Annotated in this window: 54 protein-coding genes, 1 tRNA gene and 1 pseudogene (2 of these 56 running past the window's edge); 32 read left to right on the top strand and 24 right to left on the bottom strand. The window is 68.4% G+C overall.

Going from position 1 to position 56,755, the window contains the following annotated elements:
- Positions 1 to 600: the 3' portion of an oxygenase MpaB family protein gene (locus tag B0F77_RS27535; protein ID WP_245848705.1), read on the top strand. 258 nt of this gene lie to the left of the window's left edge; the window shows 600 of its 858 coding nt (coding positions 259-858); the start codon falls outside the window, past its left edge; the stop codon is at positions 598 to 600.
- Here B0F77_RS27535 and B0F77_RS27530 read toward each other — a convergent pair.
- A complete protein-coding gene (locus B0F77_RS27530; protein ID WP_086665886.1) occupies positions 555 to 1,016 on the bottom strand; it encodes a GNAT family N-acetyltransferase in 462 nt (153 codons plus the stop codon). The two genes, B0F77_RS27535 and B0F77_RS27530, sit on opposite strands and share 46 nt — an antisense overlap.
- A gap of 86 nt (positions 1,017 to 1,102) precedes the next feature.
- Here B0F77_RS27530 and B0F77_RS27525 point away from each other — a divergent pair.
- Positions 1,103 to 1,177 (top strand) — tRNA-Ile (locus B0F77_RS27525).
- A 9-nt stretch (positions 1,178 to 1,186) separates the two neighbouring features.
- Here B0F77_RS27525 and B0F77_RS27520 read toward each other — a convergent pair.
- Positions 1,187 to 2,356 (bottom strand): recombinase family protein, encoded by a 1,170-nt coding sequence (locus tag B0F77_RS27520; RefSeq protein WP_245848703.1) that lies wholly within the window; start codon positions 2,354 to 2,356, stop codon positions 1,187 to 1,189.
- Positions 2,357 to 2,705: 349 nt separating this feature from the next.
- Positions 2,706 to 3,785 (bottom strand): replication-relaxation family protein, encoded by a 1,080-nt coding sequence (locus B0F77_RS27515; RefSeq protein WP_245848701.1) that lies wholly within the window; start codon positions 3,783 to 3,785, stop codon positions 2,706 to 2,708.
- 831 nt (positions 3,786 to 4,616) lie between these two features.
- Between B0F77_RS27515 and B0F77_RS27510 the strand changes: the two genes are divergently transcribed.
- The 7 genes from B0F77_RS27510 (at position 4,617) to B0F77_RS27485 (ending at position 10,014) form a co-directional block, all read left to right on the top strand.
- Complete coding sequence (locus tag B0F77_RS27510) at positions 4,617 to 5,396, top strand: ESX secretion-associated protein EspG (RefSeq protein WP_158102839.1); 780 nt, start codon at positions 4,617 to 4,619, stop codon at positions 5,394 to 5,396.
- A gap of 122 nt (positions 5,397 to 5,518) precedes the next feature.
- Positions 5,519 to 5,923 carry a hypothetical protein gene (locus B0F77_RS48090; protein WP_158102838.1) on the top strand — a complete coding sequence of 135 codons (405 nt, stop codon included), beginning with the start codon at positions 5,519 to 5,521 and terminating at the stop codon, positions 5,921 to 5,923.
- A 19-nt stretch (positions 5,924 to 5,942) separates the two neighbouring features.
- The gene (locus B0F77_RS27505; RefSeq protein WP_158102837.1) at positions 5,943 to 6,491 is read left to right on the top strand and encodes a DUF3558 domain-containing protein; all 549 of its coding nucleotides are present in this window, start codon (positions 5,943 to 5,945) and stop codon (positions 6,489 to 6,491) included.
- 29 nt (positions 6,492 to 6,520) lie between these two features.
- A complete protein-coding gene (locus B0F77_RS27500; RefSeq protein ID WP_143466931.1) occupies positions 6,521 to 7,978 on the top strand; it encodes a hypothetical protein in 1,458 nt (485 codons plus the stop codon).
- Positions 7,979 to 8,060: 82 nt separating this feature from the next.
- A complete protein-coding gene (locus B0F77_RS27495; protein ID WP_086665881.1) occupies positions 8,061 to 9,137 on the top strand; it encodes a hypothetical protein in 1,077 nt (358 codons plus the stop codon).
- Between the two features lie 5 nt (positions 9,138 to 9,142).
- On the top strand, positions 9,143 to 9,508 hold the full coding sequence (locus B0F77_RS27490) for a hypothetical protein (RefSeq protein WP_143466930.1): 366 nt from the start codon (positions 9,143 to 9,145) through the stop codon (positions 9,506 to 9,508).
- Positions 9,505 to 10,014 carry a hypothetical protein gene (locus tag B0F77_RS27485; RefSeq protein WP_143466929.1) on the top strand — a complete coding sequence of 170 codons (510 nt, stop codon included), beginning with the start codon at positions 9,505 to 9,507 and terminating at the stop codon, positions 10,012 to 10,014. Before B0F77_RS27490 ends, B0F77_RS27485 begins: the two co-directional genes overlap by 4 nt.
- Positions 10,015 to 10,022: 8 nt before the next feature.
- Here B0F77_RS27485 and B0F77_RS50730 read toward each other — a convergent pair whose 3' ends face one another.
- Together B0F77_RS50730 and B0F77_RS27475 are read right to left on the bottom strand one after the other, a co-directional pair.
- On the bottom strand, positions 10,023 to 10,622 hold the full coding sequence (locus tag B0F77_RS50730) for a DUF2637 domain-containing protein (RefSeq protein ID WP_245848699.1): 600 nt from the start codon (positions 10,620 to 10,622) through the stop codon (positions 10,023 to 10,025).
- Between the two features lie 36 nt (positions 10,623 to 10,658).
- Positions 10,659 to 10,847: a hypothetical protein gene (locus tag B0F77_RS27475; RefSeq protein WP_245848698.1), complete on the bottom strand. Its 189-nt coding sequence runs from the start codon at positions 10,845 to 10,847 to the stop codon at positions 10,659 to 10,661.
- Positions 10,848 to 11,145: 298 nt separating this feature from the next.
- On the opposite strand from B0F77_RS27475, the gene B0F77_RS27470 reads away from it, so the two are divergent.
- Both B0F77_RS27470 and B0F77_RS27465 read left to right on the top strand, forming a co-directional pair.
- Complete coding sequence (locus B0F77_RS27470) at positions 11,146 to 17,307, top strand: PA14 domain-containing protein (protein WP_245848697.1); 6,162 nt, start codon at positions 11,146 to 11,148, stop codon at positions 17,305 to 17,307.
- Complete coding sequence (locus B0F77_RS27465; protein ID WP_086665877.1) at positions 17,307 to 17,765, top strand: hypothetical protein; 459 nt, start codon at positions 17,307 to 17,309, stop codon at positions 17,763 to 17,765. The genes B0F77_RS27470 and B0F77_RS27465 overlap by 1 nt, the downstream gene beginning before the upstream one ends.
- Positions 17,766 to 17,826: 61 nt before the next feature.
- Here the strand turns inward: B0F77_RS27465 and B0F77_RS27460 are convergent, their stop codons facing one another.
- Entirely contained in the window at positions 17,827 to 18,384 is a 558-nt protein-coding gene (locus tag B0F77_RS27460; RefSeq protein ID WP_086665876.1) for a TetR/AcrR family transcriptional regulator, read from the bottom strand.
- A 109-nt stretch (positions 18,385 to 18,493) separates the two neighbouring features.
- Between B0F77_RS27460 and B0F77_RS27455 the strand changes: the two genes are divergently transcribed.
- Positions 18,494 to 19,195, top strand: coding sequence for an SDR family NAD(P)-dependent oxidoreductase (locus B0F77_RS27455; RefSeq protein WP_086665875.1), 702 nt, complete (start codon positions 18,494 to 18,496; stop codon positions 19,193 to 19,195).
- On the opposite strand, the gene B0F77_RS27450 is transcribed toward B0F77_RS27455, so the two are convergent.
- A complete protein-coding gene (locus tag B0F77_RS27450; RefSeq protein WP_086665874.1) occupies positions 19,192 to 19,923 on the bottom strand; it encodes an AraC family transcriptional regulator in 732 nt (243 codons plus the stop codon). The two genes, B0F77_RS27455 and B0F77_RS27450, sit on opposite strands and share 4 nt — an antisense overlap.
- A 53-nt stretch (positions 19,924 to 19,976) precedes the next feature.
- Here B0F77_RS27450 and B0F77_RS27445 point away from each other — a divergent pair, with 53 nt between their 5' ends.
- Genes B0F77_RS27445 through B0F77_RS27435 form a run of 3 tightly spaced genes read left to right on the top strand, consistent with a single transcriptional unit; the run spans position 19,977 to position 22,640 of the window.
- Positions 19,977 to 21,119, top strand: a complete 1,143-nt coding sequence (locus tag B0F77_RS27445; RefSeq protein WP_342746834.1) for an MFS transporter — start codon at positions 19,977 to 19,979, stop codon at positions 21,117 to 21,119.
- 14 nt (positions 21,120 to 21,133) lie between these two features.
- The gene (locus B0F77_RS27440) at positions 21,134 to 21,994 is read left to right on the top strand and encodes an exodeoxyribonuclease III (RefSeq protein WP_245848695.1); all 861 of its coding nucleotides are present in this window, start codon (positions 21,134 to 21,136) and stop codon (positions 21,992 to 21,994) included.
- Between the two features lie 16 nt (positions 21,995 to 22,010).
- Positions 22,011 to 22,640 (top strand): hypothetical protein, encoded by a 630-nt coding sequence (locus tag B0F77_RS27435; protein WP_086665871.1) that lies wholly within the window; start codon positions 22,011 to 22,013, stop codon positions 22,638 to 22,640.
- Here B0F77_RS27435 and B0F77_RS27430 read toward each other — a convergent pair.
- From B0F77_RS27430 to B0F77_RS27415, 5 genes are all read right to left on the bottom strand, one after another.
- A complete protein-coding gene (locus tag B0F77_RS27430) occupies positions 22,593 to 23,933 on the bottom strand; it encodes a HAMP domain-containing sensor histidine kinase (protein ID WP_086665870.1) in 1,341 nt (446 codons plus the stop codon). The two genes, B0F77_RS27435 and B0F77_RS27430, sit on opposite strands and share 48 nt — an antisense overlap.
- Positions 23,930 to 24,601, bottom strand: a complete 672-nt coding sequence (locus B0F77_RS27425; protein WP_245848693.1) for a response regulator transcription factor — start codon at positions 24,599 to 24,601, stop codon at positions 23,930 to 23,932. The genes B0F77_RS27430 and B0F77_RS27425 overlap by 4 nt, the downstream gene beginning before the upstream one ends.
- 4 nt (positions 24,602 to 24,605) lie before the next feature.
- Positions 24,606 to 24,737 carry a hypothetical protein gene (locus B0F77_RS50590; protein ID WP_281252550.1) on the bottom strand — a complete coding sequence of 44 codons (132 nt, stop codon included), beginning with the start codon at positions 24,735 to 24,737 and terminating at the stop codon, positions 24,606 to 24,608.
- The gene (locus B0F77_RS27420; protein ID WP_143466928.1) at positions 24,734 to 25,096 is read right to left on the bottom strand and encodes a hypothetical protein; all 363 of its coding nucleotides are present in this window, start codon (positions 25,094 to 25,096) and stop codon (positions 24,734 to 24,736) included. Before B0F77_RS27420 ends, B0F77_RS50590 begins: the two co-directional genes overlap by 4 nt.
- A 76-nt stretch (positions 25,097 to 25,172) precedes the next feature.
- Positions 25,173 to 26,045, bottom strand: coding sequence for an NsdA family TPR-like regulatory protein (locus tag B0F77_RS27415; RefSeq protein ID WP_143466927.1), 873 nt, complete (start codon positions 26,043 to 26,045; stop codon positions 25,173 to 25,175).
- 159 nt (positions 26,046 to 26,204) lie between these two features.
- Here B0F77_RS27415 and B0F77_RS27410 point away from each other — a divergent pair, with 159 nt between their 5' ends.
- On the top strand, positions 26,205 to 26,576 hold the full coding sequence (locus tag B0F77_RS27410) for a hypothetical protein (RefSeq protein ID WP_086665910.1): 372 nt from the start codon (positions 26,205 to 26,207) through the stop codon (positions 26,574 to 26,576).
- A 14-nt stretch (positions 26,577 to 26,590) separates the two neighbouring features.
- On the opposite strand, the gene B0F77_RS27405 is transcribed toward B0F77_RS27410, so the two are convergent.
- Positions 26,591 to 27,367, bottom strand: coding sequence for an STAS domain-containing protein (locus B0F77_RS27405; protein WP_086665867.1), 777 nt, complete (start codon positions 27,365 to 27,367; stop codon positions 26,591 to 26,593).
- A 235-nt stretch (positions 27,368 to 27,602) separates the two neighbouring features.
- Here B0F77_RS27405 and B0F77_RS27400 point away from each other — a divergent pair, with 235 nt between their 5' ends.
- Both B0F77_RS27400 and B0F77_RS27395 read left to right on the top strand, forming a co-directional pair.
- Positions 27,603 to 29,786: an ATP-binding protein gene (locus B0F77_RS27400; protein WP_158102836.1), complete on the top strand. Its 2,184-nt coding sequence runs from the start codon at positions 27,603 to 27,605 to the stop codon at positions 29,784 to 29,786.
- A gap of 107 nt (positions 29,787 to 29,893) precedes the next feature.
- Positions 29,894 to 30,801: pseudogene (locus B0F77_RS27395) on the top strand (IS5 family transposase).
- 8 nt (positions 30,802 to 30,809) lie between these two features.
- Here the strand turns inward: B0F77_RS27395 and B0F77_RS27390 are convergent.
- Positions 30,810 to 31,877: an LCP family protein gene (locus tag B0F77_RS27390; RefSeq protein ID WP_086665865.1), complete on the bottom strand. Its 1,068-nt coding sequence runs from the start codon at positions 31,875 to 31,877 to the stop codon at positions 30,810 to 30,812.
- A gap of 34 nt (positions 31,878 to 31,911) precedes the next feature.
- On the opposite strand from B0F77_RS27390, the gene B0F77_RS27385 reads away from it, so the two are divergent.
- The 8 genes from B0F77_RS27385 to B0F77_RS27355 all read left to right on the top strand — a co-directional run bounded on the left by B0F77_RS27385 (position 31,912) and on the right by B0F77_RS27355 (position 40,868).
- Positions 31,912 to 32,331: a DUF6542 domain-containing protein gene (locus B0F77_RS27385; protein ID WP_086665864.1), complete on the top strand. Its 420-nt coding sequence runs from the start codon at positions 31,912 to 31,914 to the stop codon at positions 32,329 to 32,331.
- Complete coding sequence (locus B0F77_RS50585; RefSeq protein ID WP_281252549.1) at positions 32,292 to 32,417, top strand: hypothetical protein; 126 nt, start codon at positions 32,292 to 32,294, stop codon at positions 32,415 to 32,417. The genes B0F77_RS27385 and B0F77_RS50585 overlap by 40 nt, the downstream gene beginning before the upstream one ends.
- Complete coding sequence (locus tag B0F77_RS27380; protein ID WP_211294053.1) at positions 32,414 to 34,318, top strand: bifunctional polysaccharide deacetylase/glycosyltransferase family 2 protein; 1,905 nt, start codon at positions 32,414 to 32,416, stop codon at positions 34,316 to 34,318. Before B0F77_RS50585 ends, B0F77_RS27380 begins: the two co-directional genes overlap by 4 nt.
- A 36-nt stretch (positions 34,319 to 34,354) precedes the next feature.
- Positions 34,355 to 34,918: a TetR/AcrR family transcriptional regulator gene (locus B0F77_RS27375; protein ID WP_211294052.1), complete on the top strand. Its 564-nt coding sequence runs from the start codon at positions 34,355 to 34,357 to the stop codon at positions 34,916 to 34,918.
- A 79-nt stretch (positions 34,919 to 34,997) separates the two neighbouring features.
- Complete coding sequence (locus B0F77_RS27370) at positions 34,998 to 36,191, top strand: cytochrome P450 (RefSeq protein WP_086665862.1); 1,194 nt, start codon at positions 34,998 to 35,000, stop codon at positions 36,189 to 36,191.
- Between the two features lie 14 nt (positions 36,192 to 36,205).
- Positions 36,206 to 36,400 (top strand): ferredoxin, encoded by a 195-nt coding sequence (locus tag B0F77_RS27365; protein ID WP_086665861.1) that lies wholly within the window; start codon positions 36,206 to 36,208, stop codon positions 36,398 to 36,400.
- Between the two features lie 17 nt (positions 36,401 to 36,417).
- On the top strand, positions 36,418 to 37,638 hold the full coding sequence (locus B0F77_RS27360; RefSeq protein WP_483868450.1) for an NsdA family TPR-like regulatory protein: 1,221 nt from the start codon (positions 36,418 to 36,420) through the stop codon (positions 37,636 to 37,638).
- 305 nt (positions 37,639 to 37,943) lie between these two features.
- A complete protein-coding gene (locus tag B0F77_RS27355; RefSeq protein WP_086665859.1) occupies positions 37,944 to 40,868 on the top strand; it encodes an AfsR/SARP family transcriptional regulator in 2,925 nt (974 codons plus the stop codon).
- Between the two features lie 32 nt (positions 40,869 to 40,900).
- On the opposite strand, the gene B0F77_RS27350 is transcribed toward B0F77_RS27355, so the two are convergent.
- From B0F77_RS27350 to B0F77_RS27330, 5 genes are all read right to left on the bottom strand, one after another.
- Entirely contained in the window at positions 40,901 to 41,701 is an 801-nt protein-coding gene (locus tag B0F77_RS27350; RefSeq protein WP_086665858.1) for an LURP-one-related family protein, read from the bottom strand.
- A gap of 111 nt (positions 41,702 to 41,812) precedes the next feature.
- Positions 41,813 to 42,004: a ferredoxin gene (locus B0F77_RS27345; RefSeq protein WP_086665908.1), complete on the bottom strand. Its 192-nt coding sequence runs from the start codon at positions 42,002 to 42,004 to the stop codon at positions 41,813 to 41,815.
- Positions 42,001 to 43,212 carry a cytochrome P450 gene (locus tag B0F77_RS27340; RefSeq protein WP_086665857.1) on the bottom strand — a complete coding sequence of 404 codons (1,212 nt, stop codon included), beginning with the start codon at positions 43,210 to 43,212 and terminating at the stop codon, positions 42,001 to 42,003. Before B0F77_RS27340 ends, B0F77_RS27345 begins: the two co-directional genes overlap by 4 nt.
- Complete coding sequence (locus tag B0F77_RS27335) at positions 43,209 to 44,804, bottom strand: ABC-F family ATP-binding cassette domain-containing protein (RefSeq protein ID WP_086665856.1); 1,596 nt, start codon at positions 44,802 to 44,804, stop codon at positions 43,209 to 43,211. The genes B0F77_RS27340 and B0F77_RS27335 overlap by 4 nt, the downstream gene beginning before the upstream one ends.
- Before the next feature lie 107 nt (positions 44,805 to 44,911).
- Positions 44,912 to 45,460 (bottom strand): TetR/AcrR family transcriptional regulator, encoded by a 549-nt coding sequence (locus B0F77_RS27330; RefSeq protein ID WP_086665855.1) that lies wholly within the window; start codon positions 45,458 to 45,460, stop codon positions 44,912 to 44,914.
- Positions 45,461 to 45,519: 59 nt separating this feature from the next.
- Here B0F77_RS27330 and B0F77_RS27325 point away from each other — a divergent pair, with 59 nt between their 5' ends.
- The 3 genes from B0F77_RS27325 (at position 45,520) to B0F77_RS27315 (ending at position 49,026) form a co-directional block, all read left to right on the top strand.
- Complete coding sequence (locus B0F77_RS27325) at positions 45,520 to 46,593, top strand: FAD-dependent monooxygenase (protein ID WP_086665854.1); 1,074 nt, start codon at positions 45,520 to 45,522, stop codon at positions 46,591 to 46,593.
- Between the two features lie 182 nt (positions 46,594 to 46,775).
- Positions 46,776 to 47,951 (top strand): nitric oxide synthase oxygenase, encoded by a 1,176-nt coding sequence (locus B0F77_RS27320; protein ID WP_425435727.1) that lies wholly within the window; start codon positions 46,776 to 46,778, stop codon positions 47,949 to 47,951.
- Positions 47,952 to 47,961: 10 nt separating this feature from the next.
- Positions 47,962 to 49,026 (top strand): APC family permease, encoded by a 1,065-nt coding sequence (locus B0F77_RS27315; RefSeq protein WP_211294056.1) that lies wholly within the window; start codon positions 47,962 to 47,964, stop codon positions 49,024 to 49,026.
- Positions 49,027 to 49,066: 40 nt separating this feature from the next.
- On the opposite strand, the gene B0F77_RS27310 is transcribed toward B0F77_RS27315, so the two are convergent.
- Positions 49,067 to 49,672 carry an RNA-guided endonuclease InsQ/TnpB family protein gene (locus B0F77_RS27310; RefSeq protein ID WP_211294051.1) on the bottom strand — a complete coding sequence of 202 codons (606 nt, stop codon included), beginning with the start codon at positions 49,670 to 49,672 and terminating at the stop codon, positions 49,067 to 49,069.
- Positions 49,620 to 50,027: a hypothetical protein gene (locus B0F77_RS49125; protein WP_211294049.1), complete on the bottom strand. Its 408-nt coding sequence runs from the start codon at positions 50,025 to 50,027 to the stop codon at positions 49,620 to 49,622. Before B0F77_RS49125 ends, B0F77_RS27310 begins: the two co-directional genes overlap by 53 nt.
- A 421-nt stretch (positions 50,028 to 50,448) precedes the next feature.
- Here B0F77_RS49125 and B0F77_RS27305 point away from each other — a divergent pair, with 421 nt between their 5' ends.
- Genes B0F77_RS27305 through B0F77_RS27295 form a run of 3 tightly spaced genes read left to right on the top strand, consistent with a single transcriptional unit; the run spans position 50,449 to position 53,164 of the window.
- Positions 50,449 to 51,546, top strand: a complete 1,098-nt coding sequence (locus B0F77_RS27305) for an NAD(P) transhydrogenase subunit alpha (RefSeq protein ID WP_086665853.1) — start codon at positions 50,449 to 50,451, stop codon at positions 51,544 to 51,546.
- Positions 51,543 to 51,809, top strand: a complete 267-nt coding sequence (locus B0F77_RS27300; RefSeq protein ID WP_045309221.1) for an NAD(P) transhydrogenase subunit alpha part 2 — start codon at positions 51,543 to 51,545, stop codon at positions 51,807 to 51,809. Before B0F77_RS27305 ends, B0F77_RS27300 begins: the two co-directional genes overlap by 4 nt.
- Positions 51,806 to 53,164, top strand: coding sequence for an NAD(P)(+) transhydrogenase (Re/Si-specific) subunit beta (locus B0F77_RS27295; protein WP_086665851.1), 1,359 nt, complete (start codon positions 51,806 to 51,808; stop codon positions 53,162 to 53,164). The genes B0F77_RS27300 and B0F77_RS27295 overlap by 4 nt, the downstream gene beginning before the upstream one ends.
- Here the strand turns inward: B0F77_RS27295 and B0F77_RS27290 are convergent.
- The 3 genes from B0F77_RS27290 to B0F77_RS27280 all read right to left on the bottom strand — a co-directional run.
- Positions 53,130 to 55,103, bottom strand: a complete 1,974-nt coding sequence (locus B0F77_RS27290; RefSeq protein ID WP_086665850.1) for a diguanylate cyclase domain-containing protein — start codon at positions 55,101 to 55,103, stop codon at positions 53,130 to 53,132. The two genes, B0F77_RS27295 and B0F77_RS27290, sit on opposite strands and share 35 nt — an antisense overlap.
- A 54-nt stretch (positions 55,104 to 55,157) precedes the next feature.
- Positions 55,158 to 55,961: an SAM-dependent methyltransferase gene (locus tag B0F77_RS27285; protein ID WP_086665849.1), complete on the bottom strand. Its 804-nt coding sequence runs from the start codon at positions 55,959 to 55,961 to the stop codon at positions 55,158 to 55,160.
- 75 nt (positions 55,962 to 56,036) lie between these two features.
- Positions 56,037 to 56,755, bottom strand: the 3' portion of a protein-coding gene (locus B0F77_RS27280; RefSeq protein ID WP_086665848.1) for an MFS transporter. 316 nt of this gene lie beyond the right edge of the window; only the last 719 of its 1,035 coding nucleotides appear in the window; its start codon lies off the right edge, out of view; it ends in the stop codon at positions 56,037 to 56,039.

Raw genomic sequence — 56,755 nt, 5'->3', positions numbered from 1 at the left:
TCCCCGCGCGGACGTGAGGCATTGCGAGTCGTCAACCGGCAGCACGGCCGTTACGACATCTCGAACGACGACATGCTGTACGTGCTGTCGACGTTCATCTACGACCCGATCGAGTGGTTGTCGCGCTACGGCTGGCGACCGTTGACCCGCAACGAACAGCTGGCCGCGTTCCACTTCTACCGCGCGGTCGGTACCCGGATGGGGATTCGTGCCATCCCGGTGGACTTCGCCGAGTTCCGGGCCTTCAAGGAGGCCTACGAGCGGTCGCACTTCGTGTTCGCCGAGTCGAACCGGCGCATCGGCCAGTACACGCTCGACCTGTTCTGCTCCTGGTACCCGTCCTTCGCCCGGCCGGTGGTCTCACGCGCCGTGGTCGCGATGCTGGACCCGCTGATGGTGCGCGCGTTCGGGTTCACCGCGCCGCCGGCCTGGGTCGGCGCGGTGGGACGGCTGGCGCTGCGCGTGCGGGCCCTGGTGGTGCGGCGCATGCCGGTGCGCCGTTCGTTGAAGCTCACTCGAGCGCGCAACCGCACGTATCCCGGCTACCCGGACGGCTACCGGCCGTCGGACCTCGGAGCGATCTCCAGCACCGCGCTCTGACCGTTCAGCGTGAAGCCCATGGCCTTGAGGAACTCGTTGCCGGGCTTGAAGTCGTCGAGCCTCGCGTGCACGTGCGTGAGGCTCGGGAAGCGTTCGGTGAGCGCCCTGACCATCTCCCGGCCGATGCCCCACCTGCGCAGATCCCGCGGCACGAGGAAGAACCCGACGCTGGCGTGGTTCGGCGCCGGATGGTCCAGCACCAGGTCGACGAACCCGATCATGCCTTCGGCCTGGGCGATCAGCAGGTGCTTCTGCTCGAACGCCACCCCCTCCGGCAACGCGTAGAAGAGGCTCTGCACGTCACCGGGCCCGGACGGGTGTCCCGTGGCAATCTGGAACCAGTCGTCGCAGTCAGCGAACAGCCTCAGCACCTCGGGCTCGTCCGCCGGGGTGAAGTCGCGGAGGGTCAAACGCACGCGTGCAGCCTATGTGTCGCTCGCCACGGGGGCGCGCAAGGCCCGTTCGGCGTGATCGGTATCCTCCACCACGCAGCGTGAGCCGGGGGGAAGTAGCTCAGTTGGTCAGAGCAGCGGACTCATAATCCGTCAGGTCGTGGGTTCGAGCCCCACCTTCCCCACCGAGTTAGTCATTGTGCGAACCACTCCGTTCGGGGCCGTATCCGCTGCTTGAGCGGGTGCGGCCTCGTCGCTGTTGCGGGGTTGGGGGATGCGGAAGACCGGGATGAGTCGGTCTGGGCCGGCGATGGTGACACTGGCGACCAGGGCTTCGACGAGGGCTTTGGTCTGGTTGTGGCTGCCCTGGTGATGATCTCGGCGATGTGGTTGGCCACCGCCGTGAGCGTAGCGGGTACGGGTGTGGTGGGTTCGTCGTCGAGGGCCAGGGTGAGCTGGTTGCGGCGGGTGCGTAGTTGCTTGGTCTTTGCGCGTAGCTCGGTGAGCCGGTCGGCGACGAGTTCTTCGTCCATGGTGCCGCGTTCGAACGCGGTGAGGTGGTGGTCGATGGCTTGCCCGGTTTTGGTGATCTGGTTGTCGATGGTGGTGAGTTCGGCGTGCCGGTCGGCGTTGGCTGCCTGGTGTTGTTTCTGTTCGTGGGCGATGGCGTCGGCGATGAGCGCATGCTGGGTGCGGTAGAAGGTGGCCAGGGCGTCCAGGACGGCGGCGTCGACGGCGTCGGCGTTGAGGCGTTTGAAGTCGCATTTGCTGGCGTCGTAGCGGGCCAGGTTCCAGCAGGTGTAGTAGCGGTAAGTGCGGTTGCGGCCGGTGGCGCGGGTGCCGATCGTGGCTTTGCCGCACTTCGGGCAGCGCAGACGGCCGGTGAGCACGTAGTCGGAGCCAGAGGCGGCGCGGTGGGCATGGGACTCGCCGCGGGCGTCGAGAATGGCTTGGGCCTGCTCCCACACGGTGAGGTCGATGATGGGGACGTGGGTGTCGGTCACGGTGGTCTCCCGGAACGTCAGTTCGCCAAGGTAGACACGGTTGTTCAGGGCGCGGAGAACTTGGTACCCGGACCATTTGCCGCCACAGCTGGTGCGGTGGCCCCGGTCGTTGAGGATCTTGGCGATGGCGCGGGAACCGAGCCGATCCTTGGTGTAAAGGCCGAAGATCAGCCGCACGATCACCGCTTCGTGCTCGTCGACGACGAGTGTGTGGTTGGTTTTGTCTACCTGGTAGCCGAAGGGACGCCTGCCGCCCTTCCATTTTCCTTTGGCGTGCTTGCGTTCCATGCCAGCGATGACGCGGTCGATGATGGTGTCGCGTTCGAACTGGGCGAACATGCCGAGCATCTGCACGAGCATGCGGCCCATCGGGGTGGAGGTGTCGAACGGTCCACCCGAGACATCTAGTGAGACCGCCGCCGAGACCACGAGACCCGTTGCGAGACTTGATGTCTCGCTGGTCTCGCCGTGGTCTCGATGTCTCGTCTCGGCTTGTCTCCATGTCCCGGCGTGGTCTCGCCAGGTGCGAGACCACAGTAGACGGCTCGACGTAACAACGGGTCCAGATTCTCCGTGCTGCGCAAGAAACGACGGGCCGAAGCCAGCACACTGGCACGACCGTCGCTGTCGTTTCTCATGGGTCACGTCATCGTCGGTCACCTCCTAACGGCAGGCGGAAGCGTGCGGGAACCCTTGGCTGGACTGGAATTCAGGCTGCCCAGCGTGGCCGCTGCGCATCTGGTCGAGCCGGGGATCCCGGCGCGCGGTACACGTCGTCGTCCGTGTCGTCGTAGAGCGTGACGTCGTCGAGGTCGTCATCGTCATCCGCATAGCCCGCCGGGGTGGCCGGTTCGGGCCGGGTTGTGTTGATGCGGCGCGACATCTCCCGGTCGTCGGGGTCGAACGCAGCTTCGTTGAGTGGCTGGTCGGTGTTCGAGGCGTTGTGCTCGACGGAGGGGCCACGTTGCGGTAGCTCGGCCAGCCTGTGCCGGAGCGGCACGCTGTCGCCGCCCTGCGGCGTCCACAGGCCCCAGACCGGCCCCGCCGGGCCGTCGGTGTTGCCGAAGCCGTTGTCGTCGCGAGCTGCGGTGGCGATCACGAAACCAGGACCGCCACCGATGAGGGCGCGGCGCAGGGCCGCCCGCAGGGCGATCTCCCGCCTGCTGGAGTGCACCGAGAACAGCAGCACACCGAAGGCATCGGTCGGGAAGGTGGCGTAGTCGTCGAGTTTGCCCATGACCTTCGGCAGGGACTCGGTGCCGGTGTCGTGTTCGAGGAAGAACCGCACCGTCCGGCCGTGTTCTTCCCAGCAGCCGTAGCCGTCTGGGCGTAGCCGGATGTCCCGGCCACCGCCCAGGTACTTCCAGAAGAACTCGGTGCAGCGGCGTTCGGACCACCACTGCGTCAACCCGCTCACCTCACCATCGCGGCCCGCCTCGCGCAGCCGGGCGGGGTTGCGACGAGCGGCGAGCGTGCAGAAGAAGTCGTTCACACCGAGCTGGTGATCCAGCTTCGGCCACAACGCGAGCCGTTCCAGGCTCTCGGTATACCCCTTAGGCGCGGGCGGCTTCTCCGCGCGCTGCGCCGCGATCAACCGTGCGCCGAGGTAGCCCAGCGCGTAACGCGTCTGGCTCGTCCCGCCACGCGAATAGGACTCGCGAAAAGCGATCACCACCCCCAGCTTCCGCAACTGCCGTAGCCGATCCTGCGCACGCCGCACCGACAAGAACTCGATCGCCGCGATTTGGTTCGTGGTGAGCACCTTGTGCTCGGCTAGCAGTGCCAGCAAACGTCGGTCCCGGTTGACCAGCCGGAACCACAGGCCCGAGTCTGGTTCCCCGGCCCGCCGGCCGCTGCGCCCCGCGCGGCCCCGATGTGCGGATGGGTGAGGATCACTCCTCAGTCGGCCTTCCGCACGCTCCCGCCGATACTATCGCTGACCAGCTCTTTTAGCGGCAACAGCCCCGGCGGATGGTCGGCGGATTCAGAACGCCGAGGCTCCGCTGACCCATCCGCTGGACCCGACGCCGCCCCACCCGCACCGGCGACATCACGACCGCAGGCACGCTCGCCATCGTTCATCATGATCATCGCCGCCTTCCGTTCGAAGCGGCCGGGAACTCCCCAGCACCCCTCAACTCCGGATTTCGGCCATGTTTTTGACAGCGGTGACCGAGATGTGATTCAACCGTTGCGGTGCGTGATATGTCTGGCGCGGCAAGTGGTGACCACGATCGGCTGTCCTTCCATCATGGGACAAGCTCGTACATCACTCAACTGCCGATTTCCCGCACGATTTCGGACACGAGTCAGGTCAGCCGGGATCAATTCGTCACCTCCGCTGCTCGCCGATGCCGTACTCAACAGGCAGATCTGAGGTGGTCAATCTGAGTCGGGGTTCCTGCGATGTTGTTGTGAGCTTGCCGCCGTACCCGTCGGCGAGACCGTTCAGGTGCGTGGCGGCATCGGTCACGCTGTCGGTGTGCTCGTCGTGTCGCCCGTCAGCGAGATCTTCGTCGAGTTGTGGCCGGTAACGCTCTGCTGATGTGCGTTCGACTGGCAGTATGGCGGCCGGTCACGCATCGTTTGGGTCGGTGCGAGAAGCAAGGGGTGGTCAGGGGTGCCGGGGGAGATCGTCTGTTCGTTCGCGGCGCTGGACGTGCTCGGTGAGGCGTTGCGGATCAATGTGCGGCGGTTCCCGTTCGTCGTCCCGCACCACGGCGCGACGCGGGAGGACCGTCTCCGGCTGGTCGAGGCGGTGCACCGGGACCTGATTGACCGGGGACTGGTTCGCGACGGCGAGTTCGCGCCGGAACTGGTGGAGGCGCTGCACGTGTTCGCTCGCGGACATCTGATGATCGCGCTGGTTGGCACCATCGGCGACACGCAGCCCGCGGCCCTCGCGGTAACCGACGACCGCACGGGTGTGGTCGCGGAACAACAGGGCGAAACGATCGCCTTCTGGCTCTGCCAGCCCGACGCGGCCGTGCCCGCTCTGGTGCGGCTGCTGCCTCCGATGCGCCCTGGTCCGGGAGTCTCGGTCACGGTGACCGACACCTCAGCACCCAAGGGCAGGCGGCGGGCGGACGACGACTTCTCCGAACACACCTTCAGGACCCCAGTGAAGGCCACCGCGCCGTCGCCAGCCGGGCAGCGAGCGGCGGCCGAGGAGATCCTGCGCCGTCCCCGGCTCGGTGCCGGGTACCTCCAGGTCTCGACGCGTGGCCGCAACGGGCAGGAGACCGAGTTGGGGACGATCAACTACCTGGACACCGATGTCGGGCGGTACGCGGTGATCCCCACCGCCGGCCAGGACGGACGGCTGGCGGCGACATACACCCCTGCTGACCAGGCCGCTCTCGACCGTCAGCTGAACCGGATCATCGACTCGCACCGGTAACCGGGGAACCTGTGGCGTGAGCGGTGCAGCGGATCCGGCGGACACGGCAGCGACTACTTGTTACCGTGAGACGACGCAGCGTCAGGACTGCTGCGGAGCGTTTCAGGGGAGGATGATCGACTGTGCCGGAGGCGTTCTTCACCGGTATGCGGGGCATCAGCGACTCGGTGGCCAGCTTCTCGGCCTCGGTCGCCGCCGGTGTCGGTGTCAACGAACATGGCGGCCAAGCTCTGATCAAGGCCATCGACAAGATGTACGACGGGGTGACGAAAGCCCTCCGAAAGGCGGACCGTCTTAGCCAGGAGCCGCCGCTGGGGACGACACCGGCCGCGCAGGTGTACAAGCCATTCCTGGCCAGCATCGCCACTGACCCAGCGCAGGGCTTCATCACCGCCGCGACGAAGTTCAAGCAGGAACTGGAGCAGATGCGCTCCGACGTCGAGAAGGCGATGGCTGCCTACCAGACCGCAGACCAGGACGCCAAGCAAGGCATCACCAAAGCCGGTGGCCCAACTCTCTCCGCCTGACCAATCAGGGAAGCAACACGTGAACTCTCGGACCGTCTTGACCAGCCTGGCCGCCGCCGCACTGGTCGCCCTCACTGCATGCACTGGATCGACCACCGGTGATCCCAAACCCACACCGAACACCGGTGGCTCCACCTCTAGCGAGGACACCCGCAGTTCGACCAGTTCGCCGACCTCGACCAAGGCAAGCGGCTCTCTGGCGGATACGGACCCGTGCAGCCTGCTTTCTAAGAGCGAGGCCGAACAGGTGATGGGAACGCTGAAAGAGGAACCCAAGCCGGAGAAGATCGGCTCTGCAAGGGGATGCGACTACTCCGCGAACCTAGCTGGCTTCTCGGTTGATATTCGGACGAATGTGGGACTGGCCGGTGTGCAGGCGCCTGGAGAGGTGACTGATGTGACGATTGGTCGGCACCAAGCCAAGAAGTTCGTGGCGGCTGGTGGCAGCTGCATCGTCGCCGTGGGCGTGACGTCATCGTCGCGGGTCGACGTCACCCTGAACGGTCAAGGTGATCCCTGTCCGCGTGCGTTGCAGATCGCTGAGCTGGTCGAGCCGAAGTTGCCGTAGCGGCTGTTGCTGGGAGAGGGGTGCGGGGGATGAACGAGGGAGCGCCAGGAAGACCGTCCGATGTGTACTCGCGCTACGGCGTGCAGCGGCACGCGGAGGTGCAGACCGGTCAGGAGGTTCAGGACCGGGTCATGGCCGAGGTCCAGGGCCAGTACGGCCCATTCCTGGGCATGGTGATGCAGCTGGTCGAGGCGCCGGGTCGCGTGGACGACATGCTGGACGCACAGGCGGCGCAGCTCAAGGGGCAGGTGCTGACCCGGTCGGCTCCCGCCGGGCCGGACACGCACTACATCGGCATCCCACACCAGCAACTGCACGACTCGGTCAACAACGGAGTCGATCCCGGTGCGATCGGCGAGATCGGCGACATCTGGACCCAGATCGGCAACGAACTGGCGACCTTCAACGACGACGTCGCCTCGGCCATCGGCAGCAGCGAGAGCGACTGGACCGGCCAGGCCGGTGACGGCGCCCGAAAGGCCTTGGCCGGCATGGGCAACCGGGCTGGTGAGACCGGCACCGCCGCACAGCTGGCGGGCACGCTGTTCACCCAGCAGTCGCGGGCGTTGAGCGACGCGAAGAACAACGTGCCGCCACCGCCAGCGCAGCCCTACGACGCGGCGGCGTCGCGGGAACGGCTGATGTCGATCACCGACCCGATTCAGTTCGTGCAGCAGGCGGCGGCGGACAAGGCCGCGTTCCAGCAACAGCAGGCTGATCACGAGCAGGCCGCGCGGGCGGTGGAGACCTACGACCGCACGGTGGCGCAGACCGCCGCGGCTCAGCCGGCGTTCGCGCCTGAGCCACCTGCCCCGCCGAAGGATCCGGTTGATCCCGGCAGGCCGCCGATCGCGCCGAACCCCGGCTTCACCGGTCAGGGCAACACACCTCCCCTGCAGGTCGGCAACGACACCACCAACACGGCCTGGACGGCCCCGCCGACGCAGAGCACCAGCACGACGAACACCAGCGGCCTCAACAACAATCTCGGTGGCAATGGGCCGAACCTGGGCAACCAGGGCGGCAACAACCAGGCCGGCGGCAACAACAACTTCAACCTCGGCGGACCCGTGCCTGGCCCGAATTCTGGCGGCAAGAGCACCCAGACCGGCCCCGGTGGCCGAACTGGTGGCGGACCGGGCGGCCGTGGTGCCAGTGGTGGCAGTGGCATGGGCAGCGGCCGGATGCCGGGCGCTACTGGCCTCGGCAATCCCAACGCTGTCAAGGGATTCGGCCCTGGCGGGTCAGCCGGAGTCATGGCTGGAAACGAAGGAACTGCGGCTCGTGGCGGTGCGGCGTCCGCTGGTGCGGCTGGACGTGGTGGTGCCGGTGGCGGTGCGATGGGCGGTATGGGAGCCGGTGCGGCCAAGGGGCAGGGCGGCGAGGACGTCGAGCGGAACACCCCCTCGTACCTGATCAACGAGGACAACGGCAACGAGATCGTCGGTGATCTGGGATTGGTGACGCCTCCGGTGATTGGCGAGTGAACCGCCGGCGGCACCACCCCACGAGCTGTGAGCTGTCCGGGGTGCGCCGAGGTCCAGTCGTTGCCCTGCACGAGGAGGATGTGTGACGTTCGCGGTACAGCCCGGGGCACTGCGTGGCTATGCACAGCTGCTCAGCGGCCAGGTCCACGAGGTCGAGGCGATGCGCACCTACGAGCGCAACGAGATCGACGCGAAGATCGGCTGGGGCGGCTTGCTCACGCTGCTCGGGGACGTCTACCCGACGATGGTGTCCGAGCTCAACGAGTCGTTGAACAAGATCAGTCGTCTGCTGGACGACTCGGGCAGTGCGTTGTCGAGCACCGCGGCCATGTACGAGTCGGCCGATCGCGACTCCGCGCTGCAGCTCGACGCGACGATGCCGGGCAAGGAGCGCGGTGATGTCCTCTCACCGGATCAGCGCGAGGCTGCGGCACCGTTCGCGCCGCGCCGGGCGCCCAGCGGCAGGCTGTCGCCACCGGGTGAGTACTCCGGGCAGTTCCGCTGGCAGATGGACATCCTGGACGCGGTGGGGCTGAGCATCACGGCGTTCGTGCGGCAGGCGATCGTGTCACTGTCCGGATGGGATCCGTTCGAGCCGGTCATGCGGGACTGGACCGGTGACTGGTCGAAGATCCGCTCGGTCGCGGACGCCTGGCACAGCATGCGCCACGGTTTCGAGGACCTCTCGGTGAACGTCGTGCAGGGCGCGCAGGACCTCTCACACGAGTGGCACGGCAACGCCGCGGGCGCGTGCCTCACCTACCAGCAGCGCTTCTCCGAGTCGCTGCATGGACAGGCGGAGTTCTGCCGGTTCGTGCGGGACAAACTGGTCGAGGCCGCGGACGGCGCCGCCGACATGTACAAGGCTGCCTCGGGGCTGATGAGTTCGGCGATCGACTGGGCGATCACCGCCGCGATCGCCGCCGGTGCCGGCACCGCGACCGTCGAGTTCTACGGTGTCGGTATCGCCGGTTGGGTGCTGGCTGGTGTCGCGATCGAGCGCCTGATCGCCAGGCTCGCCGAAGTCGCGAACATCATCAGCAACTTCAAGAATGTGCTCGAGGGTCTGGTCGGGTTGTTGAAGAACATCCACGGCACGTCGTTCGACGGCTACCAGATCAGCCGCTTGCCCCTTGAGCCCTACACCGCGCCGAGGTGACCATCGTGGACGACTTTGAAGCCGACCTTCGCCGGGCGGTCCTGACGACGCTGGCCGGTGATCAGAGTTCGCCTGCCCTCGCCCGGCTGGCGCGCGATGTACTCGGTGGCACGACTGACTTGCGTCGGGCGTTGGGTGAGGCGAGTGGGCAGGACTTCGAAGGCGCCCTCTACGGGCGGATGGAGCAGGCCGGTGAGGCGATGCGCAACGCCGATCCAGCTGAGCTGGCTGCCCTCAAACAGGCGGTGACAGACGCCTACGAGAACAAGTCCTCAGCCCCGGAGGCCACGCCGCAGCCGCCAAGCAGGCCGCCATCCCGCTTGCTCGACGACGACGGTGACTTCAGCGACGAAACCTTCCGGCGCCGATGAATCAGCCGAGTTGGTTGCCGCGCAAGCAGAAGTGGCCGGTCTACTTCGTCGTGGCGCTCGCCATCGTGGTGCTGGTGGGCGTGGTGCTGCGGTTGGTGCTCGGCGGCGGTGAGCAGGAGCGACTGCAGTCACTGGACGAGCGGCTTCGGTCGGTCTGCGAGCGCGATCCAGCGCCAGCGGAGGTCCGCGCGCTCGTCGACGTCGTCGGCCGGTATCAGGACGGCAAGGGATGCATCTGGCGTGAGGGAGCGACGACCACCCAGCTTGTTGCACGTCGCGTGTCGATGTCGCTGGACCAGTGGACCCGCTCGCTGGGACGCATCGACCTGACCACCAGCACGCCCAAGAGCGTCGACATCAAGGTCGTACGCAGCTCCGCGCACTGCACCGCGGCGTTCGACAACACCGCGGGCGGGATCATCGAGGTCGAGACCCCGACCGAGCTGGACCCTGATTGTCAGAAGACGGCCGCCGCAGCGGTTCCGATCGCCGACGCGATTCGTTGATCCGTGAGCTATCCGATCTTCATTCCGTCGTCCGAGCCGGAGCCCCGGTGGGTGTGGGTCTCCCGCAAGGGCAACAACGTGCTCTCTGCGGCGATCAGCCCGGCCGTCGATTCGACCGGCGGGCGACCATCGTCCGGGACCACCGCGAGACGCACCACCGATCTGGTCTCGTCGCTGGTCTCCCTCGTCTCTGCAGACTCGATGCTGGTCTCGTTCGTGGTCTCGGCGCGGTGCCGCTTGAGCGCGCGGTTGAGCAGCTCGACCGCCAGCAGCAACGCCAGCAGCAACGCCAGCGGAGGGCAAGCCGCGACCGCCACAGCGAACACGCTCAACTCGGGAGCCGCCGCCACGTTGGCGCAAAGCGAGAGGCAGATTCCGAATATGAAGGCGACCCAGGCAGCCCACCGGCCACTGGCGCGGCGGTCCTGGCCCGTCGTCTTCCACAGCTCGACCGTGGCCGTGGTTAACAACCCGTCCACGATCAACGGCCAGATCGCGGCGGTCGTCTCGTCGGCGCCGAACCGTGACGCGAACTCACACCCGTGGCGATAGGACACGTAGGCCGCACCGAGCGCGACCAACGCGGTGCAGGCGCATTGCACCCACAACGCGCGGTCCCGCCGAGCAGGGGTAGTCGTGGCGCCTCACCGCAGTACACCTCCCGCTGCGAGCTGTGCGCCGTCAGGGCAGCAGCCGACGCAGGCGAACACCTGCGAGCCGGTCACCGACCGGCCCACCGGCACGTGCGGGGTCCGCAACGTGAGGTAGTCCGCCCCACAGATGACGCACGCCAGACCGTCGGCCTGCAGGTCGGTCAATCCGGTAATGATCATGTGGCGGCTCATCGGGAACCACCCGCCACCGGACGACGGGTGCCCACCGGGCGGATCGTGATTTCAGGCCCTTCGACCAGCACCGAGCGGTTCGTATGCTGATGCGTTAGGCCCACCAACTTTTCCCGCCGTCGGCTCATCCGAACGGCCGCTTGTTCGGTTTGCCCCCGTTGATCCATGCTTTCGGCTGCCCGGCACCTGCTGCCGGATGTCACGATCGGGCTGGGGGGTCCTCTTGTCAACGCCTTCTACAGGCGTGCGCTTTGGCGTGCGCCCAAGACGTTTCGTTCGATCTCTCGTGGTTGTCGCCAGCATGGCGTTGCTCGCCACTGGCATGACCCCGGCTGTCCTGCCGGGAGCCGCGGAAGCGGCCGCTTCGAAGGCGGTGAACCCGCGTGACCTGCCGTTGTTGCCATCGCTCCCGGTGAGGCCGGATCCGGTCGCGCCTGCTGATCCGAAGGCGGATTTCACGCCTTTGGCCAAGAAGGGCGGTGGTTCGCACTTCGACCCGCAGCGGTCGCGGCTGGTGTCGCGGTCGATGTTCGGCGAGGTGTACGAGAACCCGGACGGCACGCAGACGCATCGTCAGGCGACGGTGCCGATGAACGTCAAGGAAGCCGACGGGCAGTGGCTTCCGGTGGACTTGTCGCTGGTGGCGGACGCCCCGACCAAGCGGGTCAAGGCCAAGCGGCATCCGCTTCGGCCCACGCTGGCGGGCAGCGCGGAGGACCCGAACCTGCTCAGCGTGCGGACCGAGGACGGCGCGCGGGTGTCGCTGGGGCTGGAGCAGCCGAAGGCGGCGAAGGTCGTCGTGAGCGGCGCGCAGGCCGGCTATCAGGAGGTCGAGCCGGCCGCTGACCTGGAGTACGAGGTCGTGCCGAATGCCGTGAAGGAGGTCATCAAGCTCAAGCGAGCGCCGGCGGCCGGCAAGTCGTCGTGGCGGTTCGTGCTGGACACCGGTGGTCTGACGCCGAAGCTGGTGGAGGGCGGCGTGCAACTGCTCGACGCCGGTGGGAAGCCTCGCCTGGTGATTCCGCCGGTGCTGGCGTGGGACTCCGCGGGCACGGCGGACGCCCCGCCCGGCCGTACCGGTGGCAGCTACCGGTTGGAGCCGCTGGCGAGGTCGCGCTGGACGCTCACCGTGGCGGTGGACGAGGCCTGGCTGCGGGCCAGGGAGCGGGTCTATCCCGTCAGCGTGGATCCGACGTTCACGTTGCCGGTGACGGAGTGGCACTCGTACAAGTCCGACGGCACCGAGACCTACAACCAGTACGGGTTGCAGATCGGTAGTCCGTTGCACAACCAGACGGTGTGGCGGACGTTGTTCAAGTTCGACTATCCGCAGATGTTCGGACGCACGGTCGTGGGCGCGCGGTTCGACGTGCGCAACAACCGGACGTTGGCGCCGGTGGACAAGACTTACAGCGCGAACCTGTACCACGGCACGGCGTTCCAGTTCAACGGTGTGGGCCAGCACCTGGCCTCCGCGCTGGTGGGGCAGGTCGGCAGCTTCAGCGACCCGCGGTTGACGCAGTACCTGCGGGAGAAGATCGACGCGCGGGATCCCTACGCCTGGATGATGATCACCGGGCACGAGGACCCGAACGTGTGGACCTACAAGGTCCTCGACGCCACCATGACCATCGACACCGGCACCGCGCCGCCCGCGCCGACGCTGGTGGGTCCGGCGCACGAGTCCGTGAGCACGAGCCTGACCCCGACGCTGGCGGTCAACCCGGTGACCGACGGGGACGGCGATCCGGTGAAGTACTGCTTCCGCATCGCCACCGGCGCGGACGCCAATTCGGGTGTGGTGGTGGACTCCGGTTGTCTCGACTCTCCAAGTTGGACAGTTCCGTCCGGTGTCCTGCAGGACGGTGTCTCCTACACCTGGCGGGTGCAGGCTTACAGCGGCATCACGTCGACGCCGAGTCCGGTGTGGAAGCTGAAGATGGACCAGCGCATCGGTGACCGCGGCCCGGCGCCGGTGGACACGGTCGGTCCGATCGCGGTGAACCTGGCCAACGGCAACGCCACGGTGACGGCCTCCTCGCCGACGTTCACCACCGTCGGCGGCAGCGCCGGCGTGACGATGACGTACAACTCGCAGCAGCAGGAGACCAAGGGCCTGCGGGCGTCCTACTTCCAGGACCTGTCGCAGAACGGCAACATCAACCCCGGCCAGGAGCCGGTGCTGGTGCGGACCGAGCCGCAGGTCAACGTCGACTGGGCCGACCAGTCGCCGTGGGCGCCCGCGTTGCCGGCGGACTACTTCGTGGTGCGCTGGGAAGGATTCTTCCAGGCCCCCGTCACGGGCACATACCAGTTCGCCGGCGTGCACGACGACGGGCTGAAGATCTGGATCAACAACAACTCGGTCTACGACCAGCCTTGTTGTGGTGACGTGAACTGGGGTGTGGCCGGCAACGTCGCCCTCACCGCGGGGCAGCGCGTGCCGATCAAGGTCGAGCTGGCCGAGCAGCGCGGGCTGGCTCAGCTGCGGTTGTTCGTGCGTACCAACGACAACACGACGGTGCCGCCGCAGATCGTCCCGGCTGACTGGCTGTACTCGCAGGACCTGCCCGCCCTGCCCAAGGGCTGGACGCTGTCCGCCGACCTCGACGGCAGCGGTGCGACCTTCACCGAGGCGAAGGTCACCGACCAGAACATCGTGCTGACCGACGGTTCGGGCGCCAAGCACACCTGGACCAAGAAGTCCGCCGGTGGTTACACGCCCCCGGAAGGCGAGGAGGGCATCCTCGCGCTCGACACCGGTGGCCGGATCACGCTGACCCACGGGTCCGAGGTGTTCGTGTTCAACACCGACGGCAAGCTGGAGTCCCAGGCCGGTGCGGCCGACACCCGCAAACCCGCTGCACTGCAGAACATCTACGACGGCTCGCCGTCGCGGCTGAGGGAGGTCAAGGACCCGGTCTCGCAGCGTTCGCACCGGCTGCACTACAACCGCCCCGGTGACGACTGCTACGCCGGCGCCACCCCGCCGCCGGGCGCGGACACGGCTCCGCCGCCGCAGATGCTGTGCCGGCTCGTCTACTGGGACGGCACGCAGACGCGGCTGTGGTACCACCAGGGCCGGCTGTTCCGGATCGAGGATCCCGGCTCGGAGATCACCGACTTCAGCTTCACCGCCAACGGCCTGATCGACGGGATGCGCGACAGTCGTGCGTCGGACTGGGTGGCGGCCGATCCCGCCAACCGCAACACCGACGCGGCCAACCACATCGTCCACTACGTCGACCACACCGCGGCCAAGCCGATCGTCCGCCAGGTCTTCTCGCCGAAGGCGTCGGCCGACGTGCCGCGCGGCCGGCACGGGTACCGCTACGACCCGGCCCAGCGCACCACCTATGTCGACGCCGACGGGCTGACGCCCGCGACCGGGTTCTTCACCAAGGTCACCTACGACGCGGCCTTCCGGCTGTTGTCGAGCACCGACGCCACCGGCCGCTCCACCTCGCAGACGTGGAGCGTCAAGGACCAGTCCCTGACCTCCACCGACGCCGCGGGCCGCATGTCGACCACGGTGTACGACGCGCAGGACCGGGTGACGGACAAGTACGGGCCCGCTCCGGCGTCGTGCTTCACCGGTCAGCTGCCCACCGCCGCGTGCGCGGCGACCGTGCCGCACACGAAGACCAACTACGACGAGGGCATCAACGGCCTGGTCGCCGCGTTCTACGACAACAAGTCGCTGACCGGCAGTCCGAAGGTCTACCAGACCGGTCTGGCCACCGACGGCACCACCGCTCGCAACTGGGGCGACGCCGCGCCGGCCACCGGCATTCCGGCCGACAACTTCTCCCTCCGTCTCACCGGAGAGGTCGTCTTCCCCGAAGCCGGCACCTACACGATGCGCCTGCTAGCCGACGACGGTGTGCGGCTGTGGGTCGACGAGCAGCTCGTGATCGACAGCTGGATCGACACCGGAGCCATCTGGCGTCAGGCCACCGTCACCAGCCCCGCGGCCGGTGCGGCCAAGAAGATCCGCCTGGAGTACTACGACATCGTCAGCCTCGCGCAGCTCGAACTGCACTGGACCACTCCCGGCGGCGTTCAGCAGGTCGTCCCGGCGGCCAGCCTGCGGCCTCGGCACGACCTGACCACCTCCACCGCGACCGACGAGTCGGCCGGGGTGCCGGACAAGGTCTCGTCGACCAAGTACGGCGAGAACGGGCTCGACCCGGCGTTCAGCCTGCCCACCAGCACGACCAGGGCGGGGCTGACGACGCGCACCACCTACGAGGCTCCCGGCAACGGGTACCTGCGCAAGACGGGCACAACGATGCCCACGGGGGCGGAGTCGACGTACGTCTACTACGGGGACACGGAGACGCGCGACAACCCGTGCACGCCGGAGGTGGAGGCGATCAACCAGGGCGGCCTGGCGAAGACGACCAAGCTCCCCGCACCGGCCACCGGTCCGGCACGGGAGGACGAGCAGATCTTCGACGCGTCCGGCCGGGTGGTGGCCAAGGGGTCCGCGGGCACGTGGACCTGCACCACCTACGACGATCGTGACCGCCCCGTGTCGGTCAAGTACCCGGCGACCTCGTCGGCCGGTGAACGCACCGTCACCACGAACCACGCGGTCAACGGCGATCCGTTCACCACGTCGGTGACCGACAACAGCGGCACCGTGACCACACGGGTGGACATCCTCGGCCGGGTCGTGGAGTACACCGACGCCAACGGTGTGCGCACCGAGTCGAAGTACGACACGGCCGGTCGCGTGACCACGGAGAAGGTGAACCTGCCCAACGCGGCCGACGCGGCACAGGAAACGTCGTACACCTACGACGACGCGGGCCGGCTCCGCACCGTGTCGCTCGGGGCGACCGTGCTGGCCACGGTCACCTACGACAGCGCGGGCGAGCTGGCGTCGGCGACCTACGTCAACGGCAGTTCGCTGGCGGCGGTGGGCAAGGACCCGGCAGGCCGTGTCACCTCCAAGACGTGGCGTACCAGCGACAACGCGAACATCGCCTCGACGGTCACGCGTTCACGGGCCGGCACGATCGTGGACGAGTCCCTCAACGGGGTCGATGCGCGGCCGACCGGCCCGAACTACGTCTACGACACGGCCGGCAGGCTCACCGAGGCCTGGGTCCCCGGGCACCACTACACCTACGACTTCTCGTCCACCGTGCTGGTCTGCCCGACTGGCGCGCGGCTCGGCGCGCCGCTGAACTCGAACCGCGCGGCGCTGCTCGACGAGACGTCCGCCGGCGTCGCGAAGACGTTGTACTGCTACGACACGGCCGACCGCTTGATGGCCACGTCCGGCGCGACCACGATCACGGGTGTGCAGTACGACGCCCATGGCAACACCACCCAGTACACGGATGGCAACGCCACTACGCAGCTGTCGTGGGACGGGGCGAACCGCAACATCGCGGTGCGCACCACCGGCGCCGACCCGGCGGACGTCACCTACACCAGGGACGGCACCGACCGGATCATCCGCAGGCAGGCCGCGCAAGGCGACACCGTGGCCGACGTCCGCTACGGCTACACCGGCAGCGGTGACACGACCGATCTCGCGCTGGACGGGGACAAGAGGGTGGTGTCGCGCAGCTTCAGCCTGCCCGGCGGCGCGCTCTACACCTGGAAACCCGGCGCGACCGGCAGCACCGTCGACCATCCCACGGTGCGCGGCGACCTCAGCCTGACCACCGGTGCGGACGGCAAGCAGGCCGGCGCGCTGCGGACCTACTCGCCGTACGGCGAGCCGCAGCAGGCCGACGACGTGCCCGACAATCTGCCGGGACAGATGGACCACGGTTGGCTCGGACAGCACCAGCGTCCGTACGAGCACGCGGGTTCGTTGTCGGTCGTGCAGATGGGTGCCCGCCCGTACAGCCCGCTGCTCGGGCGGTTCCTGTCCGTGGACCCGGTCGAGGGCGGCAGCGCCAACGACTACGACTACGTCAACTGCGACCCGATCAACTCCACGGACATCGACGGGCATCTGCCGGACTGGCTGAAGAAGGGCGCCAGGTGGGCGTGGAGGAACCGGGCTCAGATCCGCTCCTCGTTCAACGGCGCGGTCCGCAAGTCCGTCACCAGGGGCTTCCACGTGGCGCGGTTCGTCAAGAACCTGCCGTTCACCGCCGCGGGGATGAAGTGGGCCCAGATCAACGGAGGCAAGTGCAAGTTGGGACAGGGACTGATGGTCGCCTGCAACGGGATGAGATGGGGCTGGGGTTCCCAGCGCGGCATCACGATCGGCAACGCGTGGCTTACCGGAGAGAAGACCACTGACGCGCGGATGATGCGACATGAGGCAAAGCACGCCACTCAGTGGGCGGTGGGAGGCATCCTGTTCCCGATAGCCTACGGCCTGACCTCGATCAGGTTCCGGGGCGCGAACAACCCGTTCGAACGACACGCGGGTCTTGAGGACGGTTGCTACACAAGGCCACCGCGGGCTGGATGTTGATGAGGAACCTCGTTGCCGCTGCCGCGGCGCTGACCCTGTTCGTCGGCGGGTGTGTCCCGCAGGCGGAGTACGACCCCGTCGCGGTTCGCCTCACCGAAACCGGGCAGGTGGAGATCCTCTACACGAGCTGCCAGCCGGCGAAGGTCGTGACCGCGGAGATCGTGGCGCCGAGGGAGCAGGTCTTCGACGAGAACGACCCGCGTCTGTGGCAGGTGGACTTCTCGACACCGGCCGAGGTCCAGCGGTTCGTCGCGGGCGAGACCCCGTCCGGTGCGGTGGAGCGGGTTCGGTTGCAGAAGCCGCAGCCGGGCCAGACCCTGGTCGCGCGGGTCGTTCTGCAGGGGGACGTGGTCCTCTACCACGACTTCACGCTGGACGACCTGTCCGGCGGGAAGGTGAGGTACCACCTGAAGAACATGTCACCGGAGGACTTCCGCCGCGCGACCTCCTGCGGCTGAGCTGACCGGTGGGGAGGGCAGGCGTGGTTCGCCTGCCCTCCCTTTTTGCTGAGGCTCGTTGCTAAGGCCCGCGCAGGCCTTCCACGTAGATCGACAGGAAGCGGCGCCACTCGCCGGGCATGTCCCTGATCACCTGGGCCATCGCCCTGGTCAGCGTGGCCATGTCCGTGATCGAGTAGTCAGGGCGCAGGACGCCGGCCGTGATGGCCCGCATGATCAGGATCTCCGCGTGGCCGGTGCCGCGGTGGCAGGCGGAGACCACCTGCGGGGCGTTCGGCAGGTCGCGCGCCAGGATGTCGTTCAGGCCGCGGTCTTCGGCCTGCAGGGCGTAGAGGTCGTCGAGGTAGGTGACGAGCGCGTGCCACGGGTCCGGGTCGGCCAGGGCCTTCTCGCCGATCACGTCCAGGGCGGCGAGGCGCTCCGGGAAGATCGCCGTGACGAGGTCCTCGCGGGTCGGGAAGTGCTTGTAGAGCGTGCCGATGCTGACCTCCGCCTTGCGGGCGATGTGTTCCATCGGCACGTCGAGGCCGCGTTCCGCGAACAGTGCCGCGGCCGCTGCCAGCAGCTTTTCCCGGTTGCGTGCCGCGTCCGCACGCAGGGGCCTCGACGCGGTGACCATGTGCGGATCCTACTCAGCGGCTAAGTCGAGGGTGCCCTCGAATTATGTGGTAGCGTCGGACGAGTAAATCGAGGGTTGCCTCGAATTGGCGTTCGGAAGGACAAAAGCCATGTCTCCCAAGGCACTTGTGCTCGGGGTCGGTCCCGGGCTCGGCATGTCCATCGCGCACCGGTTCGGTCGTGAGGGCTACGACGTCGTGCTGGTGTCGCGCAGCGGGGACCGGCACGCCGGTTACCTGGCCGAGCTGGCCGGCGCGGGGGTGCGCGCGACGGCGTTCGCCGTCGACGTCAAGGATCGCGCGCGGTTGTTGTCCACTTTGGACGAAATCGGGCCGGTGGACGTCGTCTACTACGGGCCGGGGTCCGCGAACCTCGACGACATGCCCAACGAGATCACGACGACCACGTCCGACGAGCTGCGCGCCGCGATGGACTGGGTGTACCCGGCGGTCGACGTCGTCGGGCGCGTGCTGCCGGGCGTGGTCGAACGCGGCGGTGGCGTGTTGATCGCCGGTGGGTTGAGTTCGGTGGTGCCGTTGCCGATTCTCGGTGCACTGGCGCTTTCGTCGGCGGCGTTGCGTAACTACGCGTTGACGCTCAACGCGGCGCTTGCGGACAAGGGCGCGTACGCGGGCACGCTCACCATCGGCGGTGTCGTCGAACGCGGCGACATCCACAAGCTGGTGGAGTCCAGGCCCGAGCGGTTCGGCGGGCTGGCCGGGCACACGCTCAACCCCGACGACATCGCCGAGACGGCCTGGCAGATGTTCGTCAAGCGTGACCGGGCCGAGGAAGTGTTCAACGTGCTCTAAAGGTACGAGCCGGGGGTGTGGCCGAGCGAGCGGCGGAAGACGTCGATGAACGCGCTCGCGGTGGCGAACCCGCACTGCTGGGCCACGGTGGTGACCGAGCGGCCCTCGGCCAGCAGGCGCAGTGCGTGGTAGAGGCGCAGTTGCGTGCGCCACTGGGGGAAGGTCATGCCGAGGTCGTCGCGGAACAGCCGGGTCAGCGTCCGGCCGCTCGCGCCCGCCTCGCGGCCGAGGGCTTCGAGACCGCGTGCGTCCGAGGGGTCGGTCTCGAGCAACGCGCAGACCGCCGCGAGCCGTGGGTCGGTTGCGGCCGGTACGCGCACGGGTTGTTCGGACGCGGTGGTGAGCTGGTCGTGCAACACTGCGCGCATTCGTTTGCCCGCAGGGGTTTCTCGGTCGTTGAGGGACGTGTAGGCGATCAGCAGTTCGCGCAGCAGGGGGCTGACCGTGAGCGCTGTTGGTTCGTGGAGCTTCAACGGGTTCTGGGTGAGTCCGAGGAAGTGCAGCCGTGTGACGCCGTACGCGCGATGTGCGTGCACGGTGCCGGCAGGGATCCACAACGCACGGTGGGCGGGCGCGATCCAGCGTGACGCCTCGGTGTGCACGGCCACGACGCCGCGGCTGGCGTAGACGATCTGGTGCTCGTCGTGCCAGTGCGCGGTGACACCGGCCGCCGCCGCCAGTTCGCGGATCGCGGTCGGTGCTGCCGGCTGGTGGCGAGAATTCGACATATATCGGCAGAATATCGGAATCGCGAACGGCCTGGGATCGCGACGATCGGTGCGTGAACACTTCTCGCTGGCGGATGACGGTCCTGGTCGCCGGGCACGCGGTGGACGACCTCTACCAGGGAGCCGTCCCGGCCGTGGTGCCGTTCCTCGTCGCCGAACGGTCCTACAGCTACCTCGCGGCGGCCGGCATCACGGTCGCCGCGACGTTGCTGTCGTCGGTCGTGCAGCCGTTGTTCGGCGTGCTGACCGATCGGCGCCCCATGCCGTGGCTGGTCCCGGTCGGCATGATGGTCGCCGGCGTGGGCATCGGGCTGTGCGGCCTGAGTGAGTCGTACCTGGTCACCTGGCTCGCGATCGCGCTGTCCGGACTCGGGGTCGCCGCGTACCACCCGGAGGCCGCCCGCCTCGCCCGCCGGGTCGCCCGCGACGGTCATGTGGGGATGAGCTGGTTCGCGTTGGGCGGCAACGCGGGGTTCGCGCTGGGACCGGTGCTCGTCACGCCCGTGCTGGCGATCGGCGGTCTTGGAGCGAGCCCGTTGTTGATGATTCCGGCGCTGATCGGTGGCCTCCTGACGTTTGCCGCGTTGCGCGGTGTGCGGGGTGCGGACGCTGGTGCGGCGCGTAGCGGCCGAGACGACTGGCGGCAGTTCGGACGACTGACCGTCGTGGTCATCGCACGGTCGATGGTGACGTTCGGCCTGGGCACGTTCCTCGCGATTTGGGTGGCGCAACGGGTCGGCGGCTTCATCGCGGGTTCGGTCGCTTTGGTCGTGCTGTTCGGCGTCGGCGCCCTCGGCACGTTGCTCGGTGGCGTGCTCGCCGAGCGCTGGGGTCGTATCCGCGTGGTGCGCACCTCGTATGCGCTCGGTATACCGGCGGCGGCCGGTATCGCGCTGGTACCGGGACCAGCCGTGTATGCGTTCGTCGCACTCACCGCGTTGACGTTGTACGTGCCGTTCTCCCTGCACACGACGTTGGGCCAGGACTACCTGCCGAACCGGCTCGGCACGGCCAGCGGCGTGACCCTCGGCCTCGCCGTCAGCGTCGGGGGACTCGCCTCGCCCGCGATCGGCGCGTTCGCGTCAGCCGTGTCGTTGCAGTGGGCACTGCTTGCGCTGCTGGTGTTGCCGCTGATCGCCTGGGTGGCCGCCCGAGGACTGGCCGAGCCCGTTCGATGCGCGCTCCAGAAGCGATGACTACGGTTGAACGCGTGCGAGTGGCGACCTGGAACGTGAATTCGGTCAAGCAGCGCGTGCCCCGGTTGCTTCCCTGGCTGGACCAGCGGAAGCCCGACGTCGTGTGCCTGCAGGAGACCAAGCTGGCCGACGACGCCTTCACGGCCCTGCTGGGGGACGCGTTGGGGGAGCGCGGCTACGAAGTCGCCCTGTTCGGCGAGACCCAGTGGAACGGCGTGGCCCTGCTGTCCCGAGTGGGCCTGGACGACGTCGCCGTCGGCGTGGCCGGCGCACCGGGCTTCCCACACGTCGAGGCCCGCGCCGTAGCCGCGACGTGCGGCGGCGTGCGCGTGCACTCGCTGTACGTCCCCAACGGCCGTGAGCCGGAGTCCGACCACTACAAGTACAAGCTCGAATGGCTCGCCTCGTTGCGCGATGTCCTGGAAACCGGGCCCACGGACGCCTTGGTGTGCGGCGACATCAACATCGCCCCCACCGACGCCGACCTGTTCGACCCCGAGGCCTACATCGGCCAGACCCACGTCACCGAACCCGAACGCGCTGCGTTGGAGGCCATCAAGGCGTTGGGGTTCCACGACGTCGTGCGCGACCGGTGGCCGAACGAGCGGATCTTCAGCTATTGGGACTACCGCGCGGGCATGTTCCACCGCGACCTGGGCATGCGGATCGACCTGATCCTGGCCTCCACGTCGGTCGCGCCGCGAGTGCGGGCGGCGTGGATCGACCGGCACGCGCGCAAGGGCACCGGGCCCAGTGACCACGCGCCGGTGATCGTGGACCTGGACGAGGCGCCGGATGGGGACATCGGTCCCGTTGTGCCGCCACCGTCGTCGCCTGGGGCGAAGAAGAAGGTCAAACTGCCGCAGTCGAAGTGATCGCTAGATTGACCGGATGGACCCCGGAGTTCCAGACGTCGCCTTCGACCGCTGGTGGCACGCGATGCGCGATGTCGCCGCCACCAGGGCGACGTCGCTCGCGTGGCGTCAGCACAGGTACAAGTTCGCGCACCGGCTCGGACGTGCGCTGACCGCGGACCCGCCGCTGACGGGCCCCGCCGTCTACGGGGTCTGGCTGCAGTGGGGATTGCTGTACGTCGGCCAGACGCTGGAGGCCGAACGCAGGCTCCGGGACCTGGCCATCGGGGAGAGCCATCACCTGGCGAACACCTACCCGCCCGAGATCTGGCACCACGTCGTGGTGGTGTCGTGGCCGCAGCTGCCCGAAGCCGCACGCGTGCTCGACGCGTTGAGCCCCAAGGCGATCGGTGAAGGACTTGAGCACCGGTTGCAGGAAGCGCTGGAACCGCTGGCCAACGCGTCCCGCCGGACGTCGGACGGCCAGTGGCGCGACGTCGACTGGAAGACGAGTCGTTCGCTCGGAGCCCGCACCGGCAAGCAGCTCGACGACCTGTTCGCCGCGGTGCTGGACGTCTGGAACACGGCCGCGAGTTCGACGAACGGCGAGAACGTGCCGTCATCCAGCCGGATTGTGTTCCCGTCCCAGCTGCTGAGTGACGTCTGACGGCGGTGGCAGCGTCACGGTGAAAGCAGCGCCGCCTTCTGGGGCTGGCCCCGCCGTGATCGTGCCGCCCATCCGCGTCACCAGCCCGTGCACCAACGCCAACCCCACCCCGGTCCCCACCGGCCGCGACTCCTGGTACCGGGCATGCAGCACCCCGCGGTCGAACGCCACGGCGTAGTCCTCGGGAGCCAACCCCGGCCCGCCGTCGCGCACCTCCAGCACGGACGACAGGGCGAGCACCACCGGGTGGCCGGCCGGGGTGACGCGCAGGGCGTTCTCCATCAGGCCGTCGATCACCTGGCGGAGGCGGCGGGCGTCGGCGTGCACCACGGGGGAGGCCGAGACTTCCAGGGAGAAGTGCACGCCGCGGGCGTGGGAGCGGGCGTGCCAGACCTCGGCGGCTGAGCGGACCACGGGTTCCAGGGCCACGTTGGCCATGTCCAGGCGGAAGTCGTCGGCGCCCAGGCGGGCCAGGTCCAGCAGGTCGGTCACCAGGCGGTCCAGGCGGCGGGCCTCGTCCAGGATCACGGTGCCGACGGGGGCTACCTGAGCGCCGGACACCACGCCGTCGGCCAGCGATTCGGCGAAGCCCGTCACGGCGGTGAGCGGGGTGCGGAGTTCGTGGGAGACGGAGAGCAGGAAGTCGCGTTGGCGGGATTCGCTGCGCTGCAAGGCATCGGCCAGCGCGTTGACCGAGCCTGCCACCTCGGCCAGTTCGGCGGGGCCGGAGACCGGGACGCGGAGGTCGCGGCGGCCCGCGCTCATCGAGTGCGCGACGGAGGCCACGCGGCGCAGCGGGCGGGCCAGGAAGGTGCCCAGGGCCAGGCCGGCGAGGCAGGCCACCACCAGGCCTATGCCCAGGGCGAAGAGGATGTTGCGGACCAGTTTGCGGTAGGTGCCGCTGGTCTCGGTTTCCTGCACCAAGGCGAAGCCGCCCGTGCCCGACCTGCGAGCTTCCACGTTCAGGCGGCCGCTCACCTTGGACACCGCGGTGCCCGAAAGCACCTCACCGGCGCCGACTTCGCGGGCCGCGCGGACCGCGGCGCGGTCGGATCCCGACAGTTCCCCGGAGGGGGAGATGCGGACGATCGCGATGCCCTGGCCTTCCAGGACCTGCTCGATGCGGTTGTTGGAGATCTGACCGGCCACCACGTCGGCCTGGCCACGCAGGAACTCGCGGCTCACCTGTTGTGAGGTGGAGAGCACCAGACGGAGAGACACCACGCCCGCCACCAGCACGGCGACGAACGCCACTCCGAGGCACAGCAAGGCGATCCGGGCGGCGAGGTTCATGACGCGTCCGCCGAGTAGCCGACGCCACGCACTGTCCTAATGGGACTCAACGAACCGAACTTCGCCCGCAGCTGGGCCACGTGCACGTCGACCGTGCGAGTGCCGGCCACCGACGAGTAGCCCCACACCGCGCTCAGCAGTTGCTCGCGGGAGAAGACCTGTCGCGGCGACTTCATCAGGTAGGCGAGCAGGCCGAACTCCGTTGAGGTCAACGACACCTCGTCCGCACCGGCGAACGCACGCCGTTCGCCCACGTCCAGTCGTACGGAACCCACCTGCAGAACATCCGACACACCCCCGGACGAACGCCGTAGGACCGTGCGCACGCGGAGAGCGAGCTCGCGCGGGCTGAACGGCTTGGTGATGTAGTCGTCGGCACCCAGTTCCAACCCCAGCAAGCGGTCCACCTCGTCGTCGCGGGCCGTCACGAACAGCACCGGGGTCCAGTCGCCGGCGGCGCGCATCGAGCGGCACACCTCGATGCCGTTCATCACCGGCAGGCCCACGTCCAGGACCACCGCCACGGGCGACAGCGAACGGACCGCGGCCAGTGCCGCGTCCCCCGAGGACTCCAGATGCACGCCGAAACCGTCGCGGCGCAGGTACAGCGCCACGAGTTCGGCGATCGCCGGTTCGTCCTCCACGACGAGCACCAGGCCACGTTCCACGCGTTCACCCCGGCTGGTTGATGTCCGACTCGATGCTGTTCAGCGTTGATTCCACATCATCGAGGTCCGACACCGGCGCCTCGCCCCGGCACGCCGTCAGCGACACCAGCAGGACCAGGGCCGCGATCCACCTCACTTGGACCCGCAGTGCTCGGACTTGAACTTGCCGATCCGCTCGCCGGCCTTCGACAGCTTCACGAGCTGCGCGTCACGCAGCTTCAGCCGTGCGTCCAGCACGTCGGCACGCGCCGTGTTGCCGGCCTTGCGCGCGTCGGCGGCCTTCTGCTCGATCCACTTCTTCGACCCCAACGTCTCCGGGGTGCCGTTGATGCGGTCGGTCAGGGCCTTCACGCGCGCCTCGACGCGCGGAACTCGGTTCGAGCAGATCTGTTGCACCTTCTCTGGGCTGATCGTGATCGGTTCCTGCGCCGACGCGGTTCCCGCGCCCAGCAGCAGCATTCCCAGCACGAGCCCGCCGATTCGTGAAATGTTCATGGCACAGAACGATGACCGCCCAGCGTCAGAGCAGGGTCCGCCGAATGTTCGGGTTCTGCAAAGATCACCTCAGCGATCACCGCAGGGCGACCCCGCGCACGGCGGCGGCCTGCATCATCGGGCGCATCCGGTCCCACACCCGTTCGGACCGCAGCCCCTCGGCCGCGTGCATCGCCTGCATCCCGACGACCTGGCCCTGATCGGTGTCACCGTCCAGGAAGTGGCACGACGCCAGGGCGATGAGGCAGAACGTCCAGCTGCGCGCCATCGCCGGCCCGAACCCCTCGATCGCCGAGGACAACGCCGGAATCGCCTTCCGGGTGTCGCCGAGCTCCGCGTAGATGGTGCCGATCATCGCGGTCAGGTCGGTCTCGTCGTGGAACCGCGCCCAGTCCGGCACGTGCGACAGGTCGGCGTTCGCGAACGAGTCCTGCGCCTTCCCCATCGCCCGCAACGCCTCCGCGGAACGGGCCTGGCGCGCGTAGGCCCACGCCTCGTTCGAATGCATGATGCTCGCCGCCAACGGCCCGAAAGCGCCCCTCTGGAAGTACGCCAGCGCATCACCCGGTGCGCCGTGATGCAGATGTACGCGCCCACGCCGGTAAACGATGTTCGTGGTCAGATCCTCGTCGTGACGTGCGAAATCCAGCGCACGGTCGAAATGGTGGTACGCGGCCCCGACCTGACCGCTGTCGAACGACGTCCACCCGGCCAGGTTGTGCAGATCCGCGACGGCCGACAGCAAACGCGCACGCACGGCATCGGTGGCTTCGGCCGCGAGCAGCTGCTCCGCCCAGTAGATCCGCACGACCACGGCGTCCCGGCACGCCCCGCCGCCGTACTGGTAGTCGACCGACCTGAGGGATCGGGTCTGCGACTCCAGCTGTTCCACATCGCTCATACCGATGCGGGCGGAGTGCGGGGGAGGGAAGTACGCAGGATCAGCCATGTGGAATACCTCTGCGCCGCGCCGTTGGTACCCGAGCGTAGGGTGCCCGGAAGCGGGTGAGAAGAGGCTTCTGCGTCGAATGGAATTCGGCTCAAGAAGCGATTAAACAGGTATAAATGCGGGTATACCTGCCCGGCTGGCAGGAGCATTGTGGTCAGCATGGGGCGACGTTCGCACTTGCGGCTGGTGACCTCCTCGGAGGCCGGGGATCCGACGTTGACGGCGGTCCTCAGCGCCGAGGACCTCGCGGAGGAGCTCGGTCTCGATCCGCACGCCAGAGTGACGTGCGGCCTGCATCGTCGCTGGTTGCACGAATGCGTGGCCTCACCGGACCACGTCATCCCGCTCACGGGGCATCGCTGGTGCCGTCCGTGCCGCTGCCCTCTCGAGGTGTTCGTCGACGAGTCGACCGCGTGCCTTTCGTGTCCCAGGTGTGGCACCGGAACCCCGGACACGGCGGCGAATCGCCAGGTCGTCAGGGCCTGCCGCACCAGCCTCGCGGCCTGCCACGCCCTCGAACGCGCACTGTGAACGACCCGGAAGCGTTAAGCCTGCTGGGTGAAGACGGCAGCCTCCGGGAGATAGCTCGGAGGCCGCTGGCTGTCCGCCGGCACGTCGAGCAACGCCCAGATGATGTGCCGTCCACCGCCCGCCGGCGTCTCGCCCATGCTGAAGTTGCACACGGCGATTGACGCGATGTTGCGTCGCATCACGTGCCACTGCCTGAGGTCGAGACGTGCGGTCGTGCGCACGGCAACGGACAACTTGTCGCCACGCATGCGCAGCAGCAGCGCGAGAGGGCTCTCGTCCTCGACGTGCGACACGAGCTCGACGGCCACCTGCGGCGCGACGTCCAGCATCGACTGCACGCCCCACCGCTCGCAGGCGCGTTCGGTGATCCGCTCGGCCACGTGCGGCAAACAGCGGCACGTCGGCAGCGCCGCGTCCACCCGGTCCTCGTGCCGCAGCCGCACGACCGAGGACACGGCGGCGGACGTCGTCGAGTGCATCGGGATGTGCCGGGGCAGACCGCGCGACTCCAGCGTCGCGCGCAGCTGGTGATCACTCACGACGAGGCTCAGCGAGATGCCCGGCCAGCGCGCCGCGGACAGCCACACGACGTCGAACACCACGAGCAGCGCGGGCGACTCCGCGACGAGGCCGTCCAGCTCCACGACGACGCCGACGAGTTCCTTGGTGGCGCAGTCGAGCAGCACGTCCTGCACGCGCATGTACGTCGACCAGTCGAGGCGGCCGCTGAACCCGACGACGAGCACGCCGTTCTGCTCCCGGACGTCCACTTCGAGGCTGTCACCGGCCATGATCCGTCCCCTCTCGCAGTCGTCCCCCAGCTTTCAACCCTGGCCGCGTCACGACATGTGCCCTAGGGGGTAACTACCCGTGTTTCGGCGTTGGTGCCTCCGGGGGACCGCGTTGCAGCGGGAGATCGCGCCGACCTAGGGTGCCGCTGTGGGCGGTTCGCTTTACCCAGGGCGCAAAGGCAATTTGCCTGCTGACACAACTACTTTCGTCGGCCGCAAGCACGATGTCGCCGAGGTGCGACGACTGCTGTCCGGGTCCCGCCTCGTCACTCTTACGGGTGTTGGTGGGGTCGGGAAGACGCGGCTGGCGTTGCGGGCGGCCGCCGAAACGCACCGGGCTTTCCGCGACGGCGTGTGGTTCGTCGAACTGGGCGGCGTCACCGATCCCGAACTGGTCGTGCACACGGTCCTGGAGCAACTGGGAATTCACGACGACACGGTCCGCAAACACCGCACAGTTCTGGTGGAACACCTGCGCGACCGGCAGATGCTGATGGTTCTGGACAACTGCGAGCACGTCGTCGAGGCCACCGCCGGCCTCGTGGACGCGTTGCTGCGCAGCGCCCGCGGTCTGCGCATGCTGGTGACGAGCCGGGAACGCCTCGGCATCGACGGCGAACACCTGTGGCAGGTCGCGCCGCTGCGGCAGGACCCGGCGCTCGCGTTGTTCGCCGAACGGGCGGCGGCCGTCGAGCCGGGATTCACGCTGGACGGGGACAACCACGAGAAGGTCAGCCAGATCTGCGCGCTGCTGGGTGGAATCCCGTTGGCCGTCGAACTGGCTGCGGTGCGCCTGCGCGTCCTGACACTGGACCATCTCCTGTCCAGATTGGACGACACGTTCCGGGTGCTCGCGGAGGGCAGGCGCGGCGGCGACCCGCGGCACCAGACGCTGCTGGCCGCGGTGGACTGGAGCTTCCACCTGTGCACGCGGTCCGAGCAGATCCTGTGGGCGCGGGCGTCGGTGTTCGCCGGCACGTTCGACCTGGAAGCGGCGGAACGGGTCTGCTCCGGCGACAGCGTCGAGCAGCGGGACGTCATGCGCTCCCTGAGCGGCCTGGTCGACAAGTCGGTCGTGGTCGCCGAGCAGCAGCCGTCCGGCACGCGCTTCCGGCTGCTGGAGCCGTTGCGCCAGTACGGCCTGGAGAAGCTGCGCGGCGCCGGCCGGGAGCAGGTGATGCGCGAACGGCACCGCGACCACTTCATCGAGTGGGCCGAGCGACGGGAGAAGGAGTGGTTCGGCCCGGCCCAGCCGCAGATCTTCGCCCTCACCCGCCTGGAGCACGCGAACCTGCGGTCGGCACTGGACTTCTGCTTCGGCCACGACGGCGAGCAGTGCGTGCACCTCGCCAGCACGCTGTGGTTCTACTGGGCGGGCTGCGGCATGCTCGGTGAAGGACGCCATTGGCTGGACCGCGCCGTGGAGAGGGCGGTACCGGGTCCGTTGCGCGCGAAGGCCCTGTGGGTCAACGGGTACGTCGCGACCTTGCAGGGAGACCTCACCGCCTCCACACGCATGTTGAAGGAGTGCTACGAGTACGCCGTGGAGTCGGGTGACGAACCCGCGCTGGCCTACTCGACGCACCGCCTGGCCTGCACCCATCTGGTCGGTGACGACCTCGACCTGGCCGACAACCTGTTCGAGGAGGCCATGAACCTCTACCGGCGGCAGGGCACGGTCAACAGCCACACCATGCTCGCCGGCATCGAGCTCGCGGTCTCGGCGACGTTCCAGCACGACTTCGCCGCCGCGGAACGGCTCTGCGTCGAGGCGAAGGCCATCGGTGAGGAGCACGGCGAACTGTGGGCGCAGGCGTACGCGATCTACGTGCTGGCGTTGTGCGCGTGGATCAGCGGTGACTTCGAACGGGCCGACCAGCTCGGCCGGGAGTGCCTGCGGATCAAGCGGTCGTTCCACGACCTGCTCGGCATCGTGCTCGCGATCGAGGTGCTGGCCTGGATCGCGGCCTCGCAGGGCAACGCGACGCGCGCGGCGACGTTGCTGGGCGCCACCAACGAGATCTGGCAGTCGGTGGGCTATCCCATGTTCGGGTCGCGCTACTTCGGCGCCCCGCACGGCGAATGCGAGTCGGCGACCATCTCAGCGCTGGGCGAACAGGAGTTCCGCGCGGTGTTCCGCAAGGGCATGGACCTCGAACTGGAGGACGCCATCTCGTTCGCCATCGGTGAGGAGCTTATCCCCGAGCAGCGGCCGACCGTCGAGCCGCCCACCCCGTTGACGCGGCGCGAGCAGCAGGTGGCCGACCTGATCGCGGGTGGCCTGTCCAACAAGGAGATCGCGGCCGAGCTGGTCATCGCGCGCAGGACCGCGGAGGGGCACGTGGAGCGGATCCTGCAGAAGCTCGGCTTCACCTCACGCGCGCAGATCGCCACCTGGGTCACCGAAAGACGCAACTAGGCCGTGTTTCAAAGGTGAGGTGATCGGCGGCGTGTCGGTGCCGGAACGTGGCGAGGTCTCCGGTAAGTGGGTTAGCGACCAAGCAAACCTGCAGTACCGGAGACCTCGTGGCCAGCGTAGCGGCAGCGGGGCGGGCCGACTTGACCGACGCGCAGTGGGCTGTGTTGCAGCCGCTGCTGCCCGTCGGGCGTAAACCGGGGCGCCCGCCGAAGTGGAGCAAGAGGCAGTTGATCGACGGCATCCGGTGGCGGGTGCGCGTCGGTGCCCCGTGGCGCGACATCCCGCCTGACTACGGTCCCTGGCAGACCGTGTACGGGTTGTTCCGCCGCTGGCAGCGGGCCGGAGTCTGGCAGGCGATCCTGACCGCGTTGCAAGCTCGCGCCGATTCCGACGGGCTGATCGTGTGGGACGTGTCGGTGGATTCCACGGTCATGCGGGCGCACCAGCACGCCGCCGGCGCTCGGAAAAGGGGGATCTGCAGGTTGAACCGCCCGACACCGCGGCGGGCGGGACCGAGCCCGATGATCACGGGCTGGGCCGCTCGCGCGGCGGCTGGACCAGCAAGCTGCACCTGGCCTGCGAGCAGGGCCGACGGCCGTTGTCGCTGCTGGTCACCGCCGGGCAGCGGGGTGACAGCCCGCAGTTCACGCCGGTGATCGAGTAGATCTCGGTGCCGCGCATGGGATCCGGTCGCGCCAGGACCCGTCCGGACCGGGTTTTGGCGGACAAGGCCTACAGCTCCAAAGCCAACCGTGCCTATCTGCGACAGCGGAAGATCAAGGCGACCATCGACCAGCCCCGTGACCAGGCCGCGCACCGCAAGGCCAAAGGCTCCCGCGGTGGACGGCCACCCACGATCGACAGGGAGATCTATAAGCAGCGTCACGCAGTCGAGTGCGGCATCAGCCTGCTCAAGCAACACCGGGCCGTGGCCACTCGCTACGACAAACTTGCCATCCGCTACCAGGCCACCATCCACATCGCAGCCATCAACATCTGGCTACGCCACATCTGAAACACGGCCTAGTCCACACACGGAATTCCGTCGTTGGGTGGCGGTGGCGGCGGCGCGGTGGCCAGTTCGGTCACCTTGGCACGCACCTTGTCCCGGTCGACCTTGTTCACGTCCAGGCCGTCGAGCGTGGCGCCACCCTCGATCGGCAGCGTGTCGAACCGCACCTCGGACGGCAGTCCGCGGGCGAACTCGGTCAGGTCGAACCGCGCGTCCAGCACGACGTCCTGCTTCGCCATGTCGATCAACGCCTGCACCACGGCCAGGTCCGCGCCCCGCACCCGTTTCGCCACGGCCGACAGGAACGCCTGCTGCCGCCTTGTGCGGGCGAGGTCGCCGCCCGGCAGCCCGTGCCGCTGCCGCACGAACGACAGCGCCTGCCCCGCGTCGAGGTGCTGCGGCCCGGCCGGGAAGTCCGCGCCGGACAACGGATCCCGCGTGGCGTTCGTCAGGCACACGTCCACGCCGCCGAGCCCCTCGGCGATGTGGAAGAACCCGATCAGCGACAGTTCCACGAGGTGGTCGATCGGCTGGTTCAGGAACGCCGACACCGTCTCCACCTGGGCGCGGCGGCCGGCTTCCCGCCCGGCGCGTTCCAGCTCCCGCCGGTCGTGCGTCCCGGCGGCGCGCAGCCGGTCCTCCTCTGCTGACTTGGCCCGGCCGTAGGCCTCCTTGATCTTGCCCTCGCCACCGGACGACAGCGGCACGAGGTCGTCGCGCGGCACGGACATCGCCACCGCCGGCCCGGACGCGGGGATGTGCAGCAGCATCAACGTGTTCGCGTTGTAGCCGCCGCGGTCGCTCTCACCCGCCTGCATGCGCCGCAGCACGTCGTCCGGCAGCGGTTCACCGTGCAGGTCCAGCCGGGTGGTGAGACCCATGATCAGGATGTTCGTGCCGGACGTCGACCGCGGCGCGTCGTCCGGGATCGCGTACGACCGTTCGACGCCCGTCGAGATCGTGGACACCGTCGACCACGCGATGCCCGCGGCGACGAGCACGGCCGCGCACAGACTCACCCAGGCGATGCGGAACAGGACGCGAAAGGCGGTGCGGTGATAGCCACCACGTGATTGCATGAACTGGAAACCCCCTGACCTATTCTACGCGGTCATGGGGGTTCAGCTGCCGACGCTGGCGGCGGTCGCGATGCTGGCGGTCTTCGCGCAGACGGGTGTCTGGGCCGACGGTGACGACCTCGGCTGGGCGTTCGGCGGCTGGCTGGTGGCGGGCGCGGTGATCGCTTCGGCGCTCGTGCGCCGGGTCGGTCTGTGGACGGTGGCACCGGCGCCACCTCTCGTGTTCGTCGTCGTGGCGCTGGGCAACGCGGCCTGGGAGCGGCAGTCCCGGCGACAGGCCTGGTGGGGGAGTACCAAGGAGATCGCCGCCGACGCGGTCCCGTGGTTCGTCAACGGGTTCGGGTGGATGGCGGGTGCGGTCGGTGCGGCTCTGGTGGTCGTGGCCGTCCGAGTCTTTTCTGGGGGGAAGAGGAAATGCAGGTCTTCGTTGACGACAACGGCGGTAGACGGGTAGCCGCGCGGTTGGTGAGCCTGACCGTCGCGAGTGGACTGATCGTGTTCGCCGCGGTGGTCGGTGGCGCGCTGCTGGGAGCGTGGTGACGCGCGCCCCGCGGCTGCACTGGATCTCCATCCTGCTCGGGCTGCTGGTGCTGATGGGCGTGGTGTCGTTCCACGCCTACACCGCGATCAGGCCGGAGCCGGTGCGGCCCGCCCAGGAGGCCCTTGAGCTGCCGGAACGCACGCTCGCGCTGGCGTTCCACGGCGGTCCGGATCCGAAGTGGACCCCGCGCACCCTGGACCGGTTGCAGCAGGCCGGCGTCCAGGCGACGTTCTTCGTCACCGGCGTCCAGGTCACCCGCAACCCCGAGGTGGTCCGGCGCATCGTGGCCGAGGGCCACCAGATCGGCATCGACGGCTTCCGGGCCGAGGGCGACTGGGCGGAACAAGGCTGGGCAGGCCCGCTGAACCTGGCCTTCGCACAGGCCGCGCTCGCCGACGTGCTCGGCGTCCACACCCGGCTGGTCGGCGCGCCGGCCGAGGTCGACAGCGGCGACCGCGCCTACCAGGACATCGGCACGCTGGTGAGGATGTCGTTGCAGGACGGCAAAGGCGTGGTCCGGCTGCACGACGACGGCAGCATCGGCGGGGACATCGCCCGCCAGCTGGCCAGAGTGCCTGGCTACCGGTTCGTTCCGGTCCCCGGCGGCGGCACGGGCGAGGTGACCGGGCCGCAGCGGTTCGCCGCCTCGGTCACCACGTGGTCGCAGCGCAACGGCGGCCTCGTGCTCACGCTGCTCGGCACGGCGATCGGGATCGCCGCGTTGCTCGGCATCCTGCGCACCCTCATGCAGCTCGGCCTCGCGCACACCGACCGCCGGTTGCGGCGCGAGAGCGAGCACGAGCCGCCACCGTGGATCGCGCCGCCTGTCTCGGTGGTCATCCCGGCGTTCAACGAGGCGTTGAACATCGCGGCGACGGTGAGGTCGATCGCCGCGAACAACCACCTCGCCGACGTCGAGGTGATCGTGGTCGACGACGGTTCGACGGACGGCACCGCGGACCGCGCCGAGGAGCTGGACCTGCCCGGCGTCACCGTGCTCCGGCAGGACAACCAGGGCAAACCCGCCGCCCTGAACGCGGGCATCCGCAGCGCGAAGCACGACGTGCTGGTGTTGCTCGACGGCGACACGATCTTCGAACCGGACACGATCGGCCAGCTCGTGCAGCCGTTCGCGGACACCGGCGTCGGCGCGGTCGCCGGCAACGCGAAGGTCGGCAACCGCCAGGGCCTGCTCGGACGCTGGCAGCACCTGGAGTACTGCGCGGGATCCAACCTCGACCGGCAGATCCTGCACGCGCTGCGCTGCATCCCGACGGTGCCGGGCGCGGTCGGGGCGTTCCGCAAGGCCGCGCTCACCGACGTCGGCGGTGTCAGCGACCACACGCTCGCCGAGGACACCGACCTGACGATGGCGGTCACCCGTGCGGGCTGGCGGGTCGCCTACCGTCCACAGGCCAGGGCGTGGACCGAGGCGCCGGTGAGCCTCCGCGGCCTGTTCCGCCAGCGTTACCGCTGGTCGTACGGCACCTTCCAGGCGATGTGGAAGAACCGTGGCGCATTGGTGGAGAACGGGCCGATGGGCCGATTCGGGCTCATCTACCTGTTGGCGTTCCACCTGCTGTTGCCGCTGCTCGCCCCGCTAATGGATCTGTATGTTGTATACGGTTTTCTGGTGGCAGACGCGCCCCTCGCCGCCATTGTGTGGACGGTATTCCTTCTACTGCAGACAGCGAGCGCGGGCTACGCGTTGAGGCTTGACGGCGAGTCGCTCAAGCCGTTGTGGGCATACCCCCTACAGCAGATTGTATACAGACAGCTGATGTACGCAGTGGTCATCCAGTCGCTGGTGACGGCGCTGCACGGCACGCAGCTGCGGTGGATGTCGGTGCGACGCACGGGTCGGCTCGCGGACGCACCCGGTACGGTGCACGTCACTTAGCGCACGTCACTTAGCCCAGGCATGCAGAGGAGCACGGTGGGCCGCACGCCCTTGGACGCGCCGGCGCGTCAGCAGGAGGTCTTCACCGCCGTGCTCGGAGTGCTGGCCGAGGTCGGCTACGCCCGGTTCAACATGGATCTCGTCGCGTCCCGGGCGCGTGCCAGCAAGGCGAGTCTCTACCAGCGCTGGCCATCCAAGGCGCGACTGATCATGGACGCGCTGAGGGCGAACCTGCCCGACCTGCCGCAGCCGGACGAGGGCACGTTCGCCGAGGACGTCCGCCAGATCCTGCGGTCGTGGGGCGAGCCGGTGCCGTTCGACATCGCCGGGATCTTCCTCGGCCTGCTCGAGGGCAGCCGCCAGGACGCGAATCTCGCCGGCCTGCGCGAGGAGTACGTCGACCGCGCGTACACCGAGCAGCTCCAGGTCGCCGTCGACCGGGCGAAGATCAGGGGCGAGCTGCCGGAGACCCTCGACGCCGGCATCCTCATCACCGCGCTGATCTCGACGTTCGTCCTGCGCTCAGAGGAACAGGACGTGGTCGACGGCATCGTCGACGGACTGTTGAGACCGTTGATCGGGACCTTTCGGACCAAATAACTCGTCAGCACGTAGTTTCTTCGCTACGTTCGGTCATGGTTTCAAAAGAACAGGACTGTTCTATTGAGGGGGAACTCCCGTGACTGAAACTGCCGTCTGCCCCGTCCCGCACGAGAACCGCGCGCATCCGCTGGGAGCGCCCGCCGGGTTCGAGGAGGCCATCAGCAACGGCCCGGTGAAGATGATCTGGCCCAACGGGGTGCAGGCCTGGGTCGTCAGCAGCTACGCCGGTGTCCGGCAGGTGCTCTCGGACCCGCGCTTCAGCGCGAACAAGGAGGGCGCGCCCGAGATGCGCACCGAGGGTGAGCAGATCCTCGGGGTGCCGCAGCCGGGCAACATGAACGTGATGGACGGCGACGAGCACCTCCGCCTGCGCCGCCCGCTGTCACGCGCGTTCATGGTCAAGCGCCTCAACGAGATGCGCCCGCGCATCCAGGAGATCGTCGACGCGCACCTCGACGAGATGGAACGCGGGGGCGCGCCTGCCGACCTGGTGTCGTCGCTGTGCCTGCCCGTGCCTTCGCTGGTGATCGCCGAGCTGCTGGGCGTGCCGGCGGAGCACCAGGAGCTGTTCCAGGCCACCGCCAGGGAGATGTTCGGCAAGAACGGCTCGAAGGCCGAGTACGACGCGAAGGCCGCCGAACTGGGCGAGGTGCTCGCGAAGGTCGTGGACGAGAAGAAGGCGTCCGGGGCCACCGACGACATGATCGGCCTGATGGTCAACGACACCGACTTCGACATGGACGAGCTGCTGATGCTCGCCATCGGCCTGCTCGCGGCGGGCCACGAGACGACGTCGAACTTCTTCGGCCTGTTCACGCTCACGCTGTTCGAGCACCCCGACCAGCTGGCGGTCCTGAAGCGCGATCCGAGCCGCGCGGACGTGATCGTCGAGGAGATGCTGCGGTACACGATCGGCAAGCTCGGCGGCGCCGGGCTCGCGCGCAGGGCGATCGAGGACGTCGAGGTGGACGGCGTGACCATCCAGGCCGGCGACTGGGTGACGGTGTCGTTCCACGCCAACCTGGACGAGACGCTGTGCCCGCGGGCCGGTGAGCTCGATCTGGAGCGCAGGGCGGTGTCGCACCTCGGTTTCGGGTTCGGCCCGCACCAGTGCCTCGGCGCGAACCTGGCCCGTGCGGAGCTGCAGATCCTGCTCCGCTCGCTGTTCACCCGGTTCCCGGACGTGCGGCCGGCGATCCCCGTGGCGGAGATGGACTTCCGCGAGGACATGATCACCTACGGCGCGGCCTCGATCCCGGTGGAGTGGTGAGCGTGCCAGGAGGTGTGACGGTCCGGATAGACCGGACGAGGTGCATCGGATCGGGCCAGTGCGTGCTCGCCGCACCGGATGTGTTCGACCAGTCCGACGACGACGGCCTCGGCTTCGTCGTGATCGCCGAACCGCCGGCCGACCTGCTGCCGGGCGTTCGTGACGCGGTCGACAGGTGCCCGGCGCAGGTGGTGAGCCTGGAAGAGTGACTTGATCGGCCGTTCCGGTGAGGCGTCATCACCGGGAATTGATTCAGTGCTCCTCGGCTGACACCTCGTTGGCCCCTTTCCGATCACGCTCTTCGTCCAGAATCGTAAGCGCGACCACCACGGCGTTGTGGTGGTCGCGCCGATGCGCTTGTGGAGAGTCGAAAGACCCTTCCCGACCAGGCCGAACAGCGAGATGGTGGCGACGGCGCGGTGAATACCGACGGTGTGTAACGGGTACCTGTGCAGCGGGTGCGCGGCGCACGTCAGGAGGACCAGCTATGTTCAACGGCGATGCATTTCCAGCTCGTGTGGACAAAGCCGACGTGCGGCATGTCGAAACTCTGACCAGCGCACTGCGGGCATTGGACTACGAATATGGCGGCGGTGCCTGCCGGGACGCCTGCGTCGCGCTGCTGAACTGGGCGAACCCCCTGCTCGACACCAGCGCGTCCGGACCGGTCCTGCAGCGGCTCCAGGTGGCCATCGCGGACCTGCACAACCTGGCCGGCTGGGCGTCGTTCGACATGGGTCTGCTGGAATCCGCACACCTGCACTTCGGCCGTGCGATGTGTCTCGCGCGTACGTCGGGCAACAGCGCGTTGGAAGCGAACATCCACTACCGGATGGGCCGCGTGCACCTGCACTACGAGCTGGCTGAGGACGCTTTGTCGTCGTTCCAACGTGGATTGCCCATCGCACAGGCCAGTGGGTCCACGTTGGCCGTGGCGATCCTGCACGCCAACGAGGCGTGGGCGTTCGCGAAGATGGGCGCCGAAAGGCAGGCGTTGCGTCAGTACGCCCGTGCGGAGGAGGAGTTCGAACGCGCGGAGTCCGAAGACGCACCGCCGTGGGCGCGGTTCTTCGACCTGGCCGACCTGGTGTCGATCGGCGGCATGGTCCACACCGAACTCGCGCGCACCTGCGACGTGAAGTACGCGCGATCCGCTATCCCGTTGCTGACCAGGGCCATCTCCGCCGGGGGAGAGGAAACGTCGCGCAGCCAGTCGTTCCGGCTGGCCGCGCTGGCGGTGAACTACCTGGTGCAGAACGACGCCGAACAGGCGCGGGACATCGGGGAGCAGGCGATCGTGGTGTCCGGGCCGATCCGTTCCGCCCGCACGCGGGACCGGATGCGGCCGTTGAAGCGGGAGGCGGAACGGTTGCGGGGCAACGAGGCCGCGGACGAGCTGTCGTCGCGGCTCGGGGTGTTCATGTCGGCGTCGCAGGGAGCCGCCTGAGCGGGGAAGTGCTCTGGTCGGTTGGAAGGCGCCGCCGGGGCCCGAGGAGAGGTTTGGGCTTCGAGCCCCGGCGACACCATGTGCCCGAGCGGCGCCCAGCTGGGGGGCCTCAAGCGCGGCTCGGCGTCTGGAAGTGACTTCAGCAGCGGATTGCGCTCTCGGCGACCGCGTCGTTCTCGGCGACCACTCCGAGAAGTAACGCACCGATGGCGCTGAAGGTTGTCCGCTCCATGAGCGAGAAGCATCACGTGACCCGCTGACATTTCGCTGACACCTAGGGTTACCCGCTGGTTAGGATCTGGCCCATGCAACGGCGTTGGGGGTTCAGGGTTCTCGGATCGTTGCAGGTCATCGACTCGGGCCGGGTGGTTGAGCTCCGCGCGGCCAAACAGCGTGTCCTGCTTGCGGCGTTGCTGATGAAGGCCAACGCGCCGGTGTCGTCGTACGAGCTGATGGAACACCTCTGGGGCGAGGAACCGTCAGGTGCAGCGCGCGCGACCCTGCAGACGTACGTCATGCGGTTGAGGCAGTCGCTGGACGATCTCGCGGACCGCAAACTCATCCGCACCTGGCCGACCGGCTACTCGATCCACGTGGACGACGACCAGCTCGACCTGTTGACGTTCCAGCGGTTGCGCGCCGAGGCTCGCCGCGCGCCCGACCTGGAGACCGAGGCCCGGCTGCTGGGCGAGGCCGCCGCGCTGTGGCGTGGTCCCGCGCTGGACCAGATCTCGTCGCTGCGGATGGAACAGACCGACGTGCAGCGGCTGAACGAGCAGCGCTGGGAGGTGCTGGAGCGCCGCAACGACGCCGAACTGCAGCTCGGCCGGCACGACCAGATCGTCGACGAGCTGCGCTCCCTGGTCACGCAACACCCGCTGCGCGAACGCTTCTGGTATCAGCTGATGCTCGCCCTGCACCGCACCGGCCAGCAAGCGCAGGCGCTGGACGTCTTCCGCCGCGCCAGCGACGTGCTCGCCGACGAGCTCGGCATCGACCCGAACGCCGAACTGCGCGCCCTGCACATGGAGGTCCTCGCCGGGTCCTCCGCTCCGGTCGCCGTCCAGTCGGGACCTTCGTGGCTGCCTCCCGCGGTCGGCGACTTCTCCGGCCGGGCCACCGAGGTCGCGCGGCTCACCGCGGGCCTGCGCGCCGGCGGGACGTGGACGATCACCGGTCCCGGTGGCGTGGGCAAGACTTCGCTGGCCGTGCACTGCGCGCACGCGGTGCGGGACGCGTTCCCGGACGGTCAGCTGTACCTGAACCTGCGCGGCGGCGAGCAGAAGCCCGTCGGGCCGGCTGCCGCACTGGACCGGTTGCTGCGCGGTCTCGGCGTGTCCGGTGGCGCGATTCCGTCCTCTGTGGAGGATCGGGTCGACCTGTACCGGGACCTGCTGTCGGACCGCCGGATCCTGGTCGTGCTGGACAACGCGGTGAACGAGGCCCAGGTCCGGCCGTTGCTGCCGGGCACCACCTCGGGAGCGGCCCTGGTGACCTCACGAGCGGCGCTGGCGGGCCTGGAGGCGGCTCATGTCGTGCCGCTGGACGTGTTGCCGTCCGCGGACGCCCTGGCGTTGTTGCGCGCGGCCGTCGGCGAGGCTCGCTGTGCCGCGGAACCCGGTGCGGCACAGGACATCGTGACCTACTGCGGGCAGTTGCCGCTGGCGCTGCGGGTGGCGGCGGCGCGGCTGGTGGCGCGCCCGCACTGGCAGCTCGCGAAGCTCGCTGGCCGGTTGTCGGACGAGCGGCGCCGCTTCGACGAACTGTCGTTGGGCGACCTGGACGTGCGTGCCTCCTTGGCGCTGTCCTACGACGGGTTGGACGAGTCGCATCGGACCGCGTTCCGGTTGCTGTCGCTGCTCGACACGCCCGACTTCCCGGCGTGGGTGGCGTCGCCGTTGCTCGGGCTGGACCTCGACGACGCCGAGGACCACGTCGAGGCCCTGGTGGACGCCCGCCTGGTCGACTACGCGGGACGAGACCCGCTGGGACAGGTGCGGTACCGGCTGCACGACCTGCTGAGGGCGTTCGGTCGCGAGGCCGCGGACGAGGACCCGGCGGCCGCGCTGAAGGCGTTGTTCGAGCAGTGGCTGGACCTGGCCACACGCGCCGACGTCGAGCTGCCGCACCAGTCGATCCGCCTGGAACCGCTTGCGCTGGAACGATTCGACCTCGGTGACGCGGCCGCCTGGTTCGACGCGGAGTGGCAGAACATCCACGCGGTGATCACCCAGGCCGCCGCACTCGGGCTGGGACCGCTCGCCGCCGAGCTGACCATCCGGTCCGCGGCGTTCTGCGACCTGCGGGCCCGGTTCGACGACTGGGAACAGATCAACGAGCTCGGCCTGTCCTGCGCCCCGCCCGAGCGCAAGCCGATCCTGTTGCAGCAGCGGGGAATCCTGTACGGCCGGCTGCACCGGTACGTCGAGGCGTCCGCCGACTTCGCCGCGGCCCAGAAGGGTTTCGCTCTCGCCGGTGACGTGTGGGGCGAGGCCTACGGGTGGTACGGCATGGGGTGGATGCACGAGTGGAGCGGCCGGTCCGCGGAGGCCCGCGAGGCGCACCGCGAGGCCATGGCCCGGTTCGTGGCGTCGGGGAACCAGCACGGCGAGGTCGAGGTGCTGTGTTCGCTGGGCGCCATCGAACGCCGCGCCGGCGGACTGGCCGCGGCACAGGACTACCTGGAACGGGCCCGGCGCATCGCCCGTCAGCTGGGCGATGAGCAGAGCGAGCTGATGGCGACCCTGGAACTGGGGCGGCTGCACCAGTTCACCGGCGAGCTGGAGATGTCGGCGGCGTTCCTGCGGTCGTCACTTGCCGCCGCGCAGAAGCTCGGCGACCCTGACTTCGCCGCGAACATGCGAGTGTTCCTCGCCGACACGTTGATCCGGTCCGGCCAGCTCCCGCTCGCCGAGGAGCAGCTGCGCCAGGCCTGGGAGTACTTCGAGGAGCACAACGACCAGCACGGCCGCATGTGGGTGTGGCGCTTGAGATCCGGGCTGGCCGAGACGCCGGAGGAGGCGCTGCGGCTGGCCACCCTGGCCCTGAACCAGGCCCGGGAGATGGACTCGCCGCCGGAGTACGGGCGGTCGCTGCGGGTGCTGGGCGACGCCCTGGAACGGGCAGGGCGGTCGGAGGAGGCTCGGGAGCACTGGCGGCAGGCCGAGGAGACGCTGACGGCGGCCGGGTTCCAGGCGGAGGTCGACGAACTCCGCCTCGCGACTTCGTAGCAACGCTGATGCCGAGTTGGGTCAGGGATACGTCAGCCCTGGTTCTGGCTCAGCACCGTGTCCACGGTGACGCCCGACGCCACGATCATGCTGAGCAACGGGTCCGGCACCTGCCGGTGGAACTGCACGACGTAGTTGTCGGCCGTGGAGAACAGGGCTTTGGACATGCCCTGCCACGTCTTGGTGATGCGCGCGACCTCGGTCTCCGTGTGGTCCTGCAACGAGAAGTTCCACGCGCGCCAGTTCTCCGCGTAGATGCCGCCGACCTTCATCCCGTTGCAGACGTAGGCGAAGCGGATCTTGCCGAACACGTTCTCCTGGACGATCTCGCCGATCGGCATGCCGTCGCCGCGCTCGACGAGCACCTTGGACTTCCACATGGTCGCGGGCCGGACCAGCCGGAGCAGCGGGTGGCCCTGCACGTCGCGGATCTCCAGCCGGACGTCCAGCATCGAGTCCAGCTTCGTGAAGGCACGTAACGCTTTGGCGGCACCGGACTGGCCGACCTGCTCCACGGTGCCGATGTGGCGGGCGTGCTGGTCGTAGATGACGTAGGAGTTCGACATCTCGATGAGCTTCGCCTTCTGGTTCACCACCAGGACGGGCTCGGTGAACAGCGTGCCACCGCCACCCTGCACGACTCCCTGGACGCCGGCGCGCTGGACCTGGTGCGCCACGCGGTCCTGGCCGGTGCCGCCCATCTGCATTTCCATGTGGTGGGCGTCGGTCTGCTGTTGGCGCGGCTGGGTGTGCGGTGTCCACTGGGTGCCGTCCCACCAGCGGACGAAGCGCGGGTCGGCGTTGTCCGGGTACCAGCCGGGCGCGGTGTTCATGGCGTGAGCGTACGACTTCGGGACGGCCGTGGCGTACGACTTCGGGACAGCCGTTGGTGCCAGGCGACAGGGCACTTGGTGTCGCCTGGCAGCTCTCCAGCGGTCAGCGCGTCAACTGATCGTGATCGCGCTCGCCGGGCACAGGCCCGCCGCTTCCTTCGCGGTGGCCTCGTGCTCGGCGTCCGGGTGCTCCACCAGGAGCACGACCGTGCCGTCCTCTTCGTTCTGGTCGAAGAGATCCGGGTCGGTCAGTACGCACATTCCCGAACCGCAGCACTTCGACTGATCGACGGAAATCCTCATGCCGACCACGCTACTGGCAACGAGTGGACTCCGTAGATCCCCATGTCCGTGCGCAGCGGCACCTCCTCCGGTGCGATGTCCAGCCGGAGGTCGGGGAACTCCTGGAACAGCTTGGTGAACCCGATGCGCATCTCGATGCGCGCGAGCTGCTGACCCAGGCACTGGTGGATGCCGTGCCCGAACGCGACGTGGCCCGACGCGGGGCGGCGCAGGTCGAGTTCCTCTGGGTTGCCGGGGAACTTCTCCGGGTCGCGGTTCGCCGTCGGCACGTGCATCAGCACGGTGTCGCCCGCCTTGATCAGGTGGCCGTCGATCTCCACGTCGGCGGTGGCGGTGCGCACCGGTCCGAAGTGGATGATCGACAGGTACCGCATCAGCTCCTCGACGGCGTTGTCGATGACCTCGGGCTCGTCCTTGAGGATCTTGAGCTGATCGGGGTGCTCCAGCAGCGTGAACGTGCCGAGGCCCAGCATGTTCGCCGTGGTCTCGTGGCCGGCGAGGAGGAGCAGCATCGCCATGTTCGACGCTTCCTCGTCGGTCGGTTCCCCCGTGGCCAGCAGGTCGCTGATCATGTCGTCGCCGCCGGGATTCGCCTTCTTGCGGGCGATCAGCTCGCGCATGAAAGTCTGGACGCGCGTCATCGCGTCCATGGCTTCCTTGAACGTGCTGTCCAGGCTCAGCATCTTCGCCGTGTCGTCCTGGAAGCGGTGCCGCTCGTCGTAGTCGACGCCGAGCAGCGCGCAGATCACCAGTGACGGCACCGGTAGCGCGAACTCCTTGACGAGGTCCGCCTTGCCGCCGAACGTCCGCAGGTGCTTGAGCTGGTCGTCGACGATCGTGCCGATCCACTCGGACAGCTGGTTCATCCGCCGGACCGTGAACTGACCCTGCAGCATCTTGCGCAGCCGCGTGTGGTCCGGCGGGTCCTGGCTGAGGAACATGCCCGGCTCGACCTTGCGGGCCTCCTCGGGCACCTCGCCCTGGAACCGCCTGTCGAGCAGGTGGTGCTTCTCCGGGCTGTTGGTGAACTTCGGGCTGCCGAGAACCTCGCGGACCTGGTGGTGGCCCGTGATCAGCCAGCCGAGGTGACCGTCGGAGAACTTCAGCCTGCTGATGCGGGCCTGTTCGCGGATCTCGGTGATCTCGGCGGGCGGGTCGAACGGGTTCTGGCGCGTCGTTGGCAGTTCTTCGGAGATCAGTTCGGTCATCTCGCACACCTCCCAGTGCTCACTAGAGGACCTAATTCCGAAGCTACAGAAGTTTCATGACTTTGTGAAGGTGAGTTCAGGGTTACGGACCGCCAGGACCGGAAATCTGTCCGCATCTGCCTGTCATGGGTCGCGACGGCCACGGCAGCCTTCGTCTGGTGCAGCGCTTCGGTCAGTTCGTCGACCAGTGCGATCGACAGGTGGTTGGTCGGTTCGTCGAGCAGCAGGACGTGCGGGCTCCCGGTCAGCAGGATCGCCAGCTCCAGCCTGCGCCGCTGTCCAGTGGACAGGCGGCCGACCGGGCGTGCGAGGTCGTTTCCGCTCAGCAGACCGAGTTCCCCCACTCGTGCACACAACTGGGCCGCGGTGGCGTCCTCGTGCTCGAACGACGACTCCTGGGCGAGCAGGGCCACCCGGCCGACGTGGTGCACGATGCCCGTCGCCGGTTTCAGACGGCCCGCCAGGACGTTGAGCAGCGTCGACTTGCCGGCGCCGTTCGGGCCGGTGATCAGCAGCTTCTCGCCAGCGCTGAGCGAGATCGGCTCGGTCAGGTTCACTCGTCCGGGTACTTCGAGCGGGGTGGCGTGCAGCAGGTCGCCGCTCGCCTCCAGCTCGGGCGGGGTGAAGCGCAACGGCGGCGGGGGAGCGTCGAGGCGCTGGTCGTCCAGCTCCTCCAGCCTGCGGGCGACGTTGCGCATCTTGTTCGCCGCGCGAGTGCTGCGCTTGTGCTTGGACGCGCCCTTGGGCGGACGCCAGGCGTCTTGCAGACGTGACTGGGCGCGCTCGACCTTGTCGGTCAGCTCGTCGTGTTCGGCTTCCTCCTGGGCGAACCGCTGTTCCCAGCGCTGACGTTCGGCGCGCTTGGCCTCTTTGAACGCCCGGTAGCCGCCGCCGTGCAGGTGCACCTCGCCGTCCGGGGTCGGGTCGAGGTCGAGCAGTTGCGTGCAGACGTCGTCCAGCAACGTGCGGTCGTGGCTCACGATGACCACGACGCCGTGGTGCTGCCGCAGGCGTTCGGTCAGGAAGGCCAACGCGTTCGCGTCGAGGTGGTTGGTCGGCTCGTCGAGCAGCAGGACGTCCGCGCGTTCGGCGAGCAGACAGGCGAGCCGCACCCGATAGCGTTGTCCCACACTGAGTTGCCGGAGCCGGGTGGACCTGGCGTGGTCGGCGTCGAGTGCCTTGAGCGCGATGCCGGCGCGGCGTTCGGCGTCCCACGCCTCGATGGTCTCGGCGTGTGCCAGCGCTTTCTCGTAGCGCTGCTCGTCGAACGGCTCCGCCGCGCTGTCCAGTTCGGACAGTGCCTGACGGCTTTCGCACAGCGCTTCACTCAGCAGGTCCCCCACCGTTTCGCTGTCGTGGAACGGCATTTCCTGTTGCACGAGGCTCAACGAACCGTGGCGTGTGACAGTTCCCTGGTCCGGCGCCAGGTCCTCGGCGAGCAGCCGGAGAAGGGTCGTCTTGCCGCGGCCGTTCTCGCCGATGACGCCAAGGCGTTGGCCTGCCGAGACTTTCAGCGAGATGCCGTCGACGACGGGGCCGGCCTCATAGCCCTTGGTGAGATCTTGGGTCGTCAGATGAACATGCGAACGCATGTGGATCCTCTTTTGGGTACGCGAAATCAGGACGTGATGCGTGGTGGCACACGTCCTGAATCAGAGGTAGAAGACCCCGTACCAGAATCCCATGAAACCCACGGTACCTACGGCCGCAACGCCTTTTCGACGGCCTTGCGCAAGTCCTGCACGCTCTCCTCGGTGCCCGGCGTCGGTCCGGCCGTGCTGCCGCCGCCGACGAGCCGGTAGAACAGCAGGCCCTCGATGAACGCGGTGAGGTGCGCTCCCGCTCGTTCAGGATCCTTGTGGCCCAGCGTTTCGGCGAGCGCGGTGGCCTGTTCCCGCGGCGAGTGGACCATGATCGTCCTGAGCTCCGGGTGGTGGGTGGCCTCCAGCATCGCCGCGTACCTGGCGAGCGTGCGGTTCCGTTCGACCAGCCAGCCGTCGATCGTCCTCGCGATGCCGCCCGCGAGATCGGCGGGGTCGAGGACGATCTCCTGCTGCTCCTGCTCCGCGAGCCTCGCCACGAACCCCTCGATCAACGCTTTGCGCGTGCGGAAGTACGCGCTGGTCGAGCCTTCCGGCAGACCGGCCTGGCGGTCGACCGCGCGGTGGGTGAGGCCGCGCATGCCTTGTTCGGCCACGAGCGCGATCGCGGCGTCGGTGATCAGGTCCTTGCGCACTGTGCCTCTCATCTCCCTCTACAGCTGTAGTCTACAGGTGTAGAGTCTCTACATCTGTAGAGGAGGCTGGGATGAAGGCGATCGTGGTGGGCGGCGGCATCGGCGGGCTGGCGGCGGCGGTGTCGTTGCGCCGGGTCGGCTGGGAGGTCCAGGTGCTCGAGCGCGCCGCCGCGTTCGGCGAGATCGGCGCCGGTGTGGGCGTCATGCCGAACGCCATGCGCGCGCTGGAGTGGATGGGTCTCGCGGACGAGGTCCGCGGGCTCGGCACCCCGCGCGTGTCGGGTGGCGTGCGGGCGTCCGACGGGCGCTGGTTGGTGCACTTGCCGGACATCGGTCAGGAGAAGGTCATCGCGATGCACCGGGCCGATCTGCACGGTGTGCTGCTGCGTGCGCTGCCGCCCGAGATCCTTTTCAACAACGTCGAGGTGACCGGCGTTGACGAACTGGACGCGGACCTCGTGGTGGCGGCGGACGGCATCAACAGCCGCCTGCGCGGGGTGCTGCTGCCCGACGCGCCGGGACCGGTGTACGCGGGGGCCACGGCGTGGCGAGGGGTGGCGCCGGGTCCCTTCGATCTGCCCATTTCGCAGACACTCGGTCCCGGCGGCGAGGCCGGGATCCTGCCGCTGGGCGACGGCCGGGTCTGCTGGTACGTCGCCACCGTGGCGCCCGCGGCGGCGGACCTGGACCCGCTGGAGCTGTTCGCCGGCTGGCACGAGCCGTTGCCGTCGCTGTTGAGGTCGACTCCTGACGTGATCAGGCACGACATCTACCAACTGCCGTTGTTGCCGACGTTCGTGTCCGGCCGGGTGGCGCTGCTGGGCGATGCGGCGCACGCGATGACGCCGTACCTGGGGCAGGGGGCGTGCATGGCGCTGGAGGACGCGGTGACCCTGGCCGCGTGCGACGGTGATCTCGCCCGGTACGACGCGCTGCGGAGGCCGCGCACGCAGGCGGTGTGGAAGGGCTCGCGGCTGGCGGGCAGGTTCGGGATCGAGGTGCGGTCACCGATCGCGTTGGCGTTGCGCGACTTCGCTTTCCGCGCGTTGCCGGCGTCGCTGGCGGTACGCGGGATGACGCGCTTCTCCGCCTGGGAGGTGCCCGACCAAGTTCACTCGATCGGGTCGAATCCACCAGTGAACTAGATCACCGGTCAATGTTTGGTTGCGGGCAGATAACAGTCCAAAACCACCCTTTGTCGCGTCCTTTGTCACCCGGTTGCGGTATCAAGTACTCGCTGAGCGTGTCGGACGCGGTCCAGTGATCCAGATGGCGTAGCGCTAGAGGCGGTTTCCCGTACACGAAAGCGCAACTACGGTGCCTCGCCATGACCCCCGTCCCGACTGATGTGATGCCCCGTTCCCTCACGGCGCTCCCCCCGGCGCAGGTCGAGAAGCTCGGCGAGATCGACATCCCCGAGGCAGAGGACTTCGTCCGGCAACACCACGCCGAACACCCAGGACTCGGCCCCGTCGAGGCCAGACTCGCCGAGGTGCACGCGGAGATCGCCGCTACCGGCACCTACCGCCACACAGCCGCCGAACTGACCTTCGGCGCCCGCGTGGCCTGGCGCAACAGCTCCCGCTGCATCGGCCGCCTGTACTGGCGCAGCTTGAAAGTGCGCGATCAGCGAGAGACGTCCACCCCCGCCGACGTGGCCGCGCAATGCGTCGAACACCTCCGCGTGGCCACCAACAAGGGCAAGATCAGGCCCGTCATCACGATCTTCGCCCCGGCCGAGCCCGGCATGCCGGCGCCGCGGATCCTCAACGAGCAGATCGTCCGCTACGCCGCCTACCGCGGCTCGGACGGCGGCGTGCTCGGGGACGCGCGGAACCTGGCGCTGACCGAGCTCGCGTTGAAGCGCGGCTGGCAGCCCCCGGCCAGCCGCGGCCCCTTCGACGTGCTGCCGCTCCTGGTGTCCTGCAAGGGCCACGACCCCGCACTCGTCGACATCCCCGCCGACGCGGTGCTCGAAGTTCCGCTCTCCCACCCGGAACTGCCGTGGCTGGCCGCGCTCGGCGTGAAGTGGCACGCCGTCCCCGCGATCAGCAACATGCGGCTGCGCATCGGCGGTATCGACTACCCGTCGGCGCCGTTCAACGGCTGGTACATGGGCACCGAGATCGGCGCTCGCAACCTCGCCGACCACGACCGGTACGACCTGCTGCCGTACATCGCCAAACGAATGGGCCTGGACATGTCGTCGGAGGCGACGTTGTGGCGCGACCGAGCACTGATCGAGCTCAACCGCGCCGTCCTGCACTCGTTCGGCGAGGCCGGGGTCACGATCACCGATCACCACACCGAGTCGCAGCGGTTCCTCACCCACCTCGAGAAGGAGGAGGCGGCCGGGCGTTCGTGCCCGGCGGACTGGTCGTGGATCGTGCCGCCCGTGTCGGGCGGGATCACGCCGGTGTATCACCGCTACTACGACTCCGGTGAACTGCTGCCGAATTTCTTCCCCGCAGACAAGCCCGCTGGATGTCCTGTCGCACACTGACCGGGTGCAACTGACCCGGAGCCTGAACCTGTCCGATGCCGTCTTCGTCGGGCTCGGCTCGATGATCGGCGCGGGCGTTTTCGCCGTGTTCGCCCCGGCCGCGGCGGCGGCCGGGTCCGCCCTGCTCGTCAGCCTCGTCATCGCGGGCGTGATCGCCTGCTGCAACGCGTTGTCGAGCGCCTGGCTGGCCGCGAAGTACCCGCAGTCCGGCGGTACCTACGTCTACGGTCGCGAACGCCTCGGCCGCATCTGGGGCGACCTGGCCGGCTGGGCGTTCGTGCTCGGCAAGACGGCGTCGTGCGCGGCCATGGCGCTGACAGTCGGCAACTACGCAGGTGCGCCCAAACTCGTCGCGGTGGCGGCCATCGTGGCGTTGACCGTGCTCAACCTGACCGGTGTCCAGAAGTCCGCGCTGGTCACCAGGATCATCGTGATCGCGGTGCTGCTCGTGCTCGCCGCCACCGCGGTCACCGCGAAAGAAGCCACGCAGCCGGCGGAGTTCCTGGGCTCAGGAATCCTTCCCGCCGCCGCGCTGCTCTTCTTCGCGTTCGCCGGTTACGCGCGCATCGCCACGCTCGGAGAGGAGGTCAAGGACCCGCAACGCACCATTCCCAGAGCGGTGGTCATCGCCCTCGCGATCACCCTCGTCGTCTACACCGTCGTCGCGCTCGTCGCCCTGAGCGCACTGGGCGCGGACCTGGCCACGAAGACCCTGGCGGACGTGTCGCCCGCGTTGGCGCCCGTCATCCGGGTCGCCGCGTGCCTGGCCGCGCTCGGGTCGCTGCTGTCCCTGCAACTGGGGGTCAGCAGAACCGCTCTGGCGATGGCTCGGGACCGCAGGCTGCCGGGGTTTCTGGCCGACCTGCGCCTCGCCGAGATCGCGACCGGGGCGGTGGCGATCGCGTTGGTGCTCACCGTCGACGTGACGCGCGCGATCGTGTTCAGCTCGTTCTGCGTGCTGCTCTACTACGCGATCGCCAACGCCAGTGCGTGGACGCTCGGTAAGCGCGTCGTGCCCGCGATTGGGCTGTTGGGGTGCCTGACGCTTGCCGGTGCAGTGCTCTGGCAACTTTGAATGCTCCCCGCCCTGCTCGGGCTGTGTGGGGATTTTCGGCTCAGGCTGCCTGCTCGTCCGGCGGACGAGCAGGTCTTGTGCCGTCAGCGCCGACCGGGTTCAAACCTGCCCGGACCAGCATCACCGCCGCGGAGTTCTTGTCCCTGGGAGACACGGCTCCGCACGACGTGCAGGTGTAGGTGCGTTCGGACAACGGCAAGGCGTGCTTGGTTCTCGCACCGCATGCCGCGCAGTCCATCGTGGTGTGTCTCGGGTCCACCAGCCGCAGGTCGCGGCCGTGTTTGCGGGCCATCGCGATCAGCTCACGCTTGGTAGCGCCGATCGCGGCGTCCGCGGCCTTGCGGGCCATCGTGGACTTCGCCAGGAACTTCGGCCGGAAGTCCTCCACCGCGAGCACGTCATGGTCGCGAACAACCCGCTTCGCCCACTTGCGGCCGGTGTCCTGCCGCCGCCGGGCCACCTTCTTCTGGACCTTCGCCGCCAGCCGCCTGGCATGCCGGTAGCCCTTCGAACCCGGCCGACCCTTGACCGGACGTCGACGGGCCATCATCCGCTGATACCGCGCCAAGCCCGCCGCGGCATTCCTGCCGTGCTCAGGATGCGGAAGGTCGTGCGCGTCGCTGGTGGTCGTCGCGAGTTCCCTCACACCCCAATCCACACCGATTCACCCCGCCAGTCACAGGCAAGGCCTGCACGTGTGCCTGGACCACGAAGGAGCAGTACCAGTGGCCGAGGCTGTCGCGATACACCCGCACCGACGACGGCGTCGCGGGCAACTCCCGCGACCACACCGGCCGCACCACGATCCCACCCGCCAGGTGCAGCACACCGTCACGCAACCGGAACCCGCGCCGGGTGTAGTTGAGGGTCGGCTCGGCCACCGACCGCTTCCTGAACCGCGGCATCCCGGCACGCCGCCACTGCGGCACCCGCTCCCGGACATCCTTGAGCGCCTTGGCACGCGACACACCGAAATCCCGGATCACCTGCTGCTGCGCCACCGACGACCCCGCCCGCAACCACACCTGCCCCGCACGCCAGCCCGTCAGAAGCTGTCCAACTGCGCCGGGCCACACGTACGCGGATCACCGGGACTCTCGCGGTTGTGTCGAGAGGTCTCACGCGACAGCGCGACACACTCGTTCCACACCCACCGGCAGCGATCCCACTCCACCAGCAATGCGCGTCGCGTGGGCGGCGACAAGCGCAGCCGGTAGGTATACCGGGCCACACCCATCGAAACCGCCATGCAGCCGACTTTATCGAACGGATGTTCGCCCCGATCGGGTGATCCTGGGCCTCGCGCCACCGGATCACTGATGCCGGACTCCGTATTCCTCCCCGGCGGGAAGGACGGAGGAGGAATTCGGAGGACATAAGTGATATGGCCCAGGTCACCTTTGATCGCGTAACGTGCGTACGGTGAAAGTGGGAACACCCGCAGAGTCGCGGCCCGCCGAGCGCCGAGTCGCCTGCGTACCGGAAACGGTGTCGTCGTTGGTCGACGCTGGACTGACCGTGCACGTCCAAGAAGGTGCCGGGCGTCATGCCCACGCCCTCGACGCCGCGTACCGCGCGGCCGGGGCGACCGTGACGCCCGAGGATCCGACGCCGGAGTCCGACGTCGTCGTGTCCGTGCAGCCGTTGACCCTCGAACAGGCCGGGTTGCTCAAACCCGGCGCCATCACGATCAGCTTCCTGCAGCCCGCGAACGAGCGCGCGTTGCTGGAGGTCTACCGCGACCGTCGCGTCACGTCGTTCAGCTTCGACCTGCTGCCACGGGTGACGCGGGCCCAGAGCGCGGACGCGTTGTCGTCGCAGGCGCTGGTGGCCGGCTACCGGGCCGTCCTGGTCGCCGCCGAACGACTACCGCGCTTCCTGCCCATGTTCACCACCGCCGCGGGCACGGTGCCGCCGGCCAAGGTGCTCGTCCTGGGCGCCGGTGTCGCCGGGCTTCAGGCGATCGCGACCGCACGCCGGCTCGGTGCCGTCGTCGAGGCCTACGACGTGCGCAAGGCCGCGGGCGAGGAGGTCCGCAGTCTCGGCGCGAAGTTCATCGAACTCGACCTGGAGACGCAGTCCGGCGTCTACGCGTCGGTGCAGTCCGAGGAGTTCCTGGAACGCCAACGAGAACTCATCGGCGAGCACGTCGCCCAGTCCGACGTCGTGATCACCACGGCCGCGATCCCCGGTCGCAAGGCCCCGGTGCTCGTCACGACCGACATGCTCAAGGCGATGGCGCCAGGAAGCGTTCTGGTCGACCTGGCCGCGGAGTCCGGCGGCAACTACGCCGGTTCGGTCGCCGGTGAGGAGACCTGGGTCGGCGAGGTGCTGGTGCACGGCGCGCTGAACCTGCCGTCGTCGATGCCCGTGCACGCGAGCCGGCTGTACTCGCGCAACGTGCTCAACCTGCTCAAGCTGATGATCGCGGACGGGACGGTGGCGCCGAACCTCTCGGACGAGGTGCTCGACGGCTGCTGCGTCACCCACGACGGTCAGATCCGCAAGGAGTCGCCGTGATCGACCTGCTGACGATCTTCGTGCTGGCCGTGTTCGTGGGCTTCGAGGTGGTCTCGAAGGTGTCCACGATCCTGCACACGCCGCTGATGTCGGGTGCGAACGCCATCCACGGCGTGATCCTCGTCGGCGCGATCCTGATCACCGGGTCCGCCGAGAGCACCCTGGAGCTGGTGCTGGGGCTGCTGGCGGTCTTCCTGGCCACGGTGAACGTGGTCGGCGGGTTCGTGGTGACCGACCGGATGCTGGAGATGTTCAGGAAATGATCGTCCAGCTGATGTACCTCGTCGCGGCGCTGTGCTTCATCCTGGCGCTGAAAGGCTTGAGCTCGCCCAAATACGCGCGCTACGGCAACTTCATCGGCGCGTTCGGCATGCTCGTCGCGGTCGTCACCGCGTACGCGCACGGTGTCGTCCACAACGGACTGTGGATCCTGATCGCCGTCGCACTCGGTGTGGTGGTGGGCATCCCGGCCGCGCGGTCGGTGAAGATGACCGCGATCCCGCAGATGGTGGCGCTGTTCAACGGTGTCGGTGGTGCCGCGGCGGCTCTGGTGGCGTTGGCGGAGTTCTTCGCCGTGCCGGAGACCGGCGTGATGTTCCGGCTCGCGACCGTGCTGACGGTGCTGATCGGGTCGGTCAGCTTCTCCGGATCCGTGGTGACCTTCCTGAAGCTGCAGGAGCTGATGACGACGCGGCCGGTGTTGCTGCCCGCCGGTCAGCAGCTCGCGATTGCCGCAGCGGTGTCGTCGGTTGCCTTGTGCGCCTTGACGATGGCGGTGCCGAACGGGTTCCTGCTGTGGTTGGTGGCGGCCGTCGGGCTGGCGCTCGGCGTGCTGTTCGTGCTGCCGGTCGGTGGCGCGGACGTGCCGATCGCGATCTCGTTGCTGAACGCGTTCACGGGTCTTGCCGTCGCCGCGTCCGGTTACGTGCTGGCGAACACGCTGCTGATCGTCGCGGGCACGCTCGTCGGCGCGTCCGGCACCATCCTGACCCGGCTGATGGCGCAGGCGATGGGACGGTCTTTGGCGAACATCCTGTTCGGCGCCTTCAAAGCCACCACTGTTGTCGCGCACGGGGAAGAGCAGCGGACGGTCAAGTCCGGCACGGTCGAGGACGTCGCGATCCTGCTGGGGTACGCGAACAACGTCGTCGTCGTGCCCGGTTATGGGCTGGCCGTCGCCCAGGCGCAGCACGCGGTGCGCGAGCTCGTGGCGCAGCTCGAACGGCGTGGAGTGTCGGTGTCGTACGGGATCCACCCCGTCGCGGGCCGCATGCCGGGTCACATGAACGTGTTGCTGGCGGAGGCCGACGTGCCGTACGAGCAGCTCAAGGAGCTCGACGACGTCAACCCCGGGATCACGTCGGTCGACGTCGCCGTGGTGGTCGGGGCGAACGACGTGGTGAATCCGGGCGCGCGGGACGAGCCGGCCAGCCCGATCTACGGCATGCCGATCTTCGACGTCGACCGCGCGAAGTCCGTGGTGTTCATGAAGCGGTCGATGCGGCCGGGGTTCGCCGGTGTGGACAACGAGTTGCTGTACAACCCGAAGACGACGCTGCTGTTCGGTGACGCGAAGGACTCGCTCACGAAGCTTCTGGCGGCGGTGAAGCAGCTGTAGTCAGAAGGTCTGTCACTTCGGCGGCGGTGAGGGCGGGCAGCAGCCCGATCACGCCGTCCGCGCCGGCAACCCGCCAGTGTTCGGCGTCTTCGAAGGTGTGCACCTCGTCGACGCCGAACCGCACGCCGAAGCTGTGCACCGTCGCGATGAGGTCGCGCATCGCTTGGTACAGCGGGGATTCCGGGTGCGGCGCGGGTGCGCGGGTGATCACCGCGCGGACCGGCACCTCGGTCAGCACGGTCAGTTCGTCGTGCCCGCCGTGGAACCCGTCCAGCGCCGTCACGATGCCGCTGTCGTGCAGCACCACCGCGTTGTCGTCGCCCGCGAGCACCGACGAGATGTCGAGCGCGATCCGCAACCGCTCTGGCGGCAGGCCGGTCTCGTCGAGCGCTCGCTTGACGTCCGCGACCAGGTCCTCGTCACGGGACTGCAGCGCGCCCAACGCCACGTGCAGCGTCGGTGCCCGGTCGCCGAACTCCGCCACCCAAACCGCGGCCTGAGCGCACGCCTCGCGCAGCAGCCACCTGCCGATCGGCAGCGACAGACCCGTCGAGTCGGCCAGGGCCATGGTGTCGTTGTGGCTCAGGTCGTCCCAGTGCAGCCTCGCGACCGCGCCGAGCACTTCCCGGGTCTCCAGGTCGTGCACGGGCGCGTAGACGATCTCGATCTCGCCGTGCTCCCAGGCGCCCGGCATCGACGCGGCCAGTGCGTATCTGCCGCGGCGGCGGGCGTCGTCGTGCGGGTCGTGCAACGCCCACTGTCGCTTTCCTCGTACCTTCGCCTGACGCAGCGCGGCATTGGCGCACCGCATCAGTTCCGCGGCGGTCGTGAACGCCGGCGGCCGGTCCACCACGCCGATGCTCGTCGACAGCGCGATGCCGTGATCGTCCACAAAGGTCGGTTCGGCGAGCGCGTCCTGGATCTCCTCGATGGTCGACGTGAGGTTGTCCGCGATCGTCAGGAGGGCGAACTCGTCGCCGCCGATCCGGGCGACGATCGCCTTCTTCTCGTCGGCGAGCTTGCGCAGCCGGGCCGCGACGATCTTGAGCAGCTTGTCGCCGGTGTCGTGGCCCAGGCCGTTGTTGACGACCGAGAACGCGTCCAAACCCAGGTGGTACAACGTGACCGGGTCGCGCTCGAGCCGACGCTCCACCTGCGTGACGAAGTGCTGGCGGTTCGACAGGCCGGTCAGCGAGTCGTGCAGCAGCTGGTGGTCGAGGCTGCGCTGCAACAGGTGCAGCTCGCTGATGTCCTCGACCATCGTCACGTGGTGCGTCGGCTCGCCGTCCGCGTCGCGCAGCAACGACACCGCGAGGTGCACCCACACCGGCTCGCCGTCCGCGCGGATCAGTTTGCGCTGGTCCCGGAACCGCTCGACGTGCCCCTCGCGCACCTTCCGGTACGAAGCGGCCAGGGACGCGATGTCGTTCGGGTGGTAGAAGTCGGTCAGGTCGCGTTCGGTGAGACTGGCACCCGACTCCAGCCCGACGATCTCGGCGACCGCGTCGTTCGCCTCGACGCACCGGCCGGTGAAGTCGGTGATCACGATGCCCAGCGCGGCGGAGTCGAACACCTCCTGGAACCGCGCCTGGCTGACCTTCAGCGTGCGCTCGACCCGCTGTTTGGCCCGCACGATCGCGACCTTGATCTGCTCCTGCTGGTCGAACGCGTCCATCCGCATGGCCTGCGCGTACGCAGAGCTCAACCGTGCGAGCACAGGTAGTTCGAACGTGGGCGAAAGAACCTCGATCGTGGCACGCAGGGAGTCCGGGCCGGTTGCGTGCAGTGACACCAATCGATAGGCAACCGATTCAGGTTCGGCCGGCAACTCGACCAGCGAATCGAGCAGGGCCTGCTCGATTTCCGCATGGGACAGCGGGATGTACGCGGTCGCGGTCAGCGCGTGCATCCAGCGGCGGGCGAGCTCCGGAAGTTCCATGCTGTGACAGAGCGTACGGACCTCGCGCGGTCAGGCCAACATCAGCAAAGTGCGCTAGACCTTCCGGCCCACGACCGCGTAGATGCCCGCCTTGTCCGGATCATCCGTGTTCGTGCTCTCCGGTCGCCACAACGGCAGCGGCACGATGCCGGGTTCGACGAGCTCGAACCCGTCGAAGAACCCCTCGATCTCCGGTTTGGTGCGCGGGAACATCGGGTTCTGGCTCTTCTTCATGACCTCGACGACGCCGGCCATCTCCTCGGGCTGCAGGTCCTGGGTGAACTGCGAGAACGCCAGGTAGCTGCCCTCGGGTACGGCGTCGCGGTAGGCCGCCACGACCGAACGAGGATCGGCCTCCGGCGGCACGAAGTGGAAGACACCGGCCGTCAGCACGCCGACGGGCTGGGCGAAGTCGATGAGATCGCTCTCCTCCGCCGCCTTCAGCACGGCGACCGGCTTGGTCATGTCCTCCTGGATGATCGTCGCGCGTGGGTCGTTCTCCAGGATGAGCTGGCTGTGCGCGACCGCGACCTCCTCGAAGTCCACGTAGACGACGTGGGCCTCGGGGTCGGCCTTCTGCGCGATCTCGTGCACGTTGCCGACCGTCGGGATGCCGGAGCCGAGGTCGAGGAACTGGCGGATCCCGTTGTCCATCATGAACAGCACGGCCCTGCGCAGGAACGCCCTGTTCAGCCGCGCGATCGTGCGGGCGTTCGGCTGGGCCTGCAGGAACTTCTCCGCGAGAGCCCGGTCGGCCGCGAAGTTGTGCCCGCCGCCGAGCAGGTAGTCGTAGAGTCTGGCAGCACTCGGCCTGCCGGTGTCGAGACCTTCAGGAACCCAGCTCACCTGTTCGGACATGGACCCCAGGCTACTGAGGCGCCACACGGGTGCGGCAGGGGTGAGGCCCTTTTGGACCACTACGAGTTCTTGTCATCACTGGAACGCGTGAACCAGGGCCGTGGCGACCGCGACACCCAGTGCGGTCCCGAGTCCCCGCGCGACGTTCACCAGCCCGCTCCCGACCCCCGCTGACGCCTCCGGCAGCGCGCTCATCACCCGTTTCGTGCAGGCGGGCGCGACGATGCCGAGCCCGATGCCGGCTGTCAGGAGCTGAAGCACCTGCGGCACAGGGAGGATGACGGCTGTGGCGGTGATCAGCACCCCGGTGACGATGCCCGGTTTGTGCAGAGTCGTTGCGGCCAGGGCGAACCCGAGCGGCAACACCGCGATCGTGAGTCCTATGTGTTGCAGCGGTTGCTTCATGGTGAACGGCAGCAGCGTCATCGGCGTGAACAACGCGGCGTAGGTGAGCAGCACACCCGTCAGTCCGGGCAGCACCTTCCAGTTCGGCCTCGCGCGTTCTGGCTTGGTCTTGGTGCGGGGGAGCAGGTAGTGCCCCGCGATCATGGCGACGACACCGATGGGCACGTTGATCGCGAACACGGCCTGCCACCCGTAGTGCTCGGTGAGGTACCCGCCGAGCAACGGCCCGGCTGCGAGCCCTGTCGCCTGCGCCGCGGCCTGGACGCCGAGCGCTCTTCTGCGCTGCTCCGGCGCGACCGCGGTGGTCACCAACGCGACACTGTTGGCCTGCAACATCGCCGCGCCCACGGCCTGGGCGACACGGGCCGCGATGAGGGCGTCGAACCCCG

The organism is Lentzea kentuckyensis (assembly GCF_002150765.1).
GTDB lineage: Bacteria > Actinomycetota > Actinomycetes > Mycobacteriales > Pseudonocardiaceae > Lentzea > Lentzea kentuckyensis.
The sequence above is the reverse complement of the archived record's forward strand: the minus strand, read 5'-3'. Positions and strand labels throughout refer to the sequence as shown.

Coding starts and splice junctions, on each gene's coding strand:
- B0F77_RS27475 (WP_245848698.1), bottom strand. CDS start 10,847: ATGATCATTACCGGATTGACCGACCTGCAGGCCGACGGTCTGGCGTGC.
- B0F77_RS27390 (WP_086665865.1), bottom strand. CDS start 31,877: ATGCAATCACGTGGTGGCTATCACCGCACCGCCTTTCGCGTCCTGTTC.
- B0F77_RS27330 (WP_086665855.1), bottom strand. CDS start 45,460: ATGAGAGGCACAGTGCGCAAGGACCTGATCACCGACGCCGCGATCGCG.
- B0F77_RS27465 (WP_086665877.1), top strand. CDS start 17,307: ATGAGGAACCTCGTTGCCGCTGCCGCGGCGCTGACCCTGTTCGTCGGC.
- B0F77_RS27450 (WP_086665874.1), bottom strand. CDS start 19,923: ATGTCGAATTCTCGCCACCAGCCGGCAGCACCGACCGCGATCCGCGAA.
- B0F77_RS27410 (WP_086665910.1), top strand. CDS start 26,205: ATGGGGCGACGTTCGCACTTGCGGCTGGTGACCTCCTCGGAGGCCGGG.
- B0F77_RS27385 (WP_086665864.1), top strand. CDS start 31,912: ATGGGGGTTCAGCTGCCGACGCTGGCGGCGGTCGCGATGCTGGCGGTC.
- B0F77_RS27290 (WP_086665850.1), bottom strand. CDS start 55,103: ATGGAACTTCCGGAGCTCGCCCGCCGCTGGATGCACGCGCTGACCGCG.
- B0F77_RS27355 (WP_086665859.1), top strand. CDS start 37,944: ATGCAACGGCGTTGGGGGTTCAGGGTTCTCGGATCGTTGCAGGTCATC.
- B0F77_RS27500 (WP_143466931.1), top strand. CDS start 6,521: ATGAACGAGGGAGCGCCAGGAAGACCGTCCGATGTGTACTCGCGCTAC.
- B0F77_RS27455 (WP_086665875.1), top strand. CDS start 18,494: ATGTCTCCCAAGGCACTTGTGCTCGGGGTCGGTCCCGGGCTCGGCATG.
- B0F77_RS27520 (WP_245848703.1), bottom strand. CDS start 2,356: ATGCTCGTGCAGATGCTCGGCATGTTCGCCCAGTTCGAACGCGACACC.
- B0F77_RS50585 (WP_281252549.1), top strand. CDS start 32,292: ATGCAGGTCTTCGTTGACGACAACGGCGGTAGACGGGTAGCCGCGCGG.
- B0F77_RS27350 (WP_086665858.1), bottom strand. CDS start 41,701: ATGAACACCGCGCCCGGCTGGTACCCGGACAACGCCGACCCGCGCTTC.
- B0F77_RS27325 (WP_086665854.1), top strand. CDS start 45,520: ATGAAGGCGATCGTGGTGGGCGGCGGCATCGGCGGGCTGGCGGCGGCG.
- B0F77_RS27435 (WP_086665871.1), top strand. CDS start 22,011: ATGGACCCCGGAGTTCCAGACGTCGCCTTCGACCGCTGGTGGCACGCG.
- B0F77_RS27485 (WP_143466929.1), top strand. CDS start 9,505: ATGAATCAGCCGAGTTGGTTGCCGCGCAAGCAGAAGTGGCCGGTCTAC.
- B0F77_RS27415 (WP_143466927.1), bottom strand. CDS start 26,045: ATGGCTGATCCTGCGTACTTCCCTCCCCCGCACTCCGCCCGCATCGGT.
- B0F77_RS27285 (WP_086665849.1), bottom strand. CDS start 55,961: ATGTCCGAACAGGTGAGCTGGGTTCCTGAAGGTCTCGACACCGGCAGG.
- B0F77_RS27295 (WP_086665851.1), top strand. CDS start 51,806: ATGATCGTCCAGCTGATGTACCTCGTCGCGGCGCTGTGCTTCATCCTG.
- B0F77_RS27405 (WP_086665867.1), bottom strand. CDS start 27,367: ATGGCCGGTGACAGCCTCGAAGTGGACGTCCGGGAGCAGAACGGCGTG.
- B0F77_RS27335 (WP_086665856.1), bottom strand. CDS start 44,804: ATGCGTTCGCATGTTCATCTGACGACCCAAGATCTCACCAAGGGCTAT.
- B0F77_RS27420 (WP_143466928.1), bottom strand. CDS start 25,096: ATGAACATTTCACGAATCGGCGGGCTCGTGCTGGGAATGCTGCTGCTG.
- B0F77_RS27460 (WP_086665876.1), bottom strand. CDS start 18,384: ATGGTCACCGCGTCGAGGCCCCTGCGTGCGGACGCGGCACGCAACCGG.
- B0F77_RS27320 (WP_425435727.1), top strand. CDS start 46,776: ATGACCCCCGTCCCGACTGATGTGATGCCCCGTTCCCTCACGGCGCTC.
- B0F77_RS27345 (WP_086665908.1), bottom strand. CDS start 42,004: ATGAGGATTTCCGTCGATCAGTCGAAGTGCTGCGGTTCGGGAATGTGC.
- B0F77_RS27340 (WP_086665857.1), bottom strand. CDS start 43,212: ATGACCGAACTGATCTCCGAAGAACTGCCAACGACGCGCCAGAACCCG.
- B0F77_RS27430 (WP_086665870.1), bottom strand. CDS start 23,933: ATGAACCTCGCCGCCCGGATCGCCTTGCTGTGCCTCGGAGTGGCGTTC.